Consider the following 57,671-nt stretch of genomic DNA (forward strand, 5'->3'; position numbering starts at 1 on the left):
AAAATAAAAGCTCAACTATAGGTATTCCTATAGATGATGTAGGAAAAATTGCAACTTCTATAAAATATGATCAAGATGTTAAAAATGTAAGTTATTCCATACCGAAAGATGTTTCTACTGAAGTTGCAACTTTACCAATATATGATAAAGAGGATTTGAAAAAAGCTAAGGAGTTATTAGGATTTAATCCTAAATTTCCATTAAGTATTAATAAGAATATAACTATAAAAGGTTCATTGGTGGGAATTTCAGGAGACTCTCATATAAAAAATAAAAAAATTGGCTATGAATTGGGTACATTTTATAATTTAAAAAATGGATTGTTGGTATTTACACAGGGGAAAAGTTCAAAAGCATATGATGATATGAGTAAAAAAGCTAATACGATAAAAATTGATGGTAAAGAAGTTCTTAAATATGAGACTTATGAAAAATCAGTAGCAAATAAACAATTAAAGGAAGATATTTATGTTTGGAAAGAAAATGGATTTTATTGCGAAGTTTCAATAATGGCAAATATAGCAAACCAGGATGAAATAGTTAAAGGATTTGTTGATTCAAAACCAATAGATTAGATTTAATTATGAGCATGTCAAGAATATCTTCAAAAAAGAATATTTTTGACATGCCTCTTTTTTTAGTTAGTGATAAACTAAAAAGTTATTTAATTGTTGATGGATTAAGGTCTATTTCAAAAGGACCAACCGAAGAAAAAGTATATTGAAGGTGATTTAATTTTAAATTGTCTCCTATTCCATTTTGTAGTTTATAAAAGACCTTAATATTACCATTATTTTGGCTAGGGTTACATTCACCATCTCCATCAGTAATACTTTCAAATAAAATATTTGAAGTTTGTAATCTTGAATTGCTGTCATTTATATAATTGTAAATTAACTCTATACTGTCATTTGATAAGCGGTTTATACTAATAATTTTGAATTTAAATCCCTTATAGTTAACTATTTTGTTTAAAATGCTTTTGCCTGATTTGGGAATATCTAATTCTAAATTAAAATCAGAAGTTTCATTGTTAAAATTATTAAGATCATTATTAATAGCTTTGAAATTAATACTATCAGTATGATAAATTACATTTGGAACAGTTAACTTTAATTTTTTGCCAGTGAGTTTGCTTAAATCAAATAAAGATTCATTTCCTTGGTCTAAATAATTAATATTGTTATGCCCATATACTGCATTATTATATTCATCAGAAATTATAATATGGGAATTTTGTATAGAATTATTATTTATTAATTTTGTACTAATTGGTTCTTTGCAACCCCACTCTTTGCCTTCTTGGAATGTTCCATAATTAAGTGTATCTATTTTTTTTGATTTAAAATCTGGTAAGGTATCTGTAAAATAATAATCTACTTTTAAAATATTCCCCTGTCTTTTTAATGAAGTCACATTTAGTGTAGTTATTCCATTAGTTGCAGTATATAAAATTTTTGATTCAGCAGCTTCTTTAAAATTAGAATTTTTTAGTTTAAAAGTTGCTTTAGTAAATTTTTTATCATTATCTACAATACTTAAAGTATAGCTATTAGCTTTTTTTACTTTACCATTGTATTCTGCCCGGTATGAACCTATGTGATTATCTGGCATCAGAGCAAGATTGTCGCTGCTATGAAGTTCATAGGAATTACCATGATTGTCTGTAATAGTGTAATAAGATCGTTTAAGCTCTTCAGGTTCAATAGTTAAAGTAACTATAATTTTATTATTGTCTATATACATATTAGCTAAAGTTATATTACCTTGTTTAATACTGTTTTTAAGAATTTTGGGTCTATCTGAAGAAACTTTTACTTCTCCAATACCAGATATGACAGTGAGTTTTTCTATCATATTAGCTAAAACATTCTTTTGGGATATGATTATAGGAATAGTTATCAGAAAGATGATTGCTGCTGCAATAAAATTTTTTTTACCTTTAGGTTTCTTAGGTTTTACTTTACTAATAATATCTTTACAGATTTTTTTCTTTTCAAATTCATTGAGGTCATCACTGCTAAATTCATTTTCATTTATATTAACATCATTTAAAAGTTTTAAAACATCATCTTCATTTAAATTTAAATTCATTTTGATACCTCCACTTCACCTGAAATATGTAATTTTCTTATAATCGAGTTTTTAGTGCGCCATAATCTATTGTAGATAGCCCCTTTTGATAAATTAAAATTTTTACACAAGGTTTCCATATCTTGATCCAAAAGGTATTTTCGTATAAACAGTTCTCTGTCCAGCTTATGTTCATATTGCAAAAGCTTTATTAATTCTTCTTTCTTTTCCCTCAATATATATTCATTTTCAATATCAGTATTAGAGATTAACATTTGTTCTTCTATCTGAAGGTTGTCCTGTTTAACTAAGCTTCTTTTATAATCTATAGCCTTATATTTACTTACAGCTAAAAGCCAATTCTTAAATGAAGATTTTTCAGGATTATATAAGTGACTTTTATTCCATATTAAAAGATATACATCATTAATACATTCTTTTGCATTTTCATAATTATCGTTTCCAAGTACATTTAGTACAACTTTAAAAACTAAATTACAGTAAATATTAATTATGTATTCTAAGGCTGTAGGATTTTTTCTTTTAAGTTCTAATAAAAAGTTTTTATCGTTAATTTTCATTTTTAACTCCTTTCGTATTATCTTATCACTAATTAATACGGATAATATAGTTAGTATTTCACAAAATTTATTTTGGTATTTTAGCTAAAATGAAAATTCCTATAATTGCTAAATTTGCAGCTGAAAGGGCTACGGATCAGGAGATTGAGAACATACGTAAGATTGAAAATAAGTTTGAAGAAGAAGCAAATGAGGGCATATACAATCCGGAAACAGATAAAAAATTACACGTTGAGATATCAAAAGCTTCTCATAATGATTTGTTTATCAAATTTACCAATGATATAAACAATGTGATGAAAGAGCATAAAATGTGGATTTTCCTTCGTGACAGAACTGTTACTAGACTGGAATACAGGGATATCAATGTAAGTGAACATATGGAGATTGTTAAATCCATTGAAAGTTGTGATGGTGAAGAGGCAATGAAAAAAATGCATAAACACATGAATAGCCTGTACGACAGGTATTGGAAGGAATAAGAGAGATTCTAAAATTTAGTTAAAATTTTTATGCTTTTTTCTTCTAATGATTAAGTGTTTAATCTTTCAATCATAGCATAGACTGACGAAAATATATTTTAAAATTGTTATCTAAAATAAGCTTTAAATACTTGTCTCTAAGTATCTAGAGCTTATTTTTATTTGATGAGCAATATAAAAAATAAACCCATTGTATAAAAAATAAGTTGTATACAATGAGCAATGTTGAAGTAAATTATGAATTAAAACAAATTTTCTATTTTATTAAAAACACCTTTCCAAGACATATTGTCTATGACTTCTTTTACTTTTGGGTCTTTTTTATAGTATTTATTTCTAATTTTTTCTAATTGATTTTCTATAGCCTTTGAAAATTCCTTTTCAAAGTTAGGTAAGTCTTCTTCAAAAGGTTCATCTAAACTTTTCAGAGAAGGCATTTTAACATATTCTATTAAACCTTTTTTGTTAATGTAATCTCCAAAAAAATCTTTGACACCAGGCAAGTTTGTAGTTACTATTAACATGCCAGATGCAAGGGCTTCAGTTAATACTAAAGGGAGCCCTTCAAAAAAGGATGGAAATACAAAAAGATGACTTTCTCTAAAGAGCTTTGATAATTCTTTTTGAGAAATCGAACCTTTTAATATTATTCTTAATCTGCTTTCTTCAGCCATTTTTTCAATGGCTTTAAATTGGCTGCCTGTGCCAGAGCCTGCTAAAATGAGTTCTATAGAATTTCTATCTATATCTAGTTTATTATAAGATTTTATAAGGGATGGAATTCCTTTTGCAAAATTTAATTTCCCGGCATAAATAAGTTTTATCTTATCCATGTTTTTTTCAGTATCATTAGTATAGAAAATGTTTGGATTAAAACCAACTCCAACTACAGTAATTTTATTTTTGTCTATTTGATATTTTTTTATTATCTCATTTTTTTGATCTTCATGCAGAGCAGCTATATTGTCTATATTTCTGCAATATTTGGATACATAATTATTAAAATTAGGAGCTAAATCCATTTGCCTTAAGTCTGTACCATGACATATTGCTATTGTTTTTATAAGTGGAAACATTTCTTTCACCATTGCGGAAAGTATCCACAAATGGTGAGTTATTATTATATCAGGTCTAAATTCTGCTACTGATTTTGTAAGAACTTCAGAAAAGGCATTTTTCCATTTGATTAGCATATCATTATCTAATTTTCTATACATAGTACTTTTATAAGGCATTATATCTGTCATACCTACTACGGGAAAAGGAAGCTTTTCTGTTTGGAAAACTACAGGATAAAACTTAACATTTTCTTTAAAGTGTATGTTAAATTCATCTGCAGGGATACCTGCTATTACAGCTTGAGAATAACCTTTTTTATCTCCCTGCTCTATTAAAGCTTGAAGATATGTACCACTGCCTGTTTTTTCAGGCCTTTGAGCTATTACATGTAGTATTTTTTTCAAATTTAACACCCACCTAATTAAATTTATATTTATTAACTCAACTTCCAATTAAATTGTTTTGTAATTTTTTTAAACTGTGAACCAACTACTTTACCAATCAACTGCATCCTGTAGTAGAACCGCAGTCAAGACATACCATGCAGGTGCCATTTCTCACCATTCTAGTGCTTGAACAAGTAGGACATACTGTACCATAAACTTTTTCACCATCTATTTTTTTTATTTTTGTCTCATTTCCATTAGTTTTTATGGTGTTTAATTCAGGTGAAGAATTGCCTAAAACTAAGCTGTCTTTATCGTAATTTTCAGGTTTAACTTGACACCTTGAAAAATCCCCCAGTTCTATATCAATTACTTTACTTATAAGGTCTGAAATTGAGGATACATATTTTATGTAGGGATGCTTCTGAACAAATCCATAAGGCTCATATTTTTGTCCCCTGAGCATTCGTGATATATCCTGAGGTGGAACATGGTATTGCAGCATAACGGATATTGCTTTAGACAGGGAATTTAGAAGCCCCATTATTATAGTACCCTCTCTATCTGTAGTTATATATATTTCAGATATTTCATCATTAGAATTTCTGTTTACTGTAGTGTATATTTTAACGTCATCTATTTGAGCAGGGTGCGTAGTTCCTTTACGAATTCCAATAATTTTATCTCGCTTTGAATACTTTATTCCTTTTTGTAGTTCCTTTACCTTTGATAAAAGTTGGTTATAGGTAAAATCTTCGATATTTATATCATTGGAATCTGACAAAGTGGTATTTAAAGGCTGAGCAGCTTTAGAAGAATCCCTATAAAGGGTAATGCCTTTAACTCCTAGTTTCCAAGAGGTAAGAACAACATCTTTAAAATCTTGTACTGAAGCAGTTTTAGGCAAGTTTACAGTTTTAGATACGGAACCCGATATAAGAGGGGTCAAAGAAGCTACCATCTTTACATGTCCCATAGGATCAATATATCTTTCGCCGCTGCCGCATTTATTTGAAGTATCAAATATGCTTAGGTGTTCATCTTTTAAGTGAGGTGCACCTTCTATTTTGCCATCCAGTATTTTTTCATAAGTATAGTCATTTTCAGATACATTTTCCTTTTCAAGTACATAGGACAGTATGTCTTCTATTTGTTCAGAGGTATAGCCTAGGTTTTTAAGGGCAATGGTTATTACAGGATTTATAATAGTCATAAATCCTCCTCCAGATAACTTCTTATAAACAATGTGACTGAAAAATGGTTCTATTGAAGTAGCTCCACAGTCCATGGCGAAGGATATGGTTCCTGTAGGTGCTATAACTGAAACTTGGGCATTTCTGTATCCAAATTTGATACCACTTTTAAGTGCATTTATCCAGCAATCTTTTAAAGTCTTTCCTATGTAAGAAAGTCCTTCCTTTTTTAAAACGCTGTGTTTTACTTTTAACGGAACATAATTTAGATCTTCAAATTCATTTGAAAAGTTATTCCCTAGAATTGCTTGGAGAGACTCTATATCTACAGAGGCTGCTCTGGCATGATTTCTTAAAACTCTCATCATATAGGGCTTATTTATTTCAAACTTTTTAAATGGACCTATTTCTTTTGCCATAAGAGAAGATACGTAATAAGACTCACCTGTAAGTATTCCAACAAGTGATGCAGCTAAAGTTCTAGCTTCATCTGAATCGTAAGGATACCCCATAACCATAAATAACGAAGCTATATTTGATATACCAAGTCCTGTGGTTCTAAAAAGATAAGTTTTTCTAGCTATATCTTCTGTAGGAAATTGTCCCCAGTGTATTGAAGATTCAAGAATAAGCTGAACAAGATCTATTATGTGCAAATATCCTTCTATGTCAAAAGTGTTATTGGTTATATTATAGAACTTGTATATATTTATAGAAGCAAGGTTACAGGAAGTATCATCCAAAAAAGCATATTCTCCGCAGGGGTTTGTAGAATTTATCCTGTTATAAGGAGCATTTAGTTTGCCATCTTCACCTGCAGGACAGGTGTGCCAGGCATTAAATGTAGTACTGAACTGAGGTGCAGGATCAGCACATTTCCAGGCAGAATTATTAAAGGCATCCCATATGTTTTTTATTTTTTCTATCCTATTAAGCTTTGGGTCAGTTCGACCAATAAGCTCAATGGTATCATCTGGGTTTTGTTCTAATTTGCTTACCTTATTCATAAATTCATCGGAAAATCTTACTGAATTATTGCTGTTTTGACCAGATACAGTTTCGTAAGCTTCACCATCGATATCTGTATCATATCCCATTTTACCAAGAGCTCTTACTTTGTCTTCTTCTTTGGATTTCCAGTTTATAAAGTCCATTATTTCGGGATGGTCTACATCAAGGCATACCATTTTTGCAGCCCTTCTTGTAGTACCACCAGATTTAATAGCTCCTGCATTTTTATCCAATGCTTTTAAAAAACTCATAAGTCCGGAAGAAGAGCCTCCACCAGATAATTTTTCACCTTTTGCTCTTATAGTAGAAAAATTAGTGCCAGTTCCAGAACCTCCCTTAAATAATTTTGTCTCTGTGACAAATTGATTTGATATGGAATGTGATCCTAGAAGTTTATCTTCAATAGAAAGTATAAAGCAAGCAGAAGCCTGAGTCCTTGTATAATTATCTTTAGACTCTACTACTTTATTGAGGTTTTCATCGAAGTAGTAATTTCCCTGTTTAGCACCACATATGTCATAAGATAATTTAAGACCTGTATTAAACCATTGAGGAGAATTAGGAGCACACATCTGATTTAAGAGAGCATATGCACATTCATCATAAAAAATAGAAGACTCATCTTCTGTTTTTATAAGTCCTTCATCTTTTAGTGATTCACACCAGAAATTTACCATCCTGTGAGTTACAGATTTCATACTATTTTCATAACCATTTTCTCCGGGAACTCCAGCTTTTCTAAAATATTTAGAAGCTATTATATCGCAAGCATTTTGAGAGTAATTTTCAGGAAATTCTAGATTCTTCATATCAACTAATACTTTTCCTGTTTTATGATCTTTTAAGAACACGTCAACTTTTTTCCATTTAAATAAATCATATACTGTTTTATTATTGTTTTGTTTAAGAGATTTTGTAAAGTATCTTTTAAACAAGTCTTTTACGCAGTCCAATTGGCCTACCTCCTAATAATATTTAAGGGTTTTTTAATTAAAGTGTTATATGAAATTGTTAGTTTCCATAAGCATAATTAAATAAAGATACTATATATAGTGTAAATAAGATTACATAAATACCATATATAGTGTCATTATATTATATGATATATTTTAGAAAAACTCAATTCATGATATGTATTATATTTTAGCATATTTTTAAAATAATATAGTTTTTTTTCTTCATATGTTTTTATTTTGCAACTATAATGATTTATAATTTAAATATAGGTTTTCAAATATTAAATTCTTAAGGAGAGTAAATTATATGATAAGAAAATTTGAACATTACATACCAGATATAGATAAAAGCTGTTTTGTAGTAGATAATGCAGAAGTTATAGGAAAAGTTAAACTTTGTGAAGATGCAAACGTATGGTTTGGGGCTGTACTTAGAGGTGACGTAAGTAATATATATGTAGGAAAAGGAAGTAACATACAGGATAACTGCACTGTTCATACTGGTGAAAAAAGCCCAGCAGAGATAGGAGAATATGTTACTGTTGGTCATAATGCAGTGATACATGGAGCCAAAATTGGAGATAATTCTTTAATTGGTATGGGATCTATAATTTTGGATAATGCGGAAATTGGTTCCGAGAGCATCATAGGAGCAGGAAGTTTGGTAACTAAAAATAAAAAAATACCTTCAGGGGTGTTATGTATGGGTTCACCTGCAAAGGTAATTAGGAGACTTACTTTGGAAGAAAAGAAGTTTCTTAGACGGTCAGCAGAAGACTATATTGAAAGGGCTAAAAATTATAGTGAATATTAGAAAACAATACATTAATCACATATTTATAAAGTTTGCATAAAAATAATATAGTAATAATATTTAGGGGAATTCATATGCCAATATTTAAACTGGGCTCCAGAGGCACTCAGGTCATGAAAATACAGGCTGTGCTGAGGAAAATAGGATACAATTTAAATACCATAGATGGGATATATGGCAGAGAAACAGAGCAAGCAGTTAAAAATTTTCAAAAAAATAATGGATTAGCTCCTGATGGCATAATAGGTTCTAATACGTATAGGGTTTTACGAGATTTTATACTTGGTTATAATACTTATATTGTAAAGCCAGGGGACACATTGTATAATATAGCCCAAGAATATAAAACTCAAGTTTACAAAATAACAGTAGCTAATCCACAAGTACATGCATTAGGGTTGATCCCGGGAACAATACTTAAGGTGCCTTATGATATAGACGTAGTTGATACAAATATAAATTACACTTATGATATATTGGAACAAGATTTAGTGGGACTAGAAGCTAGATATCCTTTTATAATTATAGGAAATGCAGGACAAAGTGTGCTTGGAAGGAAGATTTACTATGTGAGACTTGGAGTGGGTCCTAATGAGGTATCTTATAATGGATCTCATCATAGTTTGGAATGGATTACCACCCCACTTTTAATGAAGTTTATAGAAAACTTTGCAAAAGCTTACGCAGAGGGCAGAAATATAAGAGGTTATAGCCCTGCTGATATATGGAGGAGAAGTAGTATATATATAGTTCCAATGGTAAATCCAGATGGCGTGGATTTAGTTTTAAATGGATTACAGAGAAGTAATCCGTTTTATAATGAACTTATAAGGTGGAATAAAGGAAAAACTGATTTTTCTAAGGATTGGCAAGCTAACAATAGAGGAGTAGATATTAATCATAACTATAATGCAGGGTGGGAGTTTTCAAAAGCTGCAGAGCCCAGTTATGGTGTATATGGTCCAGGACCTACCAGGTATTCAGGGCCTTATCCTGAATCAGAACCTGAAACTAGGTCTATGGTAGCATTTACAAATAGTCATAATTTTAGGTTAGTTTTGGCATATCACAGTCAGGGTGAGGTTATTTACTGGCAGTACAATGCACTTACACCTCCAGAATCAAGGAGGATAGGAGAATTGTTTGCCAGGGTAAGTGGATATAGATTAGAACAGACTTCAGGAATAACATCTTATTCAGGATATAAGGATTGGTTCATAAAAAGCCATGGCAGACCTGGATTTACTATAGAAGTTGGAAAAGGTACTAATCCACTTCCAATAACCCAATTTCCCAAAATATATAATGATAATGAAGAAATTCTTTTGTTAGCCTCAGTTATATAAATAAGCCCTTATTTATATATATCTACTAAAAGACCGCTTATATCGTCTATAGTAGCTGCTACGTTTAAGTTATCTTTTTGTTCACTCATGAGCATATTAGTTAGATCCTCTAATTTACTATCTATAGTATCTACAGTTATGAAATATTGAGTTTGCCAGAAGCTTATATCCTTTTTTACGCTATACATGTAACTTAAGACGGATTCAAGGTATTCTTTTATCATTTTTTTATAAGATCTTACATCTGAATAGCACTTTGTTATGGCAAGTCTGTTTCCTTTCTTTTTTATACTATCAAACATATTTTTAAGTTCCTGCTCTGACTTTTTCTCCATTTGTGAATTAAAACTCTGGGAAAAGTCTTTTTTAACAGATATATTTTTATTACTTGAAGAAGGTTTAGAAGTTACACCAATTCTAGAAATTTCCATAATAATCCTCCATTACTATTAATTTTTCATTATTAATTCGTAACTTGCGAAAGTCGAGTTATATATCTATTATATATAATATTTTGTAAAAAATATAGTTAATTGTATTTAAAATTAAATTAAAATACATATTTTTTGATTTTGATAATATATAAACATATATTATCCTGCAGAGTATCATTTTGTGACAACAATAATTATTTAATGTGTATAAGATTGCGGTGAATTCAAAAAATAGAATGAAAGGTAGGGGATTTTATGTGGTACAAAAAAAGTATTGAAGAAATAACAAGAGAATTTGCTACAGATGTGATAAATGGATTAACATCTGAGGAAGCTTCAATTAGAATAAAAAAATATGGAGAAAATAAGTTAATTGAAAAAAAGAAAAAATCAATTTTAAGGCTTTTACTTGAACAAGTAAATGATGTACTTATATATATATTGGTTGCAGCGGCAGTGGTTTCAGCGGCACTTGGTGAAATAAGTGATGCAATCATAATAATGGTTGTAGTTGTATTAAATGCAGTAATAGGCTTAATTCAAGAATCAAAAGCTGAAAAAGCATTGGATTCTCTAAAAAAGCTTTCGGTGCCTAAAGCATTGGTTAAAAGAAATGGAGAAGTTATAGAGATTTCTTCTGAAAATATAGTAGTAGGAGATATAATCATATTAGATGCGGGTAAGTACGTTCCTTGTGATTTAAGACTCGTTGAAACCGGAAATTTAAAAATAGAGGAATCTGCATTAACAGGAGAATCTGTGCCTTCTGATAAGTATGTAGAAGATATTTTAGAAGATCAGGATATAGCTCTTGGAGATCAAAAAAATATGGCATTTATGTCCACCCTAGCCACTTATGGAAGAGGTATAGGTGTGGCTGTAGCAACTGGCATGAATACTGAAATAGGTAAAATAGCCAAAATGTTAGATAATGATGAAAAAAATTTAACTCCACTGCAGAGAAAGTTAGGTCAGCTTGGCAAAATGCTTGGCTTTGTAGTTATTATTATATGTGTACTTATGTTTATAACATCATTGATTCAAAAGAGAGATTTATTTGAGATGTTTTTAACGGCTATAAGTTTAGCTGTAGCTGCTATTCCTGAAGGTTTGCCAGCTATGGTTACTATAGTGCTTGCAGTAGGAGTACAGAGAATGATAGGTAAAAATGCAATAATTAGAAAACTCCCAGCTATAGAAACACTCGGTTCTGTAAATATAATATGTTCAGATAAGACAGGGACTTTGACACAGAATAAGATGACTGTTACAAAGTTTTATGCAGACAATATTTTAAATAACATTTCAGCTGTTGATTTAAAAAATAATATACATAAAGAACTTGTAGAAAATATGGTACTTTGTAATGATGCTACTTATTCAGAAAGTTCTAAGACTGGAGATCCTACTGAAATTGCACTTTTAGAAATGGGTGTTAAATTCAATGTATTTAAATCTGATGAAAACAAGGAACACAGTAGGGTAAATGAAATACCTTTTGATTCAGACAGAAAACTTATGACTACTTTAAATAAATATGGGAATAAGTATCGTATAATTACGAAAGGTGCAGTAGATAATTTAATTAAAATTTGTGAGAATATATATTTAAAGGGAGAGGCTGTCCCTTTTACAGAAGAATTAAAGTCAAATGTACTTAATGCAGCAAATTCTATGTCAAATGAAGCACTTAGGGTTTTGTCAGTTGCTTTTAAAGTTATAGATTCACCTAAAATTCAAATTGATTCAATGGAAAGTGGATTGACCTTTGTGGGTCTTGTGGGAATGATAGATCCTCCTAGAGAAAATGTAAAAAAATCTATAGATGAGTGTAAAAAATCTGGCATAGGGGTAGTTATGATAACCGGGGACCATAAAAATACGGCTTTTGCTATAGCAAAAGAACTTGGTATAGCAGATCACGAGTCTCAGGCTATATTAGGAGCTGAATTTGATAAATTATCAGAAAAAGATATACATGATAGAATCGATAATTTAAAAGTATTTGCTAGGGTATCTCCAGAGCATAAAGTAAATATAGTAAAGGCATTGAAGAAAAAAGGGAATATAGTATCTATGACAGGAGATGGTGTAAATGATGCGCCTTCATTAAAAACTGCAGATATAGGCGTAGCAATGGGAATTACGGGAACAGATGTGGCAAAAGGAGCTGCAGATATGGTGCTTACAGATGATAACTTTTCAACTATAGTGGAAGCTGTAAAACAAGGAAGAAATATATATAATAATATAAGAAAATCTATAGTATTTCTTCTTTCATGCAATATAGGAGAAATAATAGCACTATTTATGGCAATAGTTTTGGGGTGGCCTACAATTTTAAGGCCAATTCATCTCCTTTGGGTAAATCTTATAACGGATAGTCTTCCAGCTTTAGCTCTTGGAGTAGATCCTGATGATCCTGATATAATGAAAGAAAAACCTAGAGATCCACGTAAAGGATTATTTTCAGGTAAGAGCGGAGTATTTTTAGTAGTGAACGGTATTTTAATAGGAGTACTTACTTTAGCTGCCTTTTATATAGGAACTAAGCTGTATGCTAATTCACTTATACATGCGCAGACTATGGCTTTTGTAGTGTTAAGTGTATCACAGCTATTTTATACTTTAAGTATTAGACATCATGAAAAATCTATGTTTGAGGTTGGAATTTTCAGTAATAAGTATTTAATAGGTGCAATAGTTGTCGGTATAATAATGCAAAGTATAGTTATTACAGTACCCTTCTTGTCTTCAGTATTTAAAGTGTTTAAACTTACAATAAATGATTGGATATTTGTATTAGCACTTTCTTTTGTACCTCTTTTAGTGAATGAAATTATAAAGCTTGCTTATAGAAAATCAGTGAGGAATATTGCATAGAAAATTTAAAGTTTCTATGACTTATATACAAAATATTTAAAAGAGCTTCATTATTGTAAAAATATTCCTGCACATAAGTTGATTTTTAAGTTAGAATATAGGGTTTTCAATTGAAATTTAAACTTATGCATAAAATGTAATGACAAAATTGAAAACACCGTTAAAAACTTTTCCGTAAGTCTTAGCGAGGTATTTTAGAAAACCTTAGAAGCTTATATATGTCTGAGGTACGAGTTTATATAAGCTTCTTTAGATTTTCAAAATACCGAGCTTTAGACTTGTCAAAAGTTTTTATGGTGTTGAAATTTGTCATTACATTTTATGCATAAGTTAACTTTCAAGCTGCAAACCCCTATATTATTTGGTGTTTTTAAGTCTTGTTCCGTTTTCATCTTGTAGGATAAGGTGTCTTTTCATGAGTCCACCTAAAGCATTTTTAAAATAATTTTTACTTTCATGAAAGGTATTTCTTATATCTTCTGGAGAACTTTTATCATTATATGGCATGAAACCATTATGATTTTCTAAATAATCTAATATAGACTCCTCTAAGGATAATCTTTCATTTTTAGGTACGCTTCTAGGAGTGAGTCCTAATTTGCCATCCTCGTATATTTTTTTTATTCTTAAATTGAGTTCATCCCCAGGATAAATATCTGTAAAATATTCATTATTCAATATAACCCCTCGATAAAGATTATCTACGGCTACCATAGCACTGTTATTGGTTTGAAATCCATAAATAGTCCCTTTTACTTCACTGCCAAGTGTGTATTTTTCATCTTTTTCATTGCTCTCAACATCTAAGGTAAGCAGATATCTGTCTATGTCCGTAGTAGCTGCAATTCTATTGGTTTTATCTACATATAGATAAAATAAATAGTATTTTTCTGGAGTAAGCTTATATTTTTGTTCTGCTAAAGGTACAAGTACATCTCTTTCCAAGCCTATATCTACGAAACTCCCGAAACTAGTATTAGCTACAACTTTTAAATATGCAAGTTCACCTATTTCTGCCTTAGGTTTTTTTAAAGTGGATATTATTCTGTCTTTTGAGTCCTTATATATGAATGCATTGACTTCATCGCCAATGGAAAGGGTATCCTCAGTAATATCATTTTTAGGAAGAAGTATATCGTCTTTAGTTCTACCTGTTCCTGCATCTAAGTAGTATCCGAAACTTGCTTCCCTGGTTATTTTTAGTTTATTAAATTTCCCTATTAGTATCAACTATATTTTCACTCCCCTGTAATGTTTAAAATACTTCTACTTCAAACATATTATATAATAATATTATAGTTACTGCTAGTTAAGTTAGTATTTAAAGTAGGTTTTATATAATGGCTATCTAAAGAAGCTTACCAAAATATATTTATATCCAACTGAAGCTGGCTTTTTTCAAATAGAATATTGGATTTTCTCTAGAATATTTTTCCCAAAGTCTTCTTTTTTATTAATATTATTGAATTTGAATTTGAATTTATCTGATGGCTACCTACTGTAACACTCCCACTTCTATCAAAGTGGGAGATAACAGTAGTTATGCCCCTAGATAATTCATCTAAACTTAGTGGGAGAAAAAAACTCCCACTAAGTAAGATTCATTGATTAAAATGTTAGTACATAAAAAGAATAAATAAATTCATTTAAACAAAAACAATCTACCTGTTAACATTTATTTTTAACTTCTGTACTATTATAGATTTGTTTTTAAATTTTGATCTAATACCTATCAGGTATCTACTTCCAGGAATGTAACTTATCATACAACAAATAATAGGAGTTATTATTATAGTTACTAAAAGTTTTATTAATGGACTATATAGATAGTGAGTTGAAGGTATCTTTTCTGACCATTTTTGAATAACAATAATATGGAGCATATATGCTGGAAAAGAATACTTTCCTATAAATGATAGTAAAATACTAATTTTTTTGCTGACGGTGTCTATATAGAGAGATAGCATATAGAAGAAAAGTATTGCTGTAGTTACATATACTATATATAAAGCATGGTCAAATTTAATAAATGGAAGTGGATTACCTATAAAATCTTTTACATCATCATAATAAAAATATGATAAAAGTATAGTGTATCCGCCAATAAGTGCATATTTGTATTTTTTTATCATAGCTTTTAAATTTGTATAATTAAAAATCATATATGATCCCACTACAAAATAAAAAATCCATAGTAAAGGTGTTATATTTATAAAACTTTGCTGCAATTTAGATGGTGTTCCAAATAATAATTTTCCAATTGCAGAAGTAACATGATTGTTGTCTTTTAGTATTAAGTAGTATAGCACAAAAGAAAATATAAAAAACAATTTTTTTATAAAAGTGCTTGTACCATTTAATTTCTTTATAAATAGAAAGATTAAGGGTATATATAAATATAATCTGATTATCATGCCCATATACCATAAATGGTAGGCAGAACTACCAGTAACTATTTGTCCTATAAAGTTTGTAAAACCATAAGTGCTGTGATTTAAAATTAAATCATTTATAAGGGAACAAAAAATATAAGGTAAAATTAGAAATTTTAATTTTTTGATATAGAAATTTAATACATCCATACGATCATAATATACATAAATGAGGCATATGGCAGTTAATGCTACAAACATAGGTACAGCAGTTTTACCTATTGAATAAATAAGTTTTGAAATAAGTCTATTTTCTAGAGAAATATCTTTTATAAAAGAATAACCGCCAAAAGTGTGCTGTATTACTACTAAAATAAAAGCGATTCCTCTCATTATGTCTAATTCTGCTAATCTATCTTTAGTCATATTTTCCTCCTCCTAAGTAAAAAATATCCTTGTACAGTTTACACTTATCTAAATGAAAAGGCAATTTCTTATGATTTAAGATTAAACTCATAAATAGCTTTAAATTTGCTTTATATCACTTATAATATAAAGTATATAATAAAAGTTAAAAGATTATTAGGGAGGAAAATATAATGTCATCAATGGATTTTGTAAGAGTATCTGCAGCATGTCCTTTAACAAATGTAGCAGATATAGAATTTAACTTAAATAATATAAAGCTTTGTATAGATAGAGCTCTAGAGGAAAAATCAAAGCTTGTAGTTTTTCCGGAGCTTTGTATAACCTCGTATACCTGTGCAGACCTTTTTGAACAGCAGCTGCTTTTGGAGAAATCCGTAGAAGCTTTAAAAAAGTTGTGTGATTATTCAAAAGATATAGACATACTAATAGCTGTAGGGGCACCTCTTACATATAATTGTTGTCTTTATAATTGTGCATACATAATATTCCAGGGTAGTATCCTAGGTATTGTTCCCAAAAGTTATATTCCAAATTATGAGGAGTTTTACGAAAAAAGGTGGTTTACAGAGGGGCTAAAGGTTACAGATGAAAAGGTTAACTTTTATTTTCAAGAAGATATTCCATTTGGAACAAACTTGATATTTACCTGTGGTAATTTTAAATTTGGAATTGAAATATGTGAAGATCTATGGACAGTAGTACCTCCAAGCAGTTATTTATGTCTTATGGGTGCAAACATTATAGGAAACCTCTCTGCATCTAATGAAGTCGTAAGTAAATCCACGTATAGAAGGAATTTAATATCATCTCAAAGTGCTAGATGCATGTGTTCTTATATATATTCATCTTGTGGAGTGTTTGAATCTTCTACAGATTTAGTGTTTAGTGGTGATATGTGTATTTCTGAAAATGGAGCAATTCTAGAATCTGGGGAAAGATTTAAAAGAGAAAATCAAGTTATTACTACAATTGTAGATTTAGGACGATTAGCTGCACAGCGTTTAAGAAATGTAAGTTTTAGGGACAGCGTAAAGTTATTTTTGGAGAAACCTATAGAAGTTAAATTTCAATTTGAAACTATGAATTATGGAAAATTTGATAGAACTGTTGACAAACATCCTTTTGTACCCTCAGGTAAAGATGAAAGGGAAATTAGATGTAGGGAAATATTTAATATACAAACTTCTGCTCTTGCTAAAAGAGTAAGTCATACTAATTTAAAAAGAGCGGTTATAGGTATATCAGGTGGACTTGATTCTACATTGGCCTTGCTTGTTACAGTGAAAACTTTTGATATGTTAAAGATATCGAGAGACAATATAATAACTGTTACTATGCCGGGATTTGGTACTACAGATAGAACTTATAATAATGCGGTGGATTTGTGTAAAAGTTTAGGAACGGAACTTAGAGAAATAAACATAGTAGATGCATGCCTTCAACATTTTAAAGATATATCCCACGACAGAGAAATACATGATGTAACTTATGAAAATGTCCAGGCAAGGGAGAGAACGCAGATTATAATGGACATAGCAAATAAGGAAGGTGGACTTGTAATTGGGACAGGTGATCTTTCTGAGCTTGCACTTGGATGGTGCACTTACAACGGCGATCATATGTCTATGTATAGTGTAAATTGTTCCATACCTAAAACCTTGGTAAGATATTTAGTAAGATATGTAGCAGATAAAGAGGTATCAAAAAATATATCGGATATTTTAATAGATATACTTGATACTCCAGTAAGCCCAGAACTTTTGCCTAAAGACAAAAATGGAAAGATAGCTCAGAAGACAGAAGACATAGTGGGTCCATATGAGCTTCATGACTTTTTCTTGTATTATTTTGTTAGGCATAGTTATTCGCCTGAGAAGATATTGTTTTTGGCAAAACAAGCTTTTAAAAATGATTATACTAATGATGTTATTTGTAAATGGCTGAAAGTATTTACAAAAAGATTTTTCACTCAACAGTTCAAGAGATCTGCAATTCCAGATGGACCTAAGGTAGGTACTGTAAGTTTATCTCCTAGAGGAGATTGGAGAATGCCTTCAGATGCTAGCTTTAATTTATGGATGTAAAAATAAAATTTATATAAAATCAGTTTTATTGATGAATAGATGTAGTATACTATTTATAATATAAAGATAGAAAAATTTTGATAGGGGGTTGGAATTTGCATGTTTAATATTATTTTATGGACTGTAATTGGTTTAGTAGCCCTATTTGTAGACATGGTAACTAGTGCTTTCCTATTTGTATGGTTTACTATAGGAGCGATTGCTGCCATTGTAGCAGGAATATTAAAATATTCCTTTATAGTTCAACTTGTAGTATTTTTAGCAGTTAGTATAGTGCTTACAGCTGTTTGTTATCCTATAGTTAAAAAGAATATTAAAAAATCTATAAAACCTACTTTGCTTAGGGAAAAAACTTATGTGGGAAAAAAGGTCACTATAGATAAGGAAATGGAAAAGAATAATGGAATAAGAATTGATGGAGTATACTGGAATATAAAGAATGAAGGATATACTATTAAGGATGGAGATACCGTAAAGATAATTGGTATGGAAGGAAATAAAGTTATTATAAAAAAGGAGATGTAAATATATGATAAGTAAAATTTTCATTTTGATTGTACTTGTAGCTATTATTGCAGTTATAGTTTCTTCTATGAAGGTAGTAAACACTGGTTATGTAACTATTATAGAGAGATTTGGACAATTTCATAGGGTATTGGAACCAGGATGGCATTTTCTAATTCCTTTTGCTGATTTTGCAAGAAGAAAAATTTCAAATAAACAGCAGATATTAGATATTGAACCTCAAAGTGTTATAACTAAAGACAATGTAAAGATATCTATTGATAATGTTATTTTTTACAAGATATTAAGTGCTAAGGATGCTGTGTATAATATAGAAGATTACAAAGCAGGTATAGTTTTTTCAACTATAACCAATATGAGAAATATTGTAGGAGATATGACCTTAGATGAAGTACTGTCGGGAAGGGATAAAATAAATGCAGAGCTTTTAAAAGTAGTGGATGAGATAACAGACGCATACGGCATAAAAATATTGTCTGTAGAAATTAAAAACATTATTCCACCGGCTGAGATTCAGCAAGCTATGGAAAAACAGATGAAGGCAGAGCGTGATAAAAGGGCTGTTATACTTCAGGCAGAAGGTCAGAAACAGAGTGATATAGCAAGAGCTGAAGGTGAAAAGCAAGCCAAGATACTGCAAGCTGAAGCTGAAAAGGAAGCAAATATAAGAAGAGCTGAAGGATTAAGACAGTCTCAAATGTTGGAAGCAGAAGGTAAAGCAAAGGCAATAGAATCTGTAGCAGAAGCGCAGTCCAAGGCAATTCACCTTGTTAATAGATCTATAATTGATTCAGGTACAGATGAAAAGGTAATAGCACTTAAACAGGTAGAAGCATTGAAGGAAATGGCTAAAAATCCAGCAAATAAATTGATATTGCCAAATGAGTCCATTTCTTCTCTTGGCAATATGGCTGCTATAGCAGATATGCTTCAAAAGAAGTAATTCTTATAGGTGTTACAGCTTAAAATTTGACCTATTCTTCGGATATTTTTACAACCTTCAGCTCGTAAAATATTTTGATAAGTCTAAGTAAAAAATTCTAGAAAAGCTAAGAACTTTTGAAAACTCATACCTCAAACAATTCAAAAGCCCTAAGTTTTTACGAATTTTTTCTAAGACTTATTTGCAAAATATTTGAAAGAGCTTCATTATTGTAAGAATATCTCTGCGAATAGGTTTAAATTTAAGATGAGAATCCTTATAGGATTTCTAATTGAAACTTGTCATTATATGCTATGTATAAGTTTAAATTTCAATTGGAGACCCTATAGATTATAAAGTTTAATCTATAATTACTTAAAAGTGCTTATTATAAACTTCAGTTGTATTTATAACTTTAGAATTTAAATCAAACTGACAATTTGGATAAGTTTAATTGTAGAGTTGACTATCTATATAGGTAGTTGAATTCAAAAGCAGTTAGTAACTTTAGTTAAAGGTTAAAAAATTGCAGCTTGAGAGATTATATACTTTTAAATTGAAATTGATAATTGAAATATGGGGGAAGTTTGTGTGAAAAAGGTTTTAATAGTGGAAGATGAAGCTTCTATAAGAGGGTTTTTAAAAATAAATTTTAAAAGAAACAAGTTTATAGTGATAGAAGCAAGTACGGGAGAAAGAGCTTTAGAAAAGGCAAGAGTTGAAAATCCAATAGTTACGATATTAGATGTAATGCTTCCTGGAATGGATGGATTCAAGACTTGTGAAATACTTAGAAGAGAATTTCCTAAGATGGGTATAATAATGCTTACAGCCAGAAGCCAGGATACGGACAAGATAATGGGTTTTGGATTTGGAGCAGATGACTATGTAATAAAACCTTTTAACCCCCAAGAGTTAATAGCTAGAGTAAATGCACTTTTGAGGAGAATAGGATTACAAAGTGATAGTAAAAATGAAGTGCTTGTATCGGGTGAATTTAAAATAGATGAAGGAGCCATGAAAGTCTATAGAAGTGAACAGGAATTAGAACTTACCCCAAAAGAATATATGTTGATGAAAATATTTATAGAAAATCAAGGAAAAGCTTTAAATAGGAATGAACTCCTAAATCTTGTCTGGGGGTATAGCTATCCTGGAGATGCAAAAATAGTTGACGTAAATATTAGAAGGCTTAGAGAGAAGATAGAAGAAAATTCTTCAAAACCAAAGTATATTGAGACTGTTTGGGGAGTAGGGTATAGGTGGAGAAAAGAATAATATGTTAAATGGAATAAAGGAAAGAATGATAGGAAGCTATCTATTTATAATAATTTTTACTGTAGTGATAATTGAATCTTTTTTAATATTCTCCATTAGCAGATACTATTATAAAAATATGGAGAATATGGTTTCTAATCAGATAAAAGTTTCCGTAGATTTTTATAATAGCTATCTAGCTTCTTCCAGTTTAAAAAAAAATATAAGTGACAATGCAGATATATTTTGGAAAAATACTTCTGCAGAAGTTCAAGTAATAGATGTTTCAGGAAGAATGCTTATGGATTCTATAGGAAACTTTATACCTGGTAAAGTGAAGGGGGAAGACATAAAAGATGCTTTAAATGGAGAATTAGGCATTTCTATAAAAACAGATAAAAAAACTAGTGAAAAAGTGTTGTATGTATCTAAAGCTTTAAAATCTAATAGAAAAGTTGAAGGAGTACTTAGATTTGTTACTTCTCTTTCAGAAGTGGACATGATAATAGAAAAAATATCTTTTATGCTCATATTTATAGGAATTGCAGTAATAATAATGGCAGGAATTATAAGTGTGTTCATTTCAAATAGTATAACAAGACCCTTAAGAGAGGTCACAGCTATGGCAAGAAAAATGGCTAGTGGAAGATTTAATGAGAGAATTGAAAAAAAGAGAGACGATGAGATAGGGGAACTATTTGATGCACTAAATTTTATGGCAGATGAAATATTAAAAAATGAGAAGTTAAAAAATGAATTTGTAGCCTCCGTATCCCATGAACTCAGAACCCCACTTACATCTATAAAGGGATGGGCGTCTACTATGAGAACTGGAGATTTCAGTGATAAGGAAGAATTGCAAACTGGACTTGAGATAATAGAAAATGAAAGTGATAGGCTAACTAAAATGGTAGAAGAACTTTTAGATTTTTCTAAATTTATATCTGGTAAAATTACATTGAAAAAAGATTATGTAGATATAAAAAATACTATAGAATATATAAAAAAACAATTTTCTCTAAGGGCATGGCGACAAAATATAAACTTTTCTGTAAAAGTTCAGGATAACATGCCTTTGATTTTACTGGATGAAAATAGAATTAAACAGGTGCTTAACAATTTGCTGGACAATGCTTTTAAATTTACACAAGAAGGGGGAAAGGTAACTTTAAAGGCTTTCGTGAAAGATGAAAACTTAATTATGATAGTAGATGATACTGGAATCGGGATACCTGAAGATGAACTTCCAAAAGTCACTGAGAAGTTTTTTAAAGGCAAAAGTGACAAGTGCAGCAATGGAATAGGACTATCAATATGCAAAGAAATAGTTTCACTTCATGGAGGAAAAATTGAGATAACAAGTGAACTGGTTAAGGGAACGGAAATAACTTTGACCATTCCGGTAGAAGACAACTAGAATTTTAGAAAAGGTGATATTTTTGAAAAAGCTTACTGCACTTATTGGTATTTTAGTTGTATGTATAGTATTTGTAGTGTATAAAAATATAAATTCTTCTCTTAATCCCAACATTGTTCCCGTAAAGAACATAAATTTACCTATAGCAGGAACATGGATTTTAGATAGATATGTATTTACAGGTGACTCTTCTATTTCTGAGGACAAGGCTAAAAGTATGCTAGGTGAAAAGGCTGAATTCAGTGATAAGGGAGTATACTTTGATAATTTGATATGCAAAAATCCTAGTTTTAAAGTAAAAATTTTAGATAGTAAAGATTATTTTCAAAATAATTTTAAAATTGATCCTTCTTCCATAGGGATAAATGAAAAATACATAAAAGTAGTTACTGTGTCTTCTGAAGATAATTTTTTTGATGAATTTATTGAGATAAATAAAAACGTAATGTTAAAGTTTACAGATGGAATAATATTTTTTTTCGTTAAGGATGGCACACAAATAAACAATTCTGAATTTAAAAATATAGATAAAAATAATTCTAAGCTTATAATTCCAAAGAGTCAAAAAGAGACGAATTCTAAATCCGGATTGCTTTTAGGACTTAAGTGTATTGATGAGACGGGACTAGGGTATAATTATAGAACTTTGTGGATAAGTTCCTCATATGGGAAGATTATGCCTATTGTTAATATAAAAGATTTAGTAGTCCCAAGGAAAAGTGGATTTTGGAAGGTTGGAGTAAAAAAAGTATGGGAAAAAGGTGTGAAAAAGGATATTGTTTGGGGCGAAACCCTTGGAAACAATAAAACTTCAAGAATTAAATATCGCAGCATTTCTGGGATTAGCAGCGAAATATTATTTGTAGGTGAAGAATATATTTCTATGGATGACAAGAAAGTTTATAATGATGATGATGGTGACCAAAGATTTGAAAGAGGAGATTTTAGTGTACTTCCTCTAGATAATTTCGATGGAAATAAGATGGATTTTTCTAAAGCTTTTGGGGATGATGCAGGGAGTAGATTAAAATATAGTGCAGATTTATATTTAAAAAAGGTAAACTTAAGTAAAAATAAAATAGATGAAAATAAGTTGCAAACTAATTGGTCTGTAGATAGGAGAAGCGGAAGATGGATGCTAAGAGGAAGAATCCCTTATGGTGATTTTGATGTGATGTATGCAGCTCCCACAATTTTAACTGATTATGATGATTTATATCCATCATTTGATGTAATAAAAAAAGATATACCAGATGCAGTAGATGCATATACTTCTCCAAATAGGGACTTTATAGTTGTTTTAACTGAAACTGAGTTAAAAATCTATTCTTTAAATAATAAAAAAATAGGTAAACTAGACAAGGAGTTTGACTTAAAAAATGGAGAAACAGCAGTTATGTCTCAGTGGTCATTAGGAAGTTATGTAGATGAATGGAATAAATTAATTAAGAATATGAAGAAAAATTAATATTACAGGTGTGTGATTATTATGAGCATAAGGTTTATATATGGAAGGGCAGGAAGTGGTAAAAGTTATTATTGCCTTCAGAGCATAAAAAAGAGAATAGAAGAAAATGAAAATAGAAATCTCATACTTTTGGTACCTGAACAATTTTCTTTTCAAGCAGAGAAAAATTTATTAAAATCAGTGGGACAAAAGGGGATGTTAAAAGCTCAGGTACTGAGTTTTAAGAGAGCTGCAGAAAGAGTGTTTGGTGAAGTAGGTGGTGGTACAAGAAAGCATGTAAATGATTCAGGAAAAGCTATACTTCTTTATGAAATAATAGAGAGGAATAAAAAGAAATTAAAAGTATTTGGGAAATCTACTAAAAAACAAGGCTTTGTAAATATGATTTCAGATATGATAACTGAATTAAAAAAGTATAACACATCAATTAAACTCTTACAAGATAGCCTAGATAGAATAGAAAATATAAATCTGAAAAACAAGTTAGAAGATATAATAATAATTTACTCGGAGTTTCAGGAGAGGCTTCATAAAAATTATATAGATTCTGAGGATATACTATCCCTGCTATATGAAAAACTTGATAAATCTAATTTTTTTAACAATGCGGAAGTATGGATTGATGAATTTTATAGTTTTACGCCGCAGGAATATAAGGTGCTGGAAAAGATTATATGTAAATCATACAGGACAAATATAACCTTATGTACAGATATTTTAAGTGAGAATTCTTCTCTTGAAAGTATGGACTTATTTTTACCTACAAAAATCACTGAAAAAAAACTTTTAGAAATAGCTAAAAATAATAATATATCCTATGACAAACCAATATCATTAAAATTTAATTCTTACAGTAGATTTAAAGGTAATGCAGAGCTTGGACATCTAGAACGGTATATATTTTCTTATCCTTACAAAACTTATAAAAGATCAAATTCGAGCATAAGGATATTTAAAGCCTTAAATAAATATACTGAAGTGGAAAATAGTGCTCGGGACATATTAAAAATGTGTAGGGATGAAGGTTTTAGATTTAGAGATATTTCAGTTGTGACGGGAGATTTAGATGGATATGAAAATATTATAAAAGCTGTGTTCAATCAATATAATATACCTTATTTTATAGATAAGAAAAGGGAAATTGATGATAGTCCTATTATAATTTTAATAATTTCAGCTATAGAAATACTTTCAAAAAATTGGTCCTATGAAGCTGTATTTAGATATTTAAAAACGGGACTTTTGAATTTAGAATTTGATGAGATAGATATGTTAGAAAATTATGTGCTTGCCAATGGAATAATAGGAAAAAAATGGACCAATCCAAAGCCGTGGAATTATAGAATAAACTATGGAAATTTTGATGAAGAAATATCTGAAGAAGAGACAGAATATTTAAAAAAGATAAACTGTATAAGGGATAAAGTTAGAGAACCTATTTTGAAGCTTTCAAAGGATATAAAAGGTAAGAAGACAGGACAACAAATGTGTGAAGGACTATATAATTTTTTGCTTAATTTAGAGGTGCCAAAAAAAGTGGAGACACTTATAAAGGAATTTAGAAATACTTCTAAATTAGATAAAGCAAATGAGTATAGCCAAATATGGAATATAGTGGTAGACATATTAGATCAAATAGCAGTTGTTATAGGAGATGAATCCATTGGAATGGAGCTATTTAGTGAAGTACTTGCAAATGGCTTTTCCCAATATGAAATAGGAGTAATACCTGCATCCTTAGACCAAGTTTTAGTTAGTAGTGTAACCAGGTTAAGAAGTCACGATGTAAGAATACTTTATATTGTTGGAGTTAACGATGGAATATTTCCAGCATCTATATCTGCAGATGGAGTATTTACGGATGAAGACAGGGATGAATTGAGGAAAAGAGGAATGGAACTTGCAAAAGATACTAGAAGCAGGGCTTTTGAAGAACAACTTTTAGTATATGGAATACTTACTAAAGCAGATAAATATTTAACATTAAGCTATTCAATGAGTGATGAAGAAGGAAAAAGTAAGAGACAATCTATTGTCATATCTATTATAAAAAAATTATTTCCTAAGGTTCAAGAAGAGAGTAATTTAAAAGGTATTTTGGGAGATAGAGCAGGAATAGAAGCTGTAAATGGACCTAAAGATACATTTAATGAATTGATTTCAAATATAAGAAGAAGCATAGAAGACAACAATTCTGTAGATCCACTTTGGATTAACGTATATAGATGGTATAAAAATGATCCTAGTTGGAGTAAGAAAGTTGAAACTGTTTTAAAAGGATTTTCCTATAACAATTACATTGAAATTTTAGATAAAAGTAAAGTTAGAAGACTTTATGGAAGCCATTTGAATATAAGTGTTTCAAGATTAGAGAAATTTTCAGAGTGCCCTTTTGCATATTTTGTACAGTATGGACTTAAAGTTGAAGATAGAAAAATGTATAATTTAAGTTCTCCGGATTTAGGAAGCTTTATGCATGATATACTTAAAAAGTTTTCCATACAGTTAAAAGAAAAAAAGTTAACCTGGAATGATATAGATAGGAATTGGTGTGAGGAAAATGTAAAAGTTGTAGTAGATAGTACTTTAAGTGGTATGCCAGGATCCATATTGAACAGTTCAAAGAAGTATAAACATATTACAGATAATTTAAAAAAAATACTTACAAGGTCAGTATGGCTTATAGCAGAACATATGAAAAGAGGTAAGTTTGTACCAAGGGCTTATGAACTTTCTTTTGGAGACTCCGGAGATATACCTCCTATTTCAATAAAACTTCACTCGGGAGAAGAAGTTAGTCTCATAGGTAGAGTGGATAGAATAGATTTATTAGAGCAGGATTCAGTTGTATATCTTAGAATAATAGACTACAAATCTGGTACAAAGGAATTTAAGCTGTCAGACATATATTATGGTTTTCAAATGCAGCTTTTAATATATTTGGATGCCATACTTGCGGAACTGGATGAAAAATTTAATAAAGAAGGTATACCGGGAGGAATATTATATTTTAAATTGGATGATCCCATAATAAAAACAGAAGGAAATATAAGTGACTCTGAGATAGAGAAGAAGATACTTAAGAGTCTTAGGATGAATGGATTGCTTTTAAATGATCCTGAGATAATAAGGCAAATGGATAGTGAAATGGAAAGAACTTCAGATATTATATGTGCTTCCATAAAGAAAGATGGCAACCTTTCAAAGACTCAATCGTCTCTAGCAACTAGGGAGCAATTTGAATTACTAAGGAAATATGTAAGAAGCACAATAGTAGACCTAAGTGAAAAGATACTAGAAGGGGATATAGAGGCAGCTCCATATAAAAATAAAAGCAAGACAGGATGTAGTTATTGTATTTATTCTGCTATTTGCCAATTTGATACATCTATAAAAGGAAATGAATATAAGATAATTAAAGATAAAAAGGATGAAGAAGTTTGGAAGGATATTGAAGGAAAAGTTGGAAAGTAAAATTTCGATGGAATAGTTGCAAAATTTGAAGGATTGTGTGGAACTATTTACTAGAATAATGGTACAGATATGTATATGATAGTAGTACAGATATGTGCATATTTTACAGTTTCAATAGATATTGTAAAAAAATATATAAAGCATAATTGACAGGCCAAATGACTTATTATATAATAAATCTGTAAAAACGTTATCAAAGCATTTTAAATATTTATAAAAGATCTGAGGTATACGTAAGCTTTAGTTTTGAACCTACGTTATGTAAACGGAAGTTCAATATTTAGATGGGTACATGAAGCCTACTTATAATTGCAATTGAAAGTTTAGGAGGATGGAGACATCTGTGAGGACATCCACCTATTTTGGGATAGGTGTCAAAGTAAAGTTAAACGGTATTTTGGATAAAATAAAAGTAATCTTTAAGATTATGATTTCTAAAGAGAGGTTGAGAGATCTCTCTTTTTATGTCCAGCATAATGCATCTGTATTTCATTTTAATATATTTTAAAACTATATTTAAAAAGTGATTAAAAAATGGAACTATTATTTTAAATTGCAATAAAGTCTCAATAAAGTATTAAAAAAAATTAAACAAAAGTAACCTTAGTAACCTTGACTTTAAATTCTGAATATTTTAAAATGAAATTGTAATCGGTAAAAGTAATTTATAGGTAAATTTAATATATAAAGTTATTGGGGGGTAAAACAATGGATAAAAAAGTTTTAACTGTTTGTCCTTACTGTGGCGCTGGTTGTAATTTATACTTGCATGTAAAGAATGGCAAAATAATTAAAGCAGAGCCTGCTAATGGTAGGACAAATGAAGGATCACTGTGTTTAAAAGGACACTTTGGTTGGGATTTTTTAAACGATCCTAAAATATTGACATCTAGAATTAAACATCCGATGATAAGAAAAAACGGAGAGCTAGAAGAGGTAAGCTGGGATGAAGCTATTAGTTTTACGGCTTCAAGATTGTCACAAATAAAAGAGAAATATGGACCTGATTCCATAATGGGAACAGGATGTGCTAGGGGTTCTGGAAACGAAGCAAACTACATAATGCAAAAGTTTATGAGGGCGGTTATTGGAACCAATAACGTAGATCACTGTGCCAGAGTTTGACATGCTCCTTCTGTAGCCGGTCTGGCTTACGTTTTAGGAAATGGTGCTATGTCAAATGGTATACATGAAATAGATGATACAGATTTACTACTTATTTTTGGATATAATGGAGCAGCTTCGCATCCAATAGTTGCTAAGAGAATAGTTAGGGCAAAACAAAAGGGTGCAAAGGTAATAGTTGTAGATCCACGTATAACAGAGTCTGGTAGGATAGCAGATTTATGGCTCCCTATAAAAAATGGAACAAATATGGTTCTTGTAAATACTTTTGCCAACATACTTATAAATAAACAGTTTTATAACAAACAATATGTAGAAGATCATACTGTTGGTTTTGAAGAATATAGATCTATAGTTGAAAATTATACTCCTGAATATGCAGAAAAAGTTACTGGCATACCTTCAGAGGATATAGTAGAAGCTATGAAAATGTACTCAGGTGCTAAAAATGCCATGATATTATATGGTATGGGAGTATGTCAATTTGCTCAAGCTGTAGATGTAGTTAAGGGACTAGCTTCTATAGCATTATTAACTGGTAATTTTGGAAGACCTAATGTAGGTATAGGACCTGTAAGAGGCCAGAACAATGTTCAAGGTGCTTGTGATATGGGAGCACTTCCTAATGTATACCCAGGTTATCAAAGTGTAACTGACGATGCAATTAGGCAAAAATTTGAAAAAGCTTGGGGTGTTAAACTTCCAAACAAAGTTGGTTATCACCTGACACAAGTTCCTGAATTAACGCTTAAAGAGGATAAAATAAAGGCATATTATATAATGGGTGAAGATCCAGTTCAAAGTGATCCTGATTCTAATGAAATGAGAGAGACACTGGATAAAATGGAACTTGTAATAGTTCAGGATATATTTATGAATAAAACTGCACTCCATGCAGATGTAATTTTACCTTCCACGTCTTGGGGAGAACATGAAGGAGTCTTTAGTTCTGCAGATAGAGGATTCCAGAGATTTAGAAAAGCTGTAGAACCTAAGGGAGATGTTAAACCAGATTGGGAAATAATTTCAAAAATTGCCTGTGCTATGGGTTATAATATGCATTATAACAATACTGAGGAAATATGGAATGAACTTATAAATTTATGTCCAAATTTCAAAGGAGCAACTTATAAGAGACTCGAAGAATTAGGAGGAATCCAATGGCCTTGTCCATCTGAAAATCATCCTGGAACTTCTTATCTCTACAAAGGTAATAAATTTAATACACCTACTGGAAAAGCAAACTTATTTGCAGCAGAATGGAGACCTCCTGTAGAGCAGACAGATAAAGATTATCCACTCGTTCTTTCTACAGTTAGAGAAGTAGGACATTATTCTGTAAGAACAATGACAGGAAACTGTAGGGCACTTCAGCAGTTAGCCGATGAACCAGGATATGTACAAGTTAATCCAATGGATGCAAAGGCTAAGGGAATAATAGATGGTGAGCTTATGAGAATAAGTTCACGAAGAGGTTCTGTGGTTGCCCGTGCACTTATTACTGAAAGGGCAAATAAAGGAGCAGTCTATATGACCTATCAATGGTGGGTAGGCGCATGTAATGAACTTACATCTAATAATCTAGATCCAGTATCAAAAACTCCTGAATTAAAGTATTGTGCAGTAAAAATAGAAGCTATAAAAGATCAGAAAGAAGCTGAAAAGTTTATAAAAGATCAATATGATCTTTTAAAGAAAAAGATGAATGTTTAATATTTTAATATAAAGATGGCTAAAAAGACCTTGATTAAGAGGTCTTTTAGCCAAAAGCTTTAAATCAATAGGAGTTGATAGACTGTGATAGACGTACATGAAGCATTCAATATAGTAATGAATAACACAAAACTGCTTAAAGGTGAAGATATATCGTTGATAAATTCTCTTAACAGGGTATTGGCAGAGGATATAAGCTCAAAAGATAATCTTCCCCCATTTGACAAATCCTGTATGGATGGGTATGCTTTAAAAAGTGAAGATACTAAGGAAAAAATGTCAAAATTTCGAATTAAGGGAAGCATAAAGGCGGGAGATTTTTCTGATATAGTATTGAAAAATGGTGAAGCCATAAAAATAATGACAGGAGCTCCAGTACCAAAAGGTGCAGATGCAGTTATTCAAATAGAAAAAGTAAAAGTAGAAGGAAAAGAACTTCATGTATTAGAAAATATATCTCCTGGAACCAACATATTTAAAACTGGTGAGGAGATAAAAATTGGTGATGTTGCTTTAAGAAAAGGAAAGATTTTGAGACCTGCAGAAATAGGGTTATTGGCATCACTAGGTTATACTAAAATAAAATGTTATAAAGCCCCTAAAATTATAATAATAAATACTGGGGATGAACTTATAAATATAGATCAAAACTTAATGCAAGGTAAAATAAGGAATTGTAATGAATATACATTAATTGCCCTTATTAAAAATTTAAATGCAGAAGTTAAATCATATGGGATAATAAGAGATGATAAGGATAAGATTTTTAATGCTATAAAAACTGCATTTGAAGAGGGAGATATAATCATAACTACTGGAGGAGCATCTGTAGGTGATTACGATTTTATAGAAGATGTTCTTCAGAAAATAGGAACAGATATAAAGTTTACTTCGGTAGCTATTAAACCAGGAAAACCAGTTGTTTTTGCAACTTTTAAAGATAAATTGTTCTTTGGACTTCCAGGAAATCCGCTTTCGGTAATAAATTCATTTGAAAGTTTTGTAGCACCATCTATTAAAAAAATGATTGGAAGAGATGATGCGTTTCCTGAAGAATTTCCTGTAACTTTAAAAGATGATTTTAAATCAGGAAAAGAAAGAGACTGCTATATGTATGTAAACATAAAAAAGGAAGATAACCGTTATTATGCCTATGATGTAGGAAGACAAGATTCCAATGGGCTTTTTACGCTTACTAAGTCAAATGGAGTCGTCATCATGGAAAAGGGAACTAGTATAGCAAAAGCTGGAGATATTTTAAATGGAAAATTTATATTCAAATAAGAGGTCAGTAATTTCTATTATTTCATCTAGTTCAAATTCGGGTAAGACTACCTTGATAGAAGGAATAATAAGAATTCTAAAAAGCAGAGGATATAAGGTTGGTGCAATAAAGAATGATGCTCATAAGTTACAGATAGATTACCCAGGAAAAGACAGCTTTAGATTTACAGAGGCAGGTGCGGACAATGTTGTTATTGCATCGGATAATACAGTGGCTATGATAAAAAAAGTAAGTGGACCCAAAAGTATAGAAGAACTACTGTTGCTTTTTCAAGATGTAGATATTGTAATAGTGGAAGGCTTCAAGGGTAACGAATTTCCTAAAATAGAAGTATACAGGAAAAATGCAAGCAAATGTTTACTTTACAAAAATTCTAAATATAATTTTCAAAATTTTGTAGCTATTGTAACCAATGAAAACTTAATAACTGATATTCCTGTATTTGATATAAATGATACAAAAAAAATAGCTGATTTTATTGAGAACGACTTTATAGGAGGTAACAAAAATGGAGAAAACCATGGAACTTCATGTAGTCAAATATGACAAAGAATGTAAAAAGACAGTAGAGGAATCAACTATTTGTGAATATCCTTTAAATGTATTTGTAAATGGTGAACATTTGACAGTACTCTTATGTACGCCTGAAAAGCTTAAGGAATTAACAATAGGTTTCTTGACCTTTAGAGGTGTTATAAAATCTCTAGATGAAATAAAATCTCTAGAGATAGATGAAAAAAGTGGAGCGTCCAGGGTAACTTTGAAAAATAGCCAATTTAATAAAGAGTTGTATTCAAAGCAAGTGCTTCCTATAACATTTAGTGAAAATGAGAAAAGTAAGTTCTTTTCGTATATTATTGATTCCATGGAAATTAGTATAATCAACAATGATAATGTTTACATTCATGTCGATAAAATCTATGATCTAATGATGGACAATCTTGGATATTCCAAGACGTTTAAACTCACTGGAGGAACACATTGTGCAGCTCTTTGTGATGAAGATAAAGTAATATCTATTTGTGAGGATGTGGCTAGACACAATGCTGTAGACAAGCTTATAGGTGAGGCATTTATAAAAAATATTTATTTAAAGGATAAAATAATATTTGTGAGCAGCAGAGTATCTTTTGAAATGGTATATAAAATTGCTAGGCTAGGGGTACCTATAATAATATCTAAATCTGCACCTACAAGTCTTTCTATAGAATTTGCAAAAGCTTTAAATGTTACATTAATTGGATTTGTAAGGGGAGAAAGAATGAATGTATATACAAATCCACAGAGAATAATATAGTAATTTCTGTTAACATATTTTTGAATATAATCTTAAAAAATTAATCATATAGTTATATAAAAATAATATAATATTTAATGTTAATAATTAGTCCCTAATTAAATAGGACTAAGTTTATATTTTAATTTTTAAATAAGGTAATTAAAATAATTTTAAATTAAATGTGTTATATGTTTTAAAATTATTTCTTAAGTATAGAGGCTCAAATCTTTGGTTTAGAGCTAATATCTTATTCCTTCTAATATTTTAAGGGGGAAATCAATTATAATATTCAAATGGGAGGGTGAAGTATTTAATGTTAACTAAACAGCAAAATGAAGACCTGTCTGGACAAGATGTAATTGAAAAATATCCTAAAGAGCAGAGATTTACTCTTGCTATACTACAGGATATACAGAGAAAGTACAAATATATACCAAGAGAAGCACTGGAGAATTTAGCTAAGTATTTGGACACGCCTGTAAGTAGACTGTATGGTATGGCTACTTTTTATAAGGCATTGAGCCTTACTCCAAAAGGGGAAAACATAATAACTGTATGTGATGGAACCGCTTGCCATGTTGCTGGTTCTATGGTTGTAATGGATGAACTTGAAAAGGCAATAGGAATTAAACCAGGTGAAACTACAGAGGATCTCAAATTTTCAATAAATACAGTTAACTGTATAGGATGCTGTGCAATAGCTCCTGTCATGATGATAAATGACAAATATTATGGAAATTTAACACCTAAACTGGTTGAAGAAATTCTTAGTGAGTATAGGAGTGAGAGTGATGAGTGATAAAAAAACTGTCAATATATGTTGTGGGACAGGTTGTTTAGCTAAAGGCAGTATGGAAGTATATGAAGAAATGAAGGCACAAATAGCTAAATTAGGGGCAAATGCAGAAGTAAATGTTAAATTAAAAGCAACAGGTTGCGATGGATTGTGTGAGAAAGGTCCTGTACTGAAAATATATCCAGATGACATTGCATATTTTAAAGTTAAAGTAGAAGATGTAGAAGACGTAGTAAAAAAGACATTGATGAATGGGGAAATAATTGAAAAATTATTATATTTTGAGACTGCTACAAAACAGAGATTAAGAAATCATAAAGAAAGTGAATTTTGTAAAAGACAATACAAAATTGCTCTCAGAAATGTTGGTGAAATAGATCCAATAAGTTTGGAAGATTATGTTGAAAGAGGCGGATACAAAGCTCTTAAAAAAGCAATAAGCAGCATGAAACCTGAAGATGTGCTTGAAGAAATAACAAAATCAGGTCTTAGAGGAAGAGGTGGAGCAGGATTCCCAACAGGACGTAAATGGAAAACTGCTGCAGATATTGATACATCACCTATATATGTAGTATGTAATGGTGATGAAGGAGATCCTGGAGCATTTATGGATAGAAGTATAATGGAGGGAGATCCTAACAGTGTTATAGAAGGTATGACATTATGTGCTTATGCAGTAGGAGGTACAAATGGATTTGCTTATATAAGAGATGAATATGGACTTGCTGTAGAAAATATGCAGAAAGCTATTAATAAAGCAAAAGATGAAAATTTATTAGGTAATAATATATTAGGAACTGATTTTTCCTTCGATATACAGATAGTAAGAGGTGGAGGAGCTTTTGTATGTGGTGAATCTACTGCACTTATGTCGTCTATAGAAGGTATGGTAGGTGAACCTAGAGCTAAATATATACACACTACAGAAAAAGGATTGTGGGGACAACCTACAGTTTTAAATAATGTAGAAACTTGGGCCAATGTACCTATAATAATTGAAAAAGGCGGAGATTGGTATCATGCTATAGGAACTATGGAGAAGAGTAAGGGAACAAAGGTATTCTCATTAGTTGGAAAAGTTAAGAATACTGGACTTGTAGAAGTACCTATGGGAACTACTCTTAGAGAAATAATATATGATATTGGCGGTGGAGTATTAAATGATAGAAAGTTTAAGGCAGTTCAAATAGGTGGACCTTCAGGTGGATGTTTACCAGCTGAATATTTAGATTTGCCAGTAGATTATGATACTTTGGTTAAAGCAGATTCCATGATGGGTTCAGGCGGAATGATCGTAATGGATGATAGAACCTGTATGGTAGATGTAACTAGATATTACCTGAGCTTCTTGGCTGAAGAATCTTGTGGAAAGTGTGTACCTTGTAGAGAAGGCGTAAAGAGGATGCTTGAAATACTCACTGACATATGCAATGGTGATGGAAAAGAAGGAGACATAGAAGAGCTTCTCGAAATATGTTCCATGACAAGCAAGGCATCTCTGTGCAGTCTTGGTAAGAGTGCTCCAAATCCAGTAATTGCTTCTATAAGATATTTTAGAGATGAATTTGAAGAGCATATAAAGAATAAGAGATGTAGAGCAGGAGTTTGTAAGAAACTTACTACATTTGGTATAGACGAGGATAAATGTAAGGGATGCGATATGTGTAAAAAGAATTGTCCAGCTGATTGTATAACAGGGGAAATTAAGAAACCACATACAATAGATGCTGATAAGTGCTTGAGATGCGGTAACTGCATGAACATCTGTAAGTTTGATGCTGTTAAGGTTCTATAGGGAGGTGAATGTAGATATGAAAATTACAATAGATGGAAAAGCTTGTGAAGCTGAAAAAGGAGAATTCATATTACAAATAGCAAGAAGAAATAACATATATATACCTACATTATGTCACAGCGATGCATTGCCTGGGCTTGCTAGCTGTAGACTATGTATAGTTAAAGTAGTAGATAGGGGACGTGCAAAGATAGTAACTTCCTGTATATTCCCTGTAAGTAAGGAAGTAGAAGTTATAACTAATGACGATGAAATAAAGAGAATGAGAAAAAACATAGTTATGCTTTTAAAAGTAAGATGCCCTGAAAATAAAGAGGTAAATGAATTAGCTAAAGCCTTTGGAGTAGAGGAAAAGAGAGTAAAGAGGTTCAAATTGGATCCAGAACAAAATTGTGTTTTGTGCGGACTTTGTGCAAAAGCTTGCAAGGAATTAGGTACTGGAGCAATTTCAACAGTTAATAGGGGTATGTATAAAGAAGTAGCAACTCCATATCACGAATCTTCACCGGAATGTATAGGATGTGCTTCCTGTGCAAATGTTTGTCCAACTAATGCAATAAAAGTTGTGGATAAAGATGGAGAAAGAGAAATATGGGGCAAAAAATTCAAGATGGTTAAGTGTGATTTGTGCGGAGAATATTTTGCTACAGAAGAACATGTAAAATATGCTTACAATAGGCTTGGAAAAGAGCAGCCAGAAAAACTTATGTGTAGCAGCTGCAAGAAGAAAGTTACAGCCAAAGATGTCAAAAATATTTTTGAGAACGTGTGAAAATTAAAAGAGGGGTGGTAATTTAAATGAAACCAGAGTTTAATTCTTTTGTAATAGCCGATCCTGACAAGTGCATAGGCTGTAGATCTTGTGAGATTGCCTGTGCTGCAAAACATAGAGAAGATACTCAAGGAAAAACCATTGGAACTATGAATAATAAAGTTACTCCAAGGTTATTCTTTGTTAAAAATAAAGGAAATGTAATGCCAGTACAATGCAGACATTGTGAGGATGCACCATGTCTAAATGCCTGCCCAGTTAATGCTATAGTTGAAAAAGATGGAAGTATCATTATAAATGAAAGTGCATGTATAGGATGTCAGACCTGTACAATAGTATGTCCGGTAGGTGCTGTAAGTTTACTGCCTAGAACTCAAGGTAAAGTAGTTACAGGAGGAATTCAGGTTAAAGTAAGAGCAGCAGCTTATAAATGTGATTTATGTAAGGAAGAGGGAGGAGAACCTGCTTGCGTCAAAGAATGTCCAAAAGAGGCCTTGAGGTTAGTAGATCCTAGAGAAGATAAAAAAGATCGTAGTGTGAAAGCTGCTATGGAACTGTTAAATATAAACGCAAATCTCTAATTTATAAGTTATAAAAATCCGGAAAAGAAAGGAATGTTAAATATGCCAACTAGTACTTCTATGATAAATATAGATGAAGAATTATGTACAGGCTGCAGACGATGTGCGGATGTCTGCCCTGTAGATGCTATAGAAGGTGAACAGGGTAAACCTCAGAAGATAAATACTGAAAAGTGTGTTATGTGCGGACAATGCATTCAAGTTTGTAAAGGCTATCAATCTGTATACGACGATGTTCCTACTCCAGTTAGCAAAAGGTTATTTGATAGAGGATTGTTAAAGGAAGTAGATGAACCATTATTTGCAGCATATAATAAAGGTCAGGTAAAGAGTGTTAAAGAAATTTTACAAAACAAAGATGTATTTAAAATTGTGCAATGTGCACCTGCTGTAAGAGTTGCTATAGGAGAGGATTTTGGAATGCCTCTTGGAACTTTAAGTGAAGGAAAAATGGCAGCTGCACTCAGAAAATTAGGATTTGACAAAGTATATGATACAAACTTTGGTGCAGATCTTACTATAATGGAAGAAGGTAGTGAGTTACTAAAAAGAGTAGCTGAAGGCGGAGTTTTGCCAATGTTTACTTCTTGTTGTCCAGCATGGGTAAAATATGCAGAACAAACATATCCAGAACTTTTACCTCATCTTTCAAGTTGTAAGTCTCCAAATCAGATGGCTGGAGCTATATTTAAAACTTATGGAGCAGAGATAAATAAGGTTAATCCGGCTAAAATTTATAATGTATCTGTTATGCCATGTACATGCAAGGAATTTGAAAGTGAAAGAGAAGAAATGCATGACAGTGGACACAGGGATGTAGATGCAGTTATAACTACAAGGGAATTAGCACAACTGTTCAAAGATGCTGATATAGATTTTAATACTATTGAAGAAGAACAGTTTGATACTCCTCTTGGTATGTATACCGGTGCAGGAACTATATTTGGTGCTACAGGTGGAGTTATGGAAGCAGCACTTAGAACTGGATATGAACTTTATACTAAAAAAACTATTCCAAGTATAGATCTTACTATGGTAAGAGGTGGAGAAGGTTTTAGAACTGCTGAAGTAGATTTAGGGGATATTAGACTAAAAGTAGGAGTAGTTTCCGGCTTAAAAAATGTAAAAGACGTTATGGAATCAGTAAAGGCAGGCAAATGTGATTTGCACTTTATAGAGGTTATGACCTGTCCTCAAGGATGTATAAGTGGTGGAGGACAACCTAAAGTTATACTTGATTCAGATAAAGAGGAAGCTTATAATAATAGGAAAAAGGGACTATATAATCATGACGCTAATCTTACTTATAGAAAATCACATGAAAATCCAGAAATAAAGAAAATATATGATGAGTTCTTAGACAAACCATTAGGAGCTAAGTCTCATGAATTATTGCACACTAAATATATCTCAAGAAAAAAGGAGAGTTAATAAAATGAAGAATTGCCTCGTAGTAGCAGATCCTAATAAATGCATAGGATGTAGGACTTGTGAAGCAGCTTGTGGTATTGCACATTCAGGAGGGGACTTTTTTAACACAAATGTATCCAAGATTAATTTTAATCCTCGCTTAAATGTGATAAAAACTGCTAAAGTAAGTGCTCCTGTTCAATGCAGACAATGCGAAGATGCACCTTGTGGTAAAGCTTGTCCAGTTAACGCTATTTCAAATGAAAATGGTTATGTTAGTGTAAATAAAGATGTATGTGTTGGATGTAAAATCTGCATGTTAGCTTGTCCTTTTGGAGCTATTGAATTAGCTTCTCAATATAGGGATGGAGAAGTTGTAGACCAAAAGGGACTTAAGATGAGTGAGGAAGGTAATCCTACTGTGAATGGAAAAGGAAGAGTGGTAGCAAATAAGTGTGATCTCTGCCAGGATAGGGATGGAGGGCCTGCTTGTATAGAAGTTTGTCCTACAAAATCTCTCAAACTAGTTACTTATGATGACAATAATAATATAGTTGAAAAAAAAGATGACGACGAACGTGAAGTAAGCTAAAAAGTATATCAAGTGATTCTTAGGTTCAGGTGGAGATTGCTTATAAGGAATACCTTTTCTCCATCTGAACCTTATTAACAGTATTCTTAGTGTCTTTAGCACTTAGAATACGTTATCCTTTAGGGGAAGAACTTATCCAGGTGCGTAGCAGTGATTATCCCCCGCTTTGAAGAAGATGGGGGGTTAGCAATGGTAGCAATCGGATAAAACTATAGATAATATTTAGGAGCTTTCATCATAGCCATATGGTGAAAGCTCTTAGTTTTTTGTTGTATATAACTTAACTCAATTTTTTAAATACCAAAGTACAAAGATTAAAGAAGAAATTTGGATAAGTAAAAAATACTCCAGCATAGGGGTCTAACTATGCTGGAGTATTTTTACTTAGATTTTAGGTTTAGGGCTATTAAAATGTTTTTTCAAACATATATTCACATTTATATTTAAGCAACTCTTGTGCCAATTGTTGTCCTGTTGAAACAAGACACCTTATATTTATATAATATCATAATGACACAAAAAGTCAATATCATTATGATATTATATAAATATTTATCATAATGATACAATGATTTTCCATGATTGTTCTCAAAATGTGATATACTAAAACTAAATAGAAGATTTACATATAGAAGGAGGTTAAAGAATGGAAGATATGAGTTTCCTAGATGATGTAGGTAGTATGTGCAGGATTGATATGGACAGTATATTGGAATATGATATATCATCTTTTATACTTAAAGCTATTTTTGATTGCTGTTACGATGGTCTCATAATTACAGACGAAAACCTTTTAATAAAAAAAGTTAATATAACAACTGTTAAAATACTGGGAGTGAAAGAAGAAACTTTATATTTAACTTATTTAAATGAAATATTAAAGGATGAAATATTAAAAACTGTGGTACTTACTGGAGAAAACAAATGGTCGCAAGATTGTAGTTTTTATATAGATGGAAAAAGGATAAGATGTGTTGTAAATTTGGTGCCTGTAAAATTAAGAGGACGAATAATAGGATTAGTACTAGCTATTAGAGATACTAAAAACCTACATAAGATGGTAAATAATTTAGTGGGTTATAAGGCTTCATTTACTTTTGATGATGTCATTACAAAAAATGAAAGGGAGAAAACTGTCATAAAGTTAGCTAAAAGAGCAGCTAAAACAAATTGTAATATACTCATAGAAGGTGAAAGCGGCACAGGAAAAGAAGTATTTGCCCAATCTATTCATAATTACAGCAGTAGAAGTAAGGGGCCTTTTGTAGCTGTAAACTGTGCTGCAATACCTAGAGAATTAGTAGAAAGTGAACTTTTTGGATACGAAAAAGGTGCCTTTACTGGTGCATCAAAAGGAGGAAATCCAGGAAAATTTGAATTAGCAGATGGAGGTACAATATTTTTAGATGAAATAGGAGAACTCCCACTTGATATTCAGTCAAAACTTTTAAGGGTATTAGATAACCTTAAAATAGTTAGGGTTGGAGGAAATTATGAAAAATCTATTGACGTAAGAGTAATTGCGGCAACCAATAGGGTACTTAAAGATGAGGTTGAAAACAAAAATTTTAGAGGAGATCTTTATTATAGACTTAATGTCATGAATATTCATCTTATTCCTCTAAGAGACAGAAAGGAAGATATAGAACTTTTAGCCCAGTATTTTGTGAGTCAGCTTAATATTAAGAATCCATGTGATCCCAAGTATATAGACCCTTCCTACATAGAAAAGTTGAAGAGGTATAATTTTGAAGGAAATACAAGAGAACTTAGAAATGTAGTGGAAAGATCTTATTATCTTTGCGAGGATACCATGATAACCTCAAAGTACTTGATTGGTAGGAGTGGAAAAGCTGAAATACAAATAAGTAATGATTTATCAAAAGAAATTTTACCTTTAGAAGTAGTAGAAGAACGATGTATACGAAATGCACTTGAATATTGTAAAGGAAATGCCATGAAGGCGTCTGAATTACTACGAATAGGCAAGGCAACTATATACAGAAAGATAACTAAGTATGACATAGATTTGAATTTATATAATGATAAATCTGAAAATTGATTTAAGTTTAAAATTGCAATATAGTTGTGATACTAATAAAAAACGAAAAATAACATGTAAATAATTAAAAGTAGAAAAATATTGCCAAATATTTTAATTGTATAATACTAGTGATTAGAAAAACTTAAATAAAGGAGGGTATGTATGTTTTTAGGCAAAGTTGTTGGAAAGGTTGTTTCTACCCAAAAAAGTGAAAAGCTTATAGGAAACAAACTATTAATAGTAAAAAAAATAGATGAAAAAGAAAATTTAATAGGTGATCATTTTGTTGCTGTAGATACTGTAGGTGCAGGTGCTAATGACACTGTAATTGTGGTTACAGGAAGTGGATCAAGAAATTCTAGTGATTCTCAAAATGATATACCAATAGATGCTTCTATCGTAGGTATTGTAGATTCTATTGAATGGGATGAACATTAATTGATAAATATAATTAAAAATTAAGAGTTAAAAATTAATAGTTAATGTGGATTTTTTTCCGTTACACTACAAAAAATCTTTGATTAAATTTTTGATAGCTCGTTTCGCTAAAGCGAAACATGGCTGGTTCATATAAATTTAAAGATTTTTTGCGAGAGCTAAAAATCATCCTTGACTATTAATTTTTCATTATTAATTCTTAACTTGCGAAGCTTTGCTTCGCAAAGTTTTATATGTGCGAAAGTTGAGTTATATTGTATAAAGTAAATGGATTATAATTACGATAAATATATAATAAGTTATTATTGCATTAATTAGGGGGGATATATGTCGATATGGATAATAAAACTCAAAAAAAAGATTTTAATGAAATAAAAATGGAAGATATAATTGACTTGAAGTTTTTACAAGAACTTCAAGATAATTTTTCTAAAGGTACTGGAACAGCAAGTGTTTCTATAGATGATAAAGGTTCACCTGTAACTGAAGGAAGTTGTTTTACCGATTTCTGCATGAAGCTTACAAGAGGATGTAAAATTGGCAATGAAAGGTGCCAGGAATGTGATAAAAAAGGTGGAGAAGAATCTTATAGAACAGGTAAACCTGCTGTTTATACTTGTCATGCTGGACTTACAGATTATGCAGCTCCAATAGTATTACAAGGTAAGATTATTGGCAGCGTTATTGGAGGACAAGTTTTGACGGCACCACCTGATGAAGATAAATTTAGAAAAATAGCCCTAGAAATAGGAGTAGATCCAAATGAATACATAGAGGCACTTAGAAAAGTAAAAGTTGTAGAAAAAGATAGAGTAGAAGCTATAGCAAAGGTATTATATATGATGGCAAATACTTTATCTAAACTTGGGTATAATCAATACAAGTTAGAACATATGGGTAAAAACATAAACGAAAGTTTACAGCAAATATCTCAAGCTATGGAAGGACTAGCATCTTCTGCTGTTACGGTTTCAGAAAATCAACAATCTTTAAATAAAGAGATTCAAAGTATAAAGGAGCTGTCGTCTAAAATATATGAAATTATAGGTTCTATAAAAAGTATTGCAGATCAGACAAAAATGCTTGGATTAAATGCGGCTATTGAAGCTGCTAGGGCGGGAGAATTTGGAAAAGGATTCGGTGTAGTATCAGACGAAATAAGAAAACTTTCGGATAGTTCAAAGGAAACTGCTGCTAAAGTTATAGAACTTACTTCAAATATTCAGACTTCTGTTTCAAAAACCTTGGAAACTTCTGATTATACATCAAAAACTACTGAAAATGAAGCAGCATCTATCCAGCAAATTAATTCTGGGTTACAGGAAGTATTATCTATGACTACTGAGATGAAAGAACTGGCACATGATTTAAAATAAGTACATATTAGAAATTTGATATATTGGTCTTAAAGGGCAATAATATTGTTCAATTATAGGATACTTATAAAAACTATATTTATATAACACATATAAATATAGTTTTTACTTGCTTAATTAGAATTATAAATACATTATATGTGAAAAATAATCAATAGTTTTAATAGTCAATAATTAGTAGTATGCTAAAATCGTATTAAATTGAAGAATTAATGAATAATATAGATAAATAACCTACTTTTAAGCTTTAGATTGACTAATTTAATTTAAAATAAGCTTTAAATATTCAAAAGAAGGTTATGATAAAAGTTAATTATAATATATAATCATTCCATACTAAACTTAAAAGAAAATTTACTTTTAGAGGAGCAAAAAAATGGGATCTAAATTAGAAAAACTTTTAATAGGAAAAAGTTTAAAAACTGAAGAATTAAAAAGTGAAAAATTAAATGTATTTTGGGGACTACCTATATTATCTAGTGATGCTATTTCTTCAGTGGCTTATGCAGGAGAGGAAATACTTTGGGTATTAATACCTGTAATTGGAATAATGTCATATAAATATATGTTTTATGCTACATTGTGTATTGTACTTTTAATGTTTTTAGTTACTATGTCTTATAGACAAACTATAGATGCTTATCCAGGCGGTGGTGGATCATACATTGTAGCCAAAGATAACCTAGGTACAACACCAGGACTTGTAGCAGGCGCATCACTTACTATAGGATATATACTTACCGTTGCAGTCAGTGCTTGTGCAGGAACAGCAGCAGTAACATCTGCAATTCCATCACTTTTTCCATATAAAGTTCAAATAACTTTATTGCTAATACTATTTATGACTATAGGAAATCTTAGAGGACTTAGAGAATCTTCTAAAATGTTTGGTGTACCTACATATTTGTTTATTATATCTATACTAGTTATGATTGCATGGGGAATATGTAAGGTTAAAATTTTTGGATATACTCCAGTAGCTGCTTATAAAGTACCTCAGGTTACAGGAGATATAACTCTCTTTTTATTTTTAAGGGCTTTTTCTTCAGGATGTACAGCCTTAACGGGTATTGAAGCAGTAAGTAATGGAATACCTAACTTCAAAGAGCCGTGTCAAAAAAATGCTAAGAAAGTATTAGGACTTCTTTCTTTTACTGTATTTATAGTATTTTTAGGTTTATCTTACCTGGCAACATTATATCATTCAGTTCCTAATTCTAATGTAACCGTAGTAGCTCAGATAGCAGCTCAGGTATTTGGGAACAATGTTATGTTTTATATAATTCAGGCAACTACTGCAATTATACTTATTATGGCAAGTAATACAGCCTTCGCAGGACTTCCAATGCTTTTAGCATATATAGCTAAGGATGGTTTTGCACCAAGACAGTTTGCCAAAAGGGGAAAAAGACTTGGATATTCTAATGGAATTATAACTTTAGGAATTATATCTTGTTTATTAGTTGTATTATTTAATGGCGAAACTCACTATTTAATGCCTCTTTATGCTGTGGGAGTTTTTATATCTTTTACATTATCACAGTTTGGGATGCTTGTAAGATGGGTTAAAATAAGGAAACAAGGGTGGGTTCACAGAGCTTTTATAAATGGTGTAGGTGCTTCTGTAACTTTATTTACAGCTGTTTTACTTGGAATAACAAAATTTACAAGTGGAGCTTGGATAGTTTTTATACTTATACCAACTATAGTATATTTCATGGCGATTATAAAAAAACATTATACTAAAGTAGCAGAACAGTTAAGACTATCTATTGATGAAAAACCTAAAGAAATAAATTTTGCAGAACAAAAGAGATACGTAATAGTTCCTATTGACACTTTGAATAAATCTTTTTTGAAAGCTTTAAATTATGCAAGAACAATTTCTAAAAATATAATAGTTTTTCATGTTTCTGTAGATGATGAGGCTACAAATAAGCTTTTGAAAAAATGGCACGAATATGATGTGGACATACCAATAATAGTAAAAAAATCACCTTACAGAAGTATTGTGGGTCCTCTTGTTAAATTTATAGAATCCGAAGAGTACTCAGCAGGATCTAAGGATACAGTTACTGTAGTTCTTCCCCAATTTGTAGTTACAAAATGGTGGGGAAATATACTTCATAATCAAACGGCATTATTTATTAAAACCATGCTTTTGAGAAGAAGAAATATAGCTATAGTTACAGTACCATATATAATATTTGAAGATTAAAGAAAATATATAGAGTTTCTAAACGAAAAATAAACTTGTGTTCCGAATATTTTTACAACCACAAGTACGTTAAATATTTTGATAAGTCTAAGCAGAAAATTTACAAAAAGCTAAGACCTTTTGAAAACTCGTACCTCAAACAATTCAAAAGGTCTAAGTTTTTTTGCAAATTTTCCACTAAGACTTATATGCAAAATATTTAAATGTACTTGCTTATTGTAAAATATTTCTACGCACAAGTTTATTTTTTAGTTAAAACTTTATATTTGATTTTGTGATGTTTGCGTGTAAATGATTACTTATATTTAATAAAAAAGTTTTTAAGTGTGATTTCTATTTTGTTAGTATATTTTATGTATAAGTTAAAATTTCAATTAGAATCACTCATATAAATATGGATAGACCAATGTTACAGGTTAATACATTACATGGGTATAAGTTAGAAGATTTAATTGAACTACAAAATAAAACTAAGTCATCATATACAAAAATAGCACTTCAAGCTATTAGAGGATTCTCCAATGATGAAATAATTAAATCTCCTGCTTTAAGTAAGGTTTCAATAGTGTCACATGTTAAAAGGTGGAACATACTTGGATTTTAGGCCTTCTTTGATAATTTAGCCATTAGTAATGTTTTGCTTTAGGAAAACGAGTATTCAAAAATTTAATTAAAGATTTTTTGTAGTGTAACGAAAAAAATCCGCATTAACTATTAATTATTCATTCTTAACTATTAACTAAAAAATATAATTTACGTGTAAAGGATTACTTGCATTTTGAGATAAAAATTTTCATAAAAACTGTTGAATATTTATTTTTATTATGATATTATAATTCATATACTTCAACAACATACATGTGTATTTGAATGACGGACAAGGTGGGGTTTTATGAATAATAGATTTCTTATAATTGATACTAAAATACTTCCTGATGTGTTTGACAAAGTTGTAAAGGTAAAAGAACTTTTGAGAACTGGTTGTGTAAAAGACATATCAGAAGGTGTAAAGAAAGTAGGCATAAGTAGAAGCAGTTATTATAAGTACAAAGATTCAGTGTTTACATTATCTGAAGGTATAACAAGTCACAAGGTAACTATTGGACTTATATTAGCTCATAAGACTGGGTCACTATCAAATATACTTGATAAAATAGCGCAAAGAAGGGGCAACATATTGACTTTAAATCAGGATATACCCATAAATAATGCGGCTGCTGTATCTATAACTTTTGATGCTTCTAAATTGGAAGTAGAAATTAATGAACTTGTTGAAGAGATAGGTAAGTTAGACAGCGTTATAAGTGTAAGTTTGGTAGCAGTGGAATAGATGAAGTTTGTTTTAATTATGTGCAAAAACAATGAAAAGGAAAAGTAAATAATGTATTGCTTTTAGAGAGGGGGATTCATAGGCTGTAATATTCCCTAAGTTAATATTTATTGAAAACCACCTTTGAGTTGTATACTGAAATTTAATAGTAGGTATTTCCGCAGATCTGCGTTATGGATATTGAGAGACAGTAATGGCTTTTAAGTAATGGATGAATATCCTAGGCTGTAATGGGGCTTAGTTATTTTAGTGATAACTAAAAATTGACACTGTTAATTGGGTGGAAACGCGATAAAACTCGTCCCAGTAGGGAAGGGTTTTTTTAACATTAGAATGTAACTTAATACTTAAATAAATTTATCTGAGTTTTAGAATTACTTGATAAGATTAAATAATTAGGGGGAAGTAAAATGGCAAATATAGCAATGCTTGGATATGGAGTAGTAGGAAGTGGAGTAGCTGAACTTATATCTAGAAATAGATATAAATTTAAAGATGAACTAGATGAGGAATTGGTAATATCAAAAATTTTGGTTAGAAATGTAGATAAACACTTAAACAATAAAAATAGGGGGCTTTTAACAGAAAATATAGAGGATATATTCAATGAAAAGGTGGATATCATAGTGGAAGCTATGGGGGGGCTAAATCCATCTTATGAATATATAAAAAGAGCTTTAAATATGAAAAAACATGTAGTTACAGCTAACAAGGATTTGATGGCAGAAAGAGGATATGAGCTTTTGCAGTTAGCTAAAAAAAATGGAGTTACCATTCATTTTGAGGCAAGTGTTGGAGGGGGAATACCTATATTGAAATCAATGAATGAATGTCTTGTGGGAAATGAAATAAAGAGTATCAAATCTATATTAAATGGTACTACAAATTTTATATTGTCAAAAATGAGTCATAATGGTATGAGTTATGAAGAAGCTTTAAAACTTGCTCAGGAAATGGGTTTTGCAGAAGCAAATCCAGAATCAGATGTTAAAGGATATGATGCAGCTAGAAAGCTTTCAATTTTATCTACTATTGCATATAACAGAAGAGTGGATTGGAAGAATATAAATATAGAAGGAATTACACAAATTGATAGCGATGATTTCAGATATGCCAAAATGCAAAAGTGTAGTATAAAACTTCTTGGAATCAGTAAGGTATCTGAAGATGATATATATGCAACTGTTATGCCAGTTATGGTAAAACAAGATTCTATGCTCGGGAAAATTGAGAATGAATACAATGCTATTTTAGTAGAAGGAGATGCAGTAGGAGACGTGATGTTTTCAGGAAAAGGAGCAGGTATGTTTCCTACAGCTAGTGCAGTTTTTGCAGATATAGCAGATATAGTTGAAAATAAAAGAGAAAAAACTATTACTTTTAGTAGTGAAAAGGCTAGTATAAATAAGAGCTGGAATTTAAAAAGTAAATGGCTTTTAAGAATTAAAACACAAAATAGAGTAGAAATTATAGAAAGTATATCTTCAAGTTTTAAAAGCTGTTATATTTTGTCTAATAGTGTTTCTGGAAATAAGGAAGAAGTTGTAGCTTTTGTAAATGCAGATAACGAAGATTTAATAGATGAATATATTGAAAAAGTAAAAAGTGAAAAAAATGTGCAGTCTGTGAAGAAGTTATTGGTTTTAGACAAATAATGAGAATAGAATTTTAGCAAAGGTTTTTACAAAATTGGAGGGATATTAGATATGACTAAAGTCAAAGTTAGGGTGCCGGCGACTACAGCAAATATGGGACCGGGATTTGATACTTTAGGTATGGCACTCAAATTATACAATGAAATTGAAGTTGAAGAAATAACTGGAAAAACTGAAATATATAATGGTGGATTAAAGTTAGAAGAGGATTTTAGGGAAAATCTTATATACCAAAGCATAGTGAGTGCTATGAATGAACAAGGATATTCTTATAATGGATTTAAAATAAATGTGCTTAAATGTGATATACCTATGTCAAGAGGGCTTGGAAGTAGTTCTGCATGTATAGTAGGTGGTATAACAGCTGCAAATGCAATTATGAAAAATAAAATGGATATGGAAGATGTAATTGATTTGGCTACGAAAATAGAGGGACATCCTGATAATGTTGTACCTGCAGCACTTGGAGGAATGGTAATATCTATAAAAGTGGGCGAGGATATAAAACATTCAAAGGTAAATGTACCAGATAAGTTAAAATTTGTTGCTATGATACCATCTTTTAAGGTTAGTACAGCTCTTTCTAGGGAAGTTCTACCTAAATCTTATTTAAAAGAGGACTGTATATTTAACACTTCTAGGTCTGCTATGCTTATAAGTGCTCTTTATAACAATGAATTTGACAAACTTAGAATATGTTTTGAAGATAAAATCCATCAACCTTATAGAAAAAGTTTAATAAGAAATTTTGATGATGTTTTTAAAAAATCCAAAGACTTAGGATCTATAGGAGAATTTATAAGTGGTTCAGGATCTACACTTATGGCAGTAGTGGATAAAAATGCAGAGAAATTTGTAAGTTCCATGAAAAATTTCTTAAGTGAACTAGAAGATACTTGGAAGGTTATTTTACTTGATCCAGATTTACAGGGAGCTAGAGTTTTAAATTAGTCTACTAATGGTAATGTAGTTAATTGGAATTAGTGATTTAAGAATTCAGTGTTGTTTTTATGTCAATTGATTTAATAAATAAAGGAATTTTTAAATTTGTGTAGAATTTTAAAAGTATAATCCTTTAATAGAGTTAAATCAAATTAAATGTACAAAAGAGGTGAAGCAATGCTGGATGTTAAAATAGAATATAAAGATATAAAAATCTCTAATGTGCAAGAAAAAGATTTAGTGTCCATACAAAAATTGATGAATAGGAAGGATTTCCTAGAGGGAGAAACAAATTTAGAAGATCTAAGAGAGAGATTTTTGGAGAGCTATATAAGTCAGTGTGAGTTCTTTTTAAAAATAGAAAAGGGCAGTATTTTAATAGGAATATTAAAGGGGAGAATTGAGTTTAAAAATGAAAATGAACTTTGGATATGGTATTTTTATCTATCTGAAGTATATAAAAATACAAGTTTAGGGGGCATTTTAATAAAAGAAATAATAGAGTATTTTTCTAGAGAATATGATGTGACTGAATTTTTTGCTAGAACAATTAAAAATGAAATTGAAAACATGAATATCTGGAAAAGTGCTGGGTATAAAGCTATTAGAATAGTAAAGAATTTCTATGACATAGATGGAAAGCACATGGACATGATAATTATGAAAAAAATTTAATAATTATCAGTAATAATTTTTTTATCCCATAATATTAATATATAAAAATAGTATAAAATTAGGGGTGAAAAAATGAAGTACACACGATATGATTTAAAAAGAGAGAAAAGTACTAAGTCTTTTGTGTTTTTTACGTGTATAATACTTGCAGCTGCATTTATACTAGGAACTTTTATATTTAAAGTGGTATTTAGAACATCAGGAAATTTAAATGACAATACGGCCAGTACTGTATCTCAAAATAAGGTTCAAAATACTTCTGATAAGAGTAGTTCAGCTGTAGATGGTAAATCTACTGAATTTATAGCTGTACAAGGTGGAGTTTATAAAGATAAAAATAACGCAGCAGAGGAAAAGAGTTTGTTAGCTAAATATGGATTTCCATTTTGTATACAGGATTCAGATAAGACAAGGGTATTTTTAGGTGTGTTTCAAGAGAATGTTGGAGAAAAAATGATGAAATCTCTTACAGACCAAAAAATAGACAATTCAAAAATGGCATTTACAATAAAGAGGGATGATCTGTGTAATGTTGAAATAGCAGAAATAATAAATGCAAATCTAGAGATACTAAATAAGCTTTCAGAACAAGATGTAAAATCTATACAAACAGATGAATTAAAAAAATGGTGTTCTTCTTTAAAAAGTGAAAAAACGGAAAATGGCAATAATAAATTAGTTTTAAAAGATTTAACAGAATATGTAAACAAGCTTCCTAAAGAAATAACGAAGGATAAAGCTGAAGAAAATTATATGTATATATTTAATATATTAAAAAAAGTAAAATCTAATTAATTCCATATTGTTAAGATAATCGGTCATAATATAAGGGCAAGTACGGGGACATTTACACCAATACTTGTCATTTTTATGTTTAATTAAAAAATTTTTTTGAACAATAATATATCTACTTGTTTATGCTTTTATTAAATGATAAACTATATAAGATATAATGTTAAGGTAGGGGGATTTTTGTGAGAGGGGCTGAAAAAGGTAAGAGCTTTTTATGGTTTCTTATAATTTTAGGAGCTATATGTGGAAGTCTTATAGGAGATGCTATTGGAAATAATTTTAGTTTTCTAAACTTTTTTAAAAATTCTTATTCTGTAGGGATGACTGAACCAGTTATATTAAATCTTAAGGTTGTAGTATTGACTTTAGGAGCAAAGTTTAGTATAAACATTATGACTATAATTGGTATAATTGTGGCTATAATACTATATAGAAGATATTAGGAAGTGATGACATGGAGATTGTATTGGCTTCGGCTTCCAGTAGGCGAAAGGAACTTTTAAAGAGATTAACAGGAAATTTTGAAGTTATGGTAAGTGATTTTGATGAAAATTCTGTTGAATTTAATGGAAATTGTGGTTCTTATGTTATGGAGCTAGCTGAAGGTAAAGCTAAAGATGTGTGCTCAAAGTTGAAAGACAGTAGTTCTATAATAATAGGATGTGATACAATAGTATTTTTTAAAGAAAAGGTACTTGGAAAACCACGTAGTATAGAGGAAGGTTTTCATATGCTGAAATCCTTAAGCGGAAATGAGCATAAGGTATATTCAGGCATAGCAATTATAGATAAATCCTCAAATAAAATAATTAAGGACTTTGTGTGTACTCGTGTAATATTTTCTAAAATAGACGATAAACGCATAAGGGAGTATTTAAAAACAGGAGAATATAAGGATAAAGCAGGTGCCTATGGCATTCAAGGTCATGGAGGAGTTTTTGTAAGAGAAATCCATGGATGTTATTATAATGTAGTAGGATTACCTTTAAATAAGTTGTATAATATGTTAAGTGAGATGGGGTTAAATCTATAATAAGGAGTTTTTAAATGAATGAATTAGTAAAAATTATGGATTTACCACAAAATGAAAGACCTAGGGAGAGGTTATTCAGATATGGACCAGAAGTTCTTTCTAATTCAGAACTTTTGGCAATAATACTTGGTTCAGGTACAAAAAAAGAAAATATAATATCTTTAAGCAGCAGGATTATAAAAGACAATGGAGGACTAAATGGAATTTTTAATTCTAATTTAGAAGATCTTATGAATATTAGGGGCATTGGAAAGGCAAAATCTGCTAAAATATTTGCTGTGGTGGAATTGGCAAAGAGATTCAAATCCTATAGGGATGGTGATGATTATAAGATATGCAATCCAGGAGATGCAGCAATGCTTGTCATGGAAGAAATGAAGGGATTGAAGCAGGAATATTTTAAAGTTATTATGTTGAATACAAAAAATATAGTTATAGGCATTAGAGATGTATTTATAGGAAGTTTAAATTCTGCACTGGTACATCCAAGGGAAGTATTTTACTATGCTATAAAGAAAAATAGTGCATCTATAATTGTGTGCCATAACCATCCTTCGGGAGATCCATCACCTAGTAATGAGGATATAAATATAACACATAGATTAAAAGAATGCGGTGAACTTTTAGGCATACAGCTATTAGATCATCTTATAATAGGAAACGAAATATATGTTAGTTTAAAACAAAAAGGAATTTGTGGATATTGAAAGGAGTAATATAAATGGGATTTTTTGGAATGTCAAGAGATATGGGAATTGATTTAGGAACAGCTAATACACTCATATATGTTAAAGGAAAGGGAATAGTACTTAGAGAGCCTTCTGTAGTTGCTATAAATAATGATGTAAAGAAGGTAATGGCAATAGGTAATGAAGCAAAAGATATGATAGGAAGAACTCCTGGTAATATTGTGGCTATAAGACCGCTAAAAGATGGCGTTATTGCTGATTTTGATGTTACTCATACTATGCTTAGAAAATTTATAGAAAAAGTAAGTCCTAAGTCAGCATTTACTAGTCCTAGGATATTTGTATGCTTTCCATCTGGAGTTACTGAAGTTGAAAAAAGGGCAATAGAAGAGGCAACAAAGCATGCAGGAGCAAGGGACGTGCTTTTAATGGAGGAACCTATGGCAGCTGCTATTGGTGCAGGACTTCCAGTAAATGAACCAACAGGAAGTATGATTGTAGATATAGGTGGAGGTACTACAGAAGTAGCTATAATATCACTTGGAGGAATTGTTACAAGTAAATCTTTAAGAATTGCTGGTGATGAGTTGGATCAGGCTATAATAGGCTACATAAAGAAGGAATACAATTTAATGATAGGTGAAAGAACTGCGGAAAATGTAAAAATTGAATTAGGTTCAGCTTTTGATATAGGTGAAGAAAATTCCATGGAGATAAGAGGAAGAGACTTAATATCAGGGCTACCTAAGGTTATAAATATAACAGAAGGTGAAATAAGAGAAGCTCTTAAGGAACCTGTAGCAGCAATAATTGATGCTATAAAAACTACCCTTGAAAAGACACCACCAGAACTTGCATCAGATATAATGGACAAAGGAATTATGCTTGCAGGTGGTGGAGCTATGCTTAGAGGATTGGATCAGTTGATAAATCAAGAAACACATATGCCTGTTCATATAGCTGAAGCACCTCTTGATTGTGTTGCACTAGGTGCTGGAAAAGCTCTTGATACTATTGATAAAATAGTAGCTAGTAGAAAATAGTGATGTATTATGAGATTTTTGAGAAATAAACTTGTATTAGCTATAATAGTACTTTCGATTATTTTTTTAGCTTTGATCTCTTTTAGTATCAAGGGTAATAGCAACTCAATTGTAAGAAATGGCATAGGTGTTACTTTTAATTCTTTTCAAGGAGGATTATACAAGGTCAATAATAGTATAAAAAATTCTCTGAGTTTTATAATAAACTTTTCTAGGGTAAAAAGTGAAAATGAGGAATTGAAGAAGGAAAATAGTTCACTAAAAAATAAATTAGTAGAATATAATTCACTTAAAAATGATAATTCCCAGCTGAGAAAAGAACTGAATTTTAAAAGCCAAAAATCGGAATATGATAATATAGGCTGTGACGTAATAGGTAGAAGTAGTGATGGAATTTTAAATGAATTTGCAATAAATAGAGGCAGTAAGGACGGTATAAGAAAGCAGATGGTTGCGGTTACTGCTGATGGATTGGTAGGGCAGGTTGTCCATGTGGAAAACAATTGGTCCATAGTACAGTCTCTGGCTAATCAAAATTTAGCAGTAGGTGGGACTATTGAGGGTACTTCCACAGATACAAATGATGTGACAAATAGTGGTATGGTAAAAGGATACAGTGATAGTAATAATCAATTTTTAGCAAAATTATATTATCTTCCACAAGACTCTACTATAAAAAAAGGAGATGTTATCGTAACATCAGGGATTAATAATTCATATCCTAGAGGAATAAGAATTGGAACTGTAATAAGTGTAGAGGATGATAAGGGAAAAGTAATGAAAAATGCTTTAATAAAACCTTATGTGAATTTTGATAAGCTTCAGGAGCTACTTATTGTAGTGCCTCAAGACAAAACGGATATAAAATACTAGGGTGGATGTAAAATGAAAAAATTATTAGTATTAGTTCTATTATCAGTTCTGCTATTTATTTTGGATAATTCACTGATGCCTTTTTTTGCGGTGAAGAGTTTTTATCCAGGGTTACTTATAATATTTATAATTTGCTATTCCATTGTAAATGGAACGTGGGAAGGTATGTGGCTTGGAGTGTTTGCAGGATTACTACAGGATATATACTTTTCATATGGTTTTGGAATAAACTCGTTCACAAATATGATAGTATGTGTAATTGCAGGTATTATAGGAAATAGTATATTTAGAAAAAGAAGACTTATTCCTGTTATTTCTTGTTTTTTACTTGTTTTGTTTAAGGGTTTGTTAATAATGGGTATCCTATATTCATGTGGAGTGTATGTGAATGTAAAAAATGTATTTTTTACAGGAATTTACGATATGGTTTTGTGTATATTTATGTATAAACCAATATATAATCTTTGCAGTAAAGATTATATGGAAGCTAAATGGAAATTTTAAAGGTGGAGATGATATTTTTTGAAAGAGAAGAAGCATTCTAATATTACAAGATATACTGTACTATCAGTTATTATGGTAGCTATTTTTGCAACTATTGCAGGAAGACTTCTCTTTCTCCAAGTAGTAAAGGGGCAGGAATATAAAGAGCAGTCCAATAATAAATCTTTGACAGAAATACAAGAGCCAGCACCAAGAGGAAAAATTTTGGACAAGGATGGTAATATTTTAGCTACTAGTAACCAAAGTTATGTGCTCATATACAATCAAACGGATGAAAATGATAAGACTTTTTTTCCTACTATGAGTAAAGTATTTAAGATATTAGATGAAAGTGGGGAAAGTCAGAAGGATGACTTTGAACTTAAGATAAATCCTTATAGGTTTGAATTTAGAAGTGATGATGAAGAAACTAGAAAGAATCTTGAGATTAAGTTTAAAAGGGATAGAGGATTAAATGACGAAATAGAAAAGAAAATTAAAAGCAAAAATAAAAATATATCTGAAGATGATTTGAAGAGTTTAGTAAATAAAGAATTACTGAAAATAACTCCAGAGGATACTTTCAAAAAACTTATTGCCAAGTACAAAATAAGTAGTGCATATTCTTTGGAAGATCAGAGAAGATATATGATTATTAAGGATACTTTAAAAATGCAGAGTTATTCTGGGTATAAACCTGTAACAGTTGCAAGCAATATAAAGAAGGATACTGCCTTTAAATTTTTACAAATGTCAAATGAACTCCCGGGGATAGACGTGGATACCCAGCCTATAAGATATTATCCTAATAATGAACTAGGATCTAGTTTTATAGGATATATATCTAAAATATCTTCTGATTATGATAAATACAAGGAAAAAGGTTACGATGTAAGTAGTGATTATGTAGGTCAGGCAGGTATAGAAGGCGCACTTGAAGATAGATTGAAAGGATCAAAGGGAGGGAAAATAGTAAAACTAGATAAGAATGGCAAAATAGTTCAAGAATTAGGAACAAAAGACCCTTCCCCAGGTGAAACAGTTCAGCTCACAGTGGATTCCAAGGTTCAAAAAGCAGCAGAAGATTCACTGGATACTACTATGGCAAAACTCAGAGCTAATCCTTATGGGCAGAATAGATCTGACACTACCAATGCAACTAGAGGGGCAGCAGTAGCAATTGATGTGAATACGGGAGCAATAATTGCAATGGCAAGCAGGCCTGGATACGATCCAAATATGTTCGCACAACCTGGTATGATATCTCAAGATTTATATCAACAATATTTCAATCCAGATTTAGGAGCTTTTGGGAAGGAATATATAGAAAAGAGAAATATAACTTCAAACTTTCCAGGAGAGACAGAGGATCAGGTACTAAATACATTATTTCCACTTGATACAAGTATAAAAAATAATACTACTATAAGACAGGATGTTTATGACATATATCCAAAGCCGTTTTATAATTATGCTACTCAGTCTTTAATACCTCCGGGTTCTACATTCAAGCCAATGACTGCAGTTGCAGGCCTTGAAAGTGGAGCAATAAATCCAGGATTTTGTGTAGATGATGAAGGACAGTTTGATCAGGGTGGCAAGATTGTAAAGTTTATATTGGATGGTAGAAATGGAGTAGTGGATTTAGCTGCCGCCATACAGAAATCCAGTAACCCTTATTTTATGACTGTAGGTAAACTAATAAGACAGGCTTTAGGAGATGATGGATTAGCTAAGTATGCATGGAAGTTTGGACTTGGCGTTCCTGTAAATAGTGATGTAAAAGCATCAACTGGGATAGAGATTCCAGAAAAGTTTGGTCAGGTATACAATACAGTATCAAATAAAAATACCTATGCCAGTACTTATTTGTGGCAAACTATGGCTTATCTTAGAGATGGCCAGGATGATAAGGGACATAAGCTAGTTTCACTTAACCTATATGATAATAGCAGTGATTCAAGTAAGGTAAAGCAAATTAAAAATGATATCAAAACTTTGATAAAGAATTCTGTAAAAGATGGAAAGAGTGCTTTTGATAAAGCAAAATACAAAGAATTATTTTCTGAACTTGTAAAGGAAGATCCTAATAACAAGAAAGATATAAGTGATGAAAAGATGGATGATTTGATTGATGTCATATACAGTATAACTGTTTCAGATGCAAATGCTCAGTTAAAGGTACCGGCTAATATAGAAAATGCTGCTATAGGACAGGGACTTAACCAGTTTACTCCTGTTCAGATGGCAAATTATATTGCCACTCTTGTGAATGGAGGAACTAGATATAAAGTACATTTGGTAGATAAATATTTAAATTCTAACGGAGGAATTATTGAGCAGGTTAAACCGGAAGTCATACAGAAAACTGGAATTAGTCCTGAAACTATAGCTGCTATTAAAGCAGGAATGGGTGCAGTTAATGAGAAAGGTGGTACAGGGTCACAAGTATTTGGTGGATTTCCAATAAGTACAGGAGGAAAGACAGGTACTGCAAGTTTAGGAAATCAGGATCAAATAGGAAGAACCGACTACTCTGAATATGTTGCATTTGCGCCTCTTGATAAACCAGAAATAGCTGTATATGCAGTCATATTTGATGGTGGTCAGGGAGCAAGTGGTGCAGCTTATGTAGCAAGAGATATTCTTTCTGCATATTTTACTGAAACAGGACGCATAACTACTAGTGCACCTACTAGTACATCTACTCAACAAAACAGTAATTAAAATAAAGGGGCTGTTGCACTAAGAATAAATACTACAATATACTGTGTTTATCATTAATATTTAGAACAATATATTGTATGTAAATTTCTTAATGTGACAGCTCTTTATATGATAATAATTTTAATTAGAATTTAGCTTAAGTAAGAATTTCCAGAACAAATATTATATTAAAAAATAAAGTTAGAAATTAGGAAGGATTTATGTAAAGTGTGTTGAAATAGTATATGAGGTGACTTATGGAGGCTAATTATGAGGAATAATAATATAGTAATTAAGGGTAATAGAGATGGAATAAATATAATTATAAATAATAATGGTTTTAAAGATTTTGACGAAATGCTTGAAAGTTTAATTAAAAGGCTTTCAACTGGAAAAATGTTTTATAAGGGATGTACTCTGAAAATAACAACGGAATTAAAGAGCTTAAATGAAAAGCAATTTAATAAACTTAAAAATATATTGTTTGAAAAATTTCTCATAAAGGATTGCATATTTGAGGACAGCAGTGAAAAACCAAGCAAAGTATTTTCAGGAATTTACGAAGGAAGAACTAAATTTTTGCATAGGACGGTTAGAAGTGGCCAAATAGTAAATTATTCGGGAAATATAGTTGTAATTGGAGATGTAAACGCAGGTTCCGAAATATATGCAGGGGGTAATATAATAGTTTTTGGAGCACTTCATGGATATGCTCATGCTGGATTTGGGGGGAATGCAAAAGCTATAGTTGCTTCAATTTGTTTGCAGCCGGAAATGCTTCAAATTGCAGACATAGTTACCAGATCACCAGAGGACAATATTAAACCACAGTATCCAGAAGTAGCTAAGATTAGGGAAAA

47 protein-coding genes, 1 other RNA gene and 1 other annotated feature (2 of these 49 only partly in view) are annotated in these 57,671 nt (G+C 30.9%); of the genes, 41 read left to right on the forward strand and 7 right to left on the reverse strand.

Going from position 1 to position 57,671, the window contains the following annotated elements:
- Positions 1–575: the final stretch of a M56 family metallopeptidase gene (locus CLAU_RS13560; RefSeq protein ID WP_023162841.1), read on the forward strand. 1,597 nt of this gene lie to the left of the window's left edge; 575 of the gene's 2,172 nt are visible here — the last part of the coding sequence; the start codon falls outside the window, past its left edge; the stop codon is at positions 573–575.
- Between the two features lie 85 nt (positions 576–660).
- Here CLAU_RS13560 and CLAU_RS13565 read toward each other — a convergent pair whose 3' ends face one another.
- Entirely contained in the window at positions 661–2,094 is a 1,434-nt protein-coding gene (locus tag CLAU_RS13565; RefSeq protein WP_023162842.1) for a hypothetical protein, read from the reverse strand.
- Positions 2,091–2,654, reverse strand: a complete 564-nt coding sequence (locus tag CLAU_RS13570) for a sigma-70 family RNA polymerase sigma factor (RefSeq protein WP_023162843.1) — start codon at positions 2,652–2,654, stop codon at positions 2,091–2,093. The genes CLAU_RS13565 and CLAU_RS13570 overlap by 4 nt, the downstream gene beginning before the upstream one ends.
- An 89-nt stretch (positions 2,655–2,743) precedes the next feature.
- On the opposite strand from CLAU_RS13570, the gene CLAU_RS13575 reads away from it, so the two are divergent.
- The gene (locus tag CLAU_RS13575; protein WP_023162844.1) at positions 2,744–3,136 is read left to right on the forward strand and encodes a FadR/GntR family transcriptional regulator; all 393 of its coding nucleotides are present in this window, start codon (positions 2,744–2,746) and stop codon (positions 3,134–3,136) included.
- Positions 3,137–3,378: 242 nt separating this feature from the next.
- Here the strand turns inward: CLAU_RS13575 and CLAU_RS13580 are convergent, their stop codons facing one another.
- Both CLAU_RS13580 and CLAU_RS13585 read right to left on the reverse strand, forming a co-directional pair.
- Positions 3,379–4,608 carry a glycosyltransferase family 4 protein gene (locus CLAU_RS13580; protein ID WP_242834121.1) on the reverse strand — a complete coding sequence of 410 codons (1,230 nt, stop codon included), beginning with the start codon at positions 4,606–4,608 and terminating at the stop codon, positions 3,379–3,381.
- Between the two features lie 88 nt (positions 4,609–4,696).
- Positions 4,697–7,738, reverse strand: coding sequence for a vitamin B12-dependent ribonucleotide reductase (locus CLAU_RS13585; RefSeq protein WP_013237354.1), 3,042 nt, complete (start codon positions 7,736–7,738; stop codon positions 4,697–4,699).
- 310 nt (positions 7,739–8,048) lie between these two features.
- Here CLAU_RS13585 and CLAU_RS13590 point away from each other — a divergent pair, with 310 nt between their 5' ends.
- Positions 8,049–8,555 (forward strand): gamma carbonic anhydrase family protein, encoded by a 507-nt coding sequence (locus CLAU_RS13590; RefSeq protein WP_023162846.1) that lies wholly within the window; start codon positions 8,049–8,051, stop codon positions 8,553–8,555.
- Between the two features lie 74 nt (positions 8,556–8,629).
- Entirely contained in the window at positions 8,630–9,901 is a 1,272-nt protein-coding gene (locus CLAU_RS13595) for a M14 family metallopeptidase (RefSeq protein WP_013237356.1), read from the forward strand.
- Between the two features lie 8 nt (positions 9,902–9,909).
- Here CLAU_RS13595 and CLAU_RS13600 read toward each other — a convergent pair whose 3' ends face one another.
- On the reverse strand, positions 9,910–10,332 hold the full coding sequence (locus CLAU_RS13600; RefSeq protein ID WP_013237357.1) for a YaaR family protein: 423 nt from the start codon (positions 10,330–10,332) through the stop codon (positions 9,910–9,912).
- A 258-nt stretch (positions 10,333–10,590) separates the two neighbouring features.
- Between CLAU_RS13600 and CLAU_RS13605 the strand changes: the two genes are divergently transcribed.
- Positions 10,591–13,218 (forward strand): calcium-translocating P-type ATPase, PMCA-type, encoded by a 2,628-nt coding sequence (locus tag CLAU_RS13605; protein WP_023162847.1) that lies wholly within the window; start codon positions 10,591–10,593, stop codon positions 13,216–13,218.
- A gap of 357 nt (positions 13,219–13,575) precedes the next feature.
- Here the strand turns inward: CLAU_RS13605 and CLAU_RS13610 are convergent, their stop codons facing one another.
- Both CLAU_RS13610 and CLAU_RS13615 read right to left on the reverse strand, forming a co-directional pair.
- A complete protein-coding gene (locus tag CLAU_RS13610; RefSeq protein ID WP_013237360.1) occupies positions 13,576–14,448 on the reverse strand; it encodes a CvfB family protein in 873 nt (290 codons plus the stop codon).
- Between the two features lie 431 nt (positions 14,449–14,879).
- Positions 14,880–16,016, reverse strand: a complete 1,137-nt coding sequence (locus CLAU_RS13615) for an acyltransferase (protein ID WP_013237361.1) — start codon at positions 16,014–16,016, stop codon at positions 14,880–14,882.
- 170 nt (positions 16,017–16,186) lie between these two features.
- Between CLAU_RS13615 and CLAU_RS13620 the strand changes: the two genes are divergently transcribed.
- The 36 genes from CLAU_RS13620 to minC all read left to right on the forward strand — a co-directional run.
- Entirely contained in the window at positions 16,187–18,103 is a 1,917-nt protein-coding gene (locus CLAU_RS13620) for an NAD(+) synthase (RefSeq protein WP_029170136.1), read from the forward strand.
- A 99-nt stretch (positions 18,104–18,202) separates the two neighbouring features.
- A complete protein-coding gene (locus CLAU_RS13625) occupies positions 18,203–18,628 on the forward strand; it encodes an NfeD family protein (protein WP_013237363.1) in 426 nt (141 codons plus the stop codon).
- Between the two features lie 4 nt (positions 18,629–18,632).
- Positions 18,633–19,571 carry an SPFH domain-containing protein gene (locus tag CLAU_RS13630; protein ID WP_013237364.1) on the forward strand — a complete coding sequence of 313 codons (939 nt, stop codon included), beginning with the start codon at positions 18,633–18,635 and terminating at the stop codon, positions 19,569–19,571.
- Between the two features lie 570 nt (positions 19,572–20,141).
- The gene (locus CLAU_RS13635) at positions 20,142–20,828 is read left to right on the forward strand and encodes a response regulator transcription factor (RefSeq protein WP_013237365.1); all 687 of its coding nucleotides are present in this window, start codon (positions 20,142–20,144) and stop codon (positions 20,826–20,828) included.
- Position 20,829: 1 nt separating this feature from the next.
- Positions 20,830–22,224, forward strand: a complete 1,395-nt coding sequence (locus tag CLAU_RS13640) for a sensor histidine kinase (protein ID WP_023162849.1) — start codon at positions 20,830–20,832, stop codon at positions 22,222–22,224.
- 13 nt (positions 22,225–22,237) lie between these two features.
- Positions 22,238–23,692 (forward strand): hypothetical protein, encoded by a 1,455-nt coding sequence (locus CLAU_RS13645; RefSeq protein WP_242825697.1) that lies wholly within the window; start codon positions 22,238–22,240, stop codon positions 23,690–23,692.
- A gap of 21 nt (positions 23,693–23,713) precedes the next feature.
- Positions 23,714–27,166 carry a helicase-exonuclease AddAB subunit AddB gene (addB, locus tag CLAU_RS13650; RefSeq protein ID WP_023162850.1) on the forward strand — a complete coding sequence of 1,151 codons (3,453 nt, stop codon included), beginning with the start codon at positions 23,714–23,716 and terminating at the stop codon, positions 27,164–27,166.
- Between the two features lie 216 nt (positions 27,167–27,382).
- Positions 27,383–27,574: non-coding RNA, 6S RNA (gene ssrS, locus CLAU_RS20100), on the forward strand.
- 300 nt (positions 27,575–27,874) lie between these two features.
- A complete protein-coding gene (gene fdhF / locus CLAU_RS13660) occupies positions 27,875–30,004 on the forward strand; it encodes a formate dehydrogenase subunit alpha (protein WP_081650146.1) in 2,130 nt (709 codons plus the stop codon).
- Positions 30,005–30,088: 84 nt separating this feature from the next.
- On the forward strand, positions 30,089–31,288 hold the full coding sequence (locus CLAU_RS13665; RefSeq protein WP_023162853.1) for a molybdopterin molybdotransferase MoeA: 1,200 nt from the start codon (positions 30,089–30,091) through the stop codon (positions 31,286–31,288).
- Positions 31,266–31,835: a molybdopterin-guanine dinucleotide biosynthesis protein B gene (gene mobB, locus CLAU_RS13670; protein ID WP_023162854.1), complete on the forward strand. Its 570-nt coding sequence runs from the start codon at positions 31,266–31,268 to the stop codon at positions 31,833–31,835. The genes CLAU_RS13665 and mobB overlap by 23 nt, the downstream gene beginning before the upstream one ends.
- Positions 31,798–32,586 carry a formate dehydrogenase accessory sulfurtransferase FdhD gene (fdhD, locus tag CLAU_RS13675; RefSeq protein ID WP_023162855.1) on the forward strand — a complete coding sequence of 263 codons (789 nt, stop codon included), beginning with the start codon at positions 31,798–31,800 and terminating at the stop codon, positions 32,584–32,586. Before mobB ends, fdhD begins: the two co-directional genes overlap by 38 nt.
- A 295-nt stretch (positions 32,587–32,881) precedes the next feature.
- Positions 32,882–33,367: an NADH-quinone oxidoreductase subunit NuoE gene (gene nuoE, locus CLAU_RS13680; protein WP_013237373.1), complete on the forward strand. Its 486-nt coding sequence runs from the start codon at positions 32,882–32,884 to the stop codon at positions 33,365–33,367.
- Positions 33,360–35,159 carry an NADH-ubiquinone oxidoreductase-F iron-sulfur binding region domain-containing protein gene (locus CLAU_RS13685; protein ID WP_013237374.1) on the forward strand — a complete coding sequence of 600 codons (1,800 nt, stop codon included), beginning with the start codon at positions 33,360–33,362 and terminating at the stop codon, positions 35,157–35,159. Before nuoE ends, CLAU_RS13685 begins: the two co-directional genes overlap by 8 nt.
- A gap of 16 nt (positions 35,160–35,175) precedes the next feature.
- On the forward strand, positions 35,176–35,931 hold the full coding sequence (locus tag CLAU_RS13690; RefSeq protein WP_023162856.1) for a 2Fe-2S iron-sulfur cluster-binding protein: 756 nt from the start codon (positions 35,176–35,178) through the stop codon (positions 35,929–35,931).
- A 26-nt stretch (positions 35,932–35,957) separates the two neighbouring features.
- Positions 35,958–36,512, forward strand: coding sequence for a 4Fe-4S dicluster domain-containing protein (locus tag CLAU_RS13695; RefSeq protein WP_013237376.1), 555 nt, complete (start codon positions 35,958–35,960; stop codon positions 36,510–36,512).
- 42 nt (positions 36,513–36,554) lie between these two features.
- Entirely contained in the window at positions 36,555–37,943 is a 1,389-nt protein-coding gene (locus CLAU_RS13700; RefSeq protein ID WP_023162857.1) for a [FeFe] hydrogenase, group A, read from the forward strand.
- A 4-nt stretch (positions 37,944–37,947) separates the two neighbouring features.
- Entirely contained in the window at positions 37,948–38,514 is a 567-nt protein-coding gene (locus tag CLAU_RS13705; protein WP_013237378.1) for a 4Fe-4S dicluster domain-containing protein, read from the forward strand.
- Between the two features lie 682 nt (positions 38,515–39,196).
- Positions 39,197–40,576 (forward strand): sigma-54 interaction domain-containing protein, encoded by a 1,380-nt coding sequence (locus CLAU_RS13710; protein ID WP_242832289.1) that lies wholly within the window; start codon positions 39,197–39,199, stop codon positions 40,574–40,576.
- Positions 40,577–40,720: 144 nt separating this feature from the next.
- Entirely contained in the window at positions 40,721–40,996 is a 276-nt protein-coding gene (locus tag CLAU_RS13715; protein ID WP_023162860.1) for a EutN/CcmL family microcompartment protein, read from the forward strand.
- A 335-nt stretch (positions 40,997–41,331) separates the two neighbouring features.
- Positions 41,332–42,372 (forward strand): PocR ligand-binding domain-containing protein, encoded by a 1,041-nt coding sequence (locus CLAU_RS13720; protein WP_023162861.1) that lies wholly within the window; start codon positions 41,332–41,334, stop codon positions 42,370–42,372.
- A 376-nt stretch (positions 42,373–42,748) separates the two neighbouring features.
- A complete protein-coding gene (locus CLAU_RS13725; RefSeq protein ID WP_013237382.1) occupies positions 42,749–44,590 on the forward strand; it encodes an APC family permease in 1,842 nt (613 codons plus the stop codon).
- Positions 44,591–44,996: 406 nt separating this feature from the next.
- Positions 44,997–45,194, forward strand: coding sequence for a hypothetical protein (locus CLAU_RS13730; protein WP_013237383.1), 198 nt, complete (start codon positions 44,997–44,999; stop codon positions 45,192–45,194).
- Between the two features lie 288 nt (positions 45,195–45,482).
- Positions 45,483–45,920, forward strand: a complete 438-nt coding sequence (locus CLAU_RS13735; RefSeq protein ID WP_013237384.1) for an ACT domain-containing protein — start codon at positions 45,483–45,485, stop codon at positions 45,918–45,920.
- Positions 45,921–45,942: 22 nt separating this feature from the next.
- Positions 45,943–46,229: a binding site (T-box leader), on the forward strand.
- A 101-nt stretch (positions 46,230–46,330) separates the two neighbouring features.
- Positions 46,331–47,575, forward strand: a complete 1,245-nt coding sequence (locus CLAU_RS13740) for a homoserine dehydrogenase (protein WP_013237385.1) — start codon at positions 46,331–46,333, stop codon at positions 47,573–47,575.
- Between the two features lie 51 nt (positions 47,576–47,626).
- Positions 47,627–48,526, forward strand: coding sequence for a homoserine kinase (thrB, locus tag CLAU_RS13745; RefSeq protein WP_023162864.1), 900 nt, complete (start codon positions 47,627–47,629; stop codon positions 48,524–48,526).
- Positions 48,527–48,694: 168 nt separating this feature from the next.
- Positions 48,695–49,192: a GNAT family N-acetyltransferase gene (locus tag CLAU_RS13750; RefSeq protein WP_013237387.1), complete on the forward strand. Its 498-nt coding sequence runs from the start codon at positions 48,695–48,697 to the stop codon at positions 49,190–49,192.
- A 72-nt stretch (positions 49,193–49,264) separates the two neighbouring features.
- Positions 49,265–49,987, forward strand: coding sequence for a hypothetical protein (locus CLAU_RS13755; RefSeq protein ID WP_023162865.1), 723 nt, complete (start codon positions 49,265–49,267; stop codon positions 49,985–49,987).
- A 179-nt stretch (positions 49,988–50,166) separates the two neighbouring features.
- Entirely contained in the window at positions 50,167–50,427 is a 261-nt protein-coding gene (locus tag CLAU_RS13760) for a DUF4321 domain-containing protein (protein ID WP_013237389.1), read from the forward strand.
- 11 nt (positions 50,428–50,438) lie between these two features.
- Positions 50,439–51,017 (forward strand): Maf-like protein, encoded by a 579-nt coding sequence (locus CLAU_RS13765; protein ID WP_023162866.1) that lies wholly within the window; start codon positions 50,439–50,441, stop codon positions 51,015–51,017.
- Positions 51,018–51,031: 14 nt separating this feature from the next.
- A complete protein-coding gene (radC, locus tag CLAU_RS13770; protein ID WP_013237391.1) occupies positions 51,032–51,724 on the forward strand; it encodes a RadC family protein in 693 nt (230 codons plus the stop codon).
- A 14-nt stretch (positions 51,725–51,738) separates the two neighbouring features.
- Positions 51,739–52,749, forward strand: coding sequence for a rod shape-determining protein (locus CLAU_RS13775; RefSeq protein ID WP_013237392.1), 1,011 nt, complete (start codon positions 51,739–51,741; stop codon positions 52,747–52,749).
- 9 nt (positions 52,750–52,758) lie between these two features.
- Positions 52,759–53,622 (forward strand): rod shape-determining protein MreC, encoded by an 864-nt coding sequence (gene mreC / locus CLAU_RS13780; RefSeq protein WP_023162867.1) that lies wholly within the window; start codon positions 52,759–52,761, stop codon positions 53,620–53,622.
- A 12-nt stretch (positions 53,623–53,634) separates the two neighbouring features.
- Positions 53,635–54,126, forward strand: coding sequence for a rod shape-determining protein MreD (gene mreD, locus CLAU_RS13785; protein ID WP_013237394.1), 492 nt, complete (start codon positions 53,635–53,637; stop codon positions 54,124–54,126).
- An 18-nt stretch (positions 54,127–54,144) separates the two neighbouring features.
- Positions 54,145–56,832: a penicillin-binding transpeptidase domain-containing protein gene (locus CLAU_RS13790; RefSeq protein ID WP_023162868.1), complete on the forward strand. Its 2,688-nt coding sequence runs from the start codon at positions 54,145–54,147 to the stop codon at positions 56,830–56,832.
- A gap of 249 nt (positions 56,833–57,081) precedes the next feature.
- Positions 57,082–57,671 carry the 5' portion of a septum site-determining protein MinC gene (minC, locus tag CLAU_RS13795; protein WP_013237396.1) on the forward strand. The gene runs 43 nt beyond the window's last position, so only the first 590 of its 633 coding nucleotides appear in the window; its start codon is at positions 57,082–57,084; the stop codon falls past the right edge of the window.

It is taken from the genome of Clostridium autoethanogenum DSM 10061 (genome assembly GCF_001484725.1).
GTDB classification, from domain to species: Bacteria; Bacillota; Clostridia; order Clostridiales; family Clostridiaceae; genus Clostridium_B; species Clostridium_B ljungdahlii.

What these genes read in the sequence shown, in the direction of transcription:
- CLAU_RS13565 (WP_023162842.1), bottom strand. Translation starts at nt 2,094, where the DNA reads ATGAATTTAAATTTAAATGAAGATGATGTTTTAAAACTTTTAAATGAT.
- CLAU_RS13570 (WP_023162843.1), bottom strand. Translation starts at nt 2,654, where the DNA reads ATGAAAATTAACGATAAAAACTTTTTATTAGAACTTAAAAGAAAAAAT.
- CLAU_RS13575 (WP_023162844.1), top strand. Translation starts at nt 2,744, where the DNA reads ATGAAAATTCCTATAATTGCTAAATTTGCAGCTGAAAGGGCTACGGAT.
- CLAU_RS13590 (WP_023162846.1), top strand. Translation starts at nt 8,049, where the DNA reads ATGATAAGAAAATTTGAACATTACATACCAGATATAGATAAAAGCTGT.
- CLAU_RS13595 (WP_013237356.1), top strand. Translation starts at nt 8,630, where the DNA reads ATGCCAATATTTAAACTGGGCTCCAGAGGCACTCAGGTCATGAAAATA.
- CLAU_RS13600 (WP_013237357.1), bottom strand. Translation starts at nt 10,332, where the DNA reads ATGGAAATTTCTAGAATTGGTGTAACTTCTAAACCTTCTTCAAGTAAT.
- CLAU_RS13605 (WP_023162847.1), top strand. Translation starts at nt 10,591, where the DNA reads ATGTGGTACAAAAAAAGTATTGAAGAAATAACAAGAGAATTTGCTACA.
- CLAU_RS13615 (WP_013237361.1), bottom strand. Translation starts at nt 16,016, where the DNA reads ATGACTAAAGATAGATTAGCAGAATTAGACATAATGAGAGGAATCGCT.
- CLAU_RS13625 (WP_013237363.1), top strand. Translation starts at nt 18,203, where the DNA reads ATGTTTAATATTATTTTATGGACTGTAATTGGTTTAGTAGCCCTATTT.
- CLAU_RS13630 (WP_013237364.1), top strand. Translation starts at nt 18,633, where the DNA reads ATGATAAGTAAAATTTTCATTTTGATTGTACTTGTAGCTATTATTGCA.
- CLAU_RS13640 (WP_023162849.1), top strand. Translation starts at nt 20,830, where the DNA reads ATGTTAAATGGAATAAAGGAAAGAATGATAGGAAGCTATCTATTTATA.
- addB (WP_023162850.1), top strand. Translation starts at nt 23,714, where the DNA reads ATGAGCATAAGGTTTATATATGGAAGGGCAGGAAGTGGTAAAAGTTAT.
- mobB (WP_023162854.1), top strand. Translation starts at nt 31,266, where the DNA reads ATGGAAAATTTATATTCAAATAAGAGGTCAGTAATTTCTATTATTTCA.
- fdhD (WP_023162855.1), top strand. Translation starts at nt 31,798, where the DNA reads ATGGAGAAAACCATGGAACTTCATGTAGTCAAATATGACAAAGAATGT.
- nuoE (WP_013237373.1), top strand. Translation starts at nt 32,882, where the DNA reads ATGTTAACTAAACAGCAAAATGAAGACCTGTCTGGACAAGATGTAATT.
- CLAU_RS13685 (WP_013237374.1), top strand. Translation starts at nt 33,360, where the DNA reads ATGAGTGATAAAAAAACTGTCAATATATGTTGTGGGACAGGTTGTTTA.
- CLAU_RS13690 (WP_023162856.1), top strand. Translation starts at nt 35,176, where the DNA reads ATGAAAATTACAATAGATGGAAAAGCTTGTGAAGCTGAAAAAGGAGAA.
- CLAU_RS13695 (WP_013237376.1), top strand. Translation starts at nt 35,958, where the DNA reads ATGAAACCAGAGTTTAATTCTTTTGTAATAGCCGATCCTGACAAGTGC.
- CLAU_RS13700 (WP_023162857.1), top strand. Translation starts at nt 36,555, where the DNA reads ATGCCAACTAGTACTTCTATGATAAATATAGATGAAGAATTATGTACA.
- CLAU_RS13705 (WP_013237378.1), top strand. Translation starts at nt 37,948, where the DNA reads ATGAAGAATTGCCTCGTAGTAGCAGATCCTAATAAATGCATAGGATGT.
- CLAU_RS13710 (WP_242832289.1), top strand. Translation starts at nt 39,197, where the DNA reads ATGTGCAGGATTGATATGGACAGTATATTGGAATATGATATATCATCT.
- CLAU_RS13715 (WP_023162860.1), top strand. Translation starts at nt 40,721, where the DNA reads ATGTTTTTAGGCAAAGTTGTTGGAAAGGTTGTTTCTACCCAAAAAAGT.
- CLAU_RS13720 (WP_023162861.1), top strand. Translation starts at nt 41,332, where the DNA reads ATGGATAATAAAACTCAAAAAAAAGATTTTAATGAAATAAAAATGGAA.
- CLAU_RS13725 (WP_013237382.1), top strand. Translation starts at nt 42,749, where the DNA reads ATGGGATCTAAATTAGAAAAACTTTTAATAGGAAAAAGTTTAAAAACT.
- CLAU_RS13730 (WP_013237383.1), top strand. Translation starts at nt 44,997, where the DNA reads ATGTTACAGGTTAATACATTACATGGGTATAAGTTAGAAGATTTAATT.
- CLAU_RS13735 (WP_013237384.1), top strand. Translation starts at nt 45,483, where the DNA reads ATGAATAATAGATTTCTTATAATTGATACTAAAATACTTCCTGATGTG.
- CLAU_RS13740 (WP_013237385.1), top strand. Translation starts at nt 46,331, where the DNA reads ATGGCAAATATAGCAATGCTTGGATATGGAGTAGTAGGAAGTGGAGTA.
- thrB (WP_023162864.1), top strand. Translation starts at nt 47,627, where the DNA reads ATGACTAAAGTCAAAGTTAGGGTGCCGGCGACTACAGCAAATATGGGA.
- CLAU_RS13750 (WP_013237387.1), top strand. Translation starts at nt 48,695, where the DNA reads ATGCTGGATGTTAAAATAGAATATAAAGATATAAAAATCTCTAATGTG.
- CLAU_RS13755 (WP_023162865.1), top strand. Translation starts at nt 49,265, where the DNA reads ATGAAGTACACACGATATGATTTAAAAAGAGAGAAAAGTACTAAGTCT.
- CLAU_RS13765 (WP_023162866.1), top strand. Translation starts at nt 50,439, where the DNA reads ATGGAGATTGTATTGGCTTCGGCTTCCAGTAGGCGAAAGGAACTTTTA.
- radC (WP_013237391.1), top strand. Translation starts at nt 51,032, where the DNA reads ATGAATGAATTAGTAAAAATTATGGATTTACCACAAAATGAAAGACCT.
- CLAU_RS13775 (WP_013237392.1), top strand. Translation starts at nt 51,739, where the DNA reads ATGGGATTTTTTGGAATGTCAAGAGATATGGGAATTGATTTAGGAACA.
- mreC (WP_023162867.1), top strand. Translation starts at nt 52,759, where the DNA reads ATGAGATTTTTGAGAAATAAACTTGTATTAGCTATAATAGTACTTTCG.
- mreD (WP_013237394.1), top strand. Translation starts at nt 53,635, where the DNA reads ATGAAAAAATTATTAGTATTAGTTCTATTATCAGTTCTGCTATTTATT.